Annotated in this window: 57 protein-coding genes (1 of these 57 running past the window's edge); 40 read left to right on the top strand and 17 right to left on the bottom strand. The window is 68.2% G+C overall.

Annotated elements, in window-relative coordinates; translation table 11 throughout:
* Positions 1-212, top strand: the 3' end of a protein-coding gene (locus tag KIH27_RS14680) for an MATE family efflux transporter (protein ID WP_214093696.1). 1,120 nt of this gene lie to the left of the window's left edge; 212 of the gene's 1,332 nt are visible here — the last part of the coding sequence; the start codon falls outside the window, past its left edge; it ends in the stop codon at positions 210-212.
* Here the strand turns inward: KIH27_RS14680 and KIH27_RS14675 are convergent, their stop codons facing one another.
* On the bottom strand, positions 213-1,820 hold the full coding sequence (locus KIH27_RS14675) for a CocE/NonD family hydrolase (protein WP_250150173.1): 1,608 nt from the start codon (positions 1,818-1,820) through the stop codon (positions 213-215).
* A gap of 19 nt (positions 1,821-1,839) precedes the next feature.
* Positions 1,840-2,412: a DUF3558 domain-containing protein gene (locus tag KIH27_RS14670; RefSeq protein ID WP_214093695.1), complete on the bottom strand. Its 573-nt coding sequence runs from the start codon at positions 2,410-2,412 to the stop codon at positions 1,840-1,842.
* Between the two features lie 115 nt (positions 2,413-2,527).
* Here KIH27_RS14670 and pptH point away from each other — a divergent pair, with 115 nt between their 5' ends.
* From pptH to KIH27_RS14595, 15 genes are all read left to right on the top strand, one after another.
* Positions 2,528-3,493, top strand: a complete 966-nt coding sequence (gene pptH, locus KIH27_RS14665) for an ACP phosphodiesterase PptH (protein ID WP_214093694.1) — start codon at positions 2,528-2,530, stop codon at positions 3,491-3,493.
* Positions 3,490-4,149, top strand: a complete 660-nt coding sequence (gene pptT, locus KIH27_RS14660) for a 4'-phosphopantetheinyl transferase PptT (RefSeq protein ID WP_214093693.1) — start codon at positions 3,490-3,492, stop codon at positions 4,147-4,149. Before pptH ends, pptT begins: the two co-directional genes overlap by 4 nt.
* Entirely contained in the window at positions 4,146-5,039 is an 894-nt protein-coding gene (gene truB / locus KIH27_RS14655; RefSeq protein WP_214093692.1) for a tRNA pseudouridine(55) synthase TruB, read from the top strand. Before pptT ends, truB begins: the two co-directional genes overlap by 4 nt.
* A gap of 19 nt (positions 5,040-5,058) precedes the next feature.
* The gene (locus tag KIH27_RS14650) at positions 5,059-5,316 is read left to right on the top strand and encodes a ribbon-helix-helix protein, CopG family (RefSeq protein ID WP_214093691.1); all 258 of its coding nucleotides are present in this window, start codon (positions 5,059-5,061) and stop codon (positions 5,314-5,316) included.
* 111 nt (positions 5,317-5,427) lie between these two features.
* Complete coding sequence (locus tag KIH27_RS14645; protein WP_214093690.1) at positions 5,428-6,063, top strand: TetR/AcrR family transcriptional regulator; 636 nt, start codon at positions 5,428-5,430, stop codon at positions 6,061-6,063.
* 183 nt (positions 6,064-6,246) lie between these two features.
* The gene (locus tag KIH27_RS14640; RefSeq protein ID WP_214093689.1) at positions 6,247-7,464 is read left to right on the top strand and encodes a lipid-transfer protein; all 1,218 of its coding nucleotides are present in this window, start codon (positions 6,247-6,249) and stop codon (positions 7,462-7,464) included.
* Positions 7,465-7,497: 33 nt separating this feature from the next.
* On the top strand, positions 7,498-7,938 hold the full coding sequence (locus KIH27_RS14635) for a type II toxin-antitoxin system Rv0910 family toxin (protein ID WP_214093688.1): 441 nt from the start codon (positions 7,498-7,500) through the stop codon (positions 7,936-7,938).
* 1 nt (position 7,939) lies between these two features.
* Positions 7,940-8,809, top strand: coding sequence for a MaoC/PaaZ C-terminal domain-containing protein (locus tag KIH27_RS14630; RefSeq protein WP_214093687.1), 870 nt, complete (start codon positions 7,940-7,942; stop codon positions 8,807-8,809).
* A complete protein-coding gene (locus KIH27_RS14625; RefSeq protein ID WP_214093686.1) occupies positions 8,810-9,676 on the top strand; it encodes an SDR family oxidoreductase in 867 nt (288 codons plus the stop codon). It abuts the gene before it with no gap.
* Complete coding sequence (locus KIH27_RS14620) at positions 9,673-10,926, top strand: acyl-CoA dehydrogenase family protein (RefSeq protein WP_214093685.1); 1,254 nt, start codon at positions 9,673-9,675, stop codon at positions 10,924-10,926. The genes KIH27_RS14625 and KIH27_RS14620 overlap by 4 nt, the downstream gene beginning before the upstream one ends.
* 6 nt (positions 10,927-10,932) lie before the next feature.
* Entirely contained in the window at positions 10,933-11,793 is an 861-nt protein-coding gene (locus tag KIH27_RS14615) for an SDR family oxidoreductase (protein WP_214093684.1), read from the top strand.
* A 55-nt stretch (positions 11,794-11,848) separates the two neighbouring features.
* Positions 11,849-12,658 (top strand): acyl-CoA thioesterase, encoded by an 810-nt coding sequence (locus tag KIH27_RS14610; protein WP_372451389.1) that lies wholly within the window; start codon positions 11,849-11,851, stop codon positions 12,656-12,658.
* A gap of 78 nt (positions 12,659-12,736) precedes the next feature.
* Positions 12,737-14,053, top strand: a complete 1,317-nt coding sequence (locus KIH27_RS23025) for a cytochrome P450 (protein WP_214093682.1) — start codon at positions 12,737-12,739, stop codon at positions 14,051-14,053.
* Positions 14,050-14,883 (top strand): short-chain dehydrogenase/reductase, encoded by an 834-nt coding sequence (locus KIH27_RS14600; RefSeq protein WP_250150161.1) that lies wholly within the window; start codon positions 14,050-14,052, stop codon positions 14,881-14,883. The genes KIH27_RS23025 and KIH27_RS14600 overlap by 4 nt, the downstream gene beginning before the upstream one ends.
* The gene (locus KIH27_RS14595; protein ID WP_214093681.1) at positions 14,880-16,373 is read left to right on the top strand and encodes a flavin-containing monooxygenase; all 1,494 of its coding nucleotides are present in this window, start codon (positions 14,880-14,882) and stop codon (positions 16,371-16,373) included. Before KIH27_RS14600 ends, KIH27_RS14595 begins: the two co-directional genes overlap by 4 nt.
* A 71-nt stretch (positions 16,374-16,444) precedes the next feature.
* Here KIH27_RS14595 and KIH27_RS14590 read toward each other — a convergent pair whose 3' ends face one another.
* Positions 16,445-16,876: a type II toxin-antitoxin system Rv0910 family toxin gene (locus KIH27_RS14590; RefSeq protein WP_214093680.1), complete on the bottom strand. Its 432-nt coding sequence runs from the start codon at positions 16,874-16,876 to the stop codon at positions 16,445-16,447.
* Between the two features lie 54 nt (positions 16,877-16,930).
* Between KIH27_RS14590 and KIH27_RS14585 the strand changes: the two genes are divergently transcribed.
* On the top strand, positions 16,931-17,956 hold the full coding sequence (locus KIH27_RS14585; protein ID WP_214093679.1) for an AraC family transcriptional regulator: 1,026 nt from the start codon (positions 16,931-16,933) through the stop codon (positions 17,954-17,956).
* 77 nt (positions 17,957-18,033) lie between these two features.
* Positions 18,034-18,924: a metal-dependent hydrolase gene (locus KIH27_RS14580; protein WP_214093678.1), complete on the top strand. Its 891-nt coding sequence runs from the start codon at positions 18,034-18,036 to the stop codon at positions 18,922-18,924.
* Between the two features lie 78 nt (positions 18,925-19,002).
* Here KIH27_RS14580 and mntR read toward each other — a convergent pair whose 3' ends face one another.
* Positions 19,003-19,692 (bottom strand): manganese-binding transcriptional regulator MntR, encoded by a 690-nt coding sequence (gene mntR / locus KIH27_RS14575; RefSeq protein ID WP_307856891.1) that lies wholly within the window; start codon positions 19,690-19,692, stop codon positions 19,003-19,005.
* A gap of 25 nt (positions 19,693-19,717) precedes the next feature.
* On the opposite strand from mntR, the gene KIH27_RS14570 reads away from it, so the two are divergent.
* From KIH27_RS14570 to KIH27_RS14545, 6 genes are all read left to right on the top strand, one after another.
* Positions 19,718-20,692, top strand: a complete 975-nt coding sequence (locus KIH27_RS14570; RefSeq protein WP_214093676.1) for a bifunctional riboflavin kinase/FAD synthetase — start codon at positions 19,718-19,720, stop codon at positions 20,690-20,692.
* Between the two features lie 94 nt (positions 20,693-20,786).
* Entirely contained in the window at positions 20,787-21,056 is a 270-nt protein-coding gene (gene rpsO / locus KIH27_RS14565) for a 30S ribosomal protein S15 (protein WP_214093675.1), read from the top strand.
* A gap of 313 nt (positions 21,057-21,369) precedes the next feature.
* Positions 21,370-23,613, top strand: coding sequence for a polyribonucleotide nucleotidyltransferase (locus tag KIH27_RS14560; RefSeq protein ID WP_214093674.1), 2,244 nt, complete (start codon positions 21,370-21,372; stop codon positions 23,611-23,613).
* Positions 23,591-24,895 (top strand): M16 family metallopeptidase, encoded by a 1,305-nt coding sequence (locus tag KIH27_RS14555; RefSeq protein WP_214093673.1) that lies wholly within the window; start codon positions 23,591-23,593, stop codon positions 24,893-24,895. Before KIH27_RS14560 ends, KIH27_RS14555 begins: the two co-directional genes overlap by 23 nt.
* Positions 24,896-24,910: 15 nt before the next feature.
* A complete protein-coding gene (locus tag KIH27_RS14550; protein WP_214093672.1) occupies positions 24,911-25,939 on the top strand; it encodes a nitronate monooxygenase in 1,029 nt (342 codons plus the stop codon).
* Between the two features lie 42 nt (positions 25,940-25,981).
* A complete protein-coding gene (locus KIH27_RS14545) occupies positions 25,982-26,452 on the top strand; it encodes an SRPBCC family protein (RefSeq protein ID WP_214093671.1) in 471 nt (156 codons plus the stop codon).
* A 9-nt stretch (positions 26,453-26,461) separates the two neighbouring features.
* On the opposite strand, the gene KIH27_RS14540 is transcribed toward KIH27_RS14545, so the two are convergent.
* A complete protein-coding gene (locus KIH27_RS14540; RefSeq protein WP_214093670.1) occupies positions 26,462-27,082 on the bottom strand; it encodes a TetR/AcrR family transcriptional regulator in 621 nt (206 codons plus the stop codon).
* A 72-nt stretch (positions 27,083-27,154) separates the two neighbouring features.
* Here KIH27_RS14540 and KIH27_RS14535 point away from each other — a divergent pair, with 72 nt between their 5' ends.
* Positions 27,155-28,300 (top strand): acyl-CoA dehydrogenase family protein, encoded by a 1,146-nt coding sequence (locus KIH27_RS14535; RefSeq protein ID WP_214093669.1) that lies wholly within the window; start codon positions 27,155-27,157, stop codon positions 28,298-28,300.
* Between the two features lie 50 nt (positions 28,301-28,350).
* Positions 28,351-29,883, top strand: a complete 1,533-nt coding sequence (locus KIH27_RS14530; RefSeq protein ID WP_214093668.1) for an acyl-CoA synthetase — start codon at positions 28,351-28,353, stop codon at positions 29,881-29,883.
* Between the two features lie 68 nt (positions 29,884-29,951).
* Here the strand turns inward: KIH27_RS14530 and KIH27_RS14525 are convergent, their stop codons facing one another.
* Positions 29,952-30,929, bottom strand: a complete 978-nt coding sequence (locus tag KIH27_RS14525) for an NAD(P)H-dependent flavin oxidoreductase (RefSeq protein ID WP_214093667.1) — start codon at positions 30,927-30,929, stop codon at positions 29,952-29,954.
* 136 nt (positions 30,930-31,065) lie between these two features.
* On the opposite strand from KIH27_RS14525, the gene KIH27_RS14520 reads away from it, so the two are divergent.
* Positions 31,066-32,025, top strand: coding sequence for an alpha/beta fold hydrolase (locus KIH27_RS14520; RefSeq protein WP_214093666.1), 960 nt, complete (start codon positions 31,066-31,068; stop codon positions 32,023-32,025).
* A 35-nt stretch (positions 32,026-32,060) separates the two neighbouring features.
* On the opposite strand, the gene KIH27_RS14515 is transcribed toward KIH27_RS14520, so the two are convergent.
* From KIH27_RS14515 to KIH27_RS14495, 5 genes are read right to left on the bottom strand one after another with little or no spacing between them, the layout of a single operon-like run.
* Entirely contained in the window at positions 32,061-33,218 is a 1,158-nt protein-coding gene (locus KIH27_RS14515) for an oxidoreductase (RefSeq protein WP_214093704.1), read from the bottom strand.
* 2 nt (positions 33,219-33,220) lie between these two features.
* Positions 33,221-34,123 carry an SCO6745 family protein gene (locus tag KIH27_RS14510; RefSeq protein WP_307856889.1) on the bottom strand — a complete coding sequence of 301 codons (903 nt, stop codon included), beginning with the start codon at positions 34,121-34,123 and terminating at the stop codon, positions 33,221-33,223.
* 13 nt (positions 34,124-34,136) lie between these two features.
* Entirely contained in the window at positions 34,137-35,654 is a 1,518-nt protein-coding gene (locus KIH27_RS14505) for a flavin-containing monooxygenase (protein WP_214093665.1), read from the bottom strand.
* 30 nt (positions 35,655-35,684) lie between these two features.
* Entirely contained in the window at positions 35,685-36,740 is a 1,056-nt protein-coding gene (locus KIH27_RS14500) for a PDR/VanB family oxidoreductase (RefSeq protein WP_214093664.1), read from the bottom strand.
* Positions 36,737-37,630: a metal-dependent hydrolase gene (locus KIH27_RS14495; protein WP_214093663.1), complete on the bottom strand. Its 894-nt coding sequence runs from the start codon at positions 37,628-37,630 to the stop codon at positions 36,737-36,739. The genes KIH27_RS14500 and KIH27_RS14495 overlap by 4 nt, the downstream gene beginning before the upstream one ends.
* Positions 37,631-37,728: 98 nt before the next feature.
* Between KIH27_RS14495 and KIH27_RS14490 the strand changes: the two genes are divergently transcribed.
* On the top strand, positions 37,729-38,334 hold the full coding sequence (locus KIH27_RS14490) for a TetR/AcrR family transcriptional regulator (RefSeq protein WP_307856888.1): 606 nt from the start codon (positions 37,729-37,731) through the stop codon (positions 38,332-38,334).
* On the opposite strand, the gene KIH27_RS14485 is transcribed toward KIH27_RS14490, so the two are convergent.
* Positions 38,335-38,952 carry a TetR/AcrR family transcriptional regulator gene (locus KIH27_RS14485; protein ID WP_214093662.1) on the bottom strand — a complete coding sequence of 206 codons (618 nt, stop codon included), beginning with the start codon at positions 38,950-38,952 and terminating at the stop codon, positions 38,335-38,337.
* Positions 38,953-39,045: 93 nt separating this feature from the next.
* On the opposite strand from KIH27_RS14485, the gene KIH27_RS14480 reads away from it, so the two are divergent.
* Positions 39,046-39,915: a short-chain dehydrogenase/reductase gene (locus KIH27_RS14480; protein ID WP_214093661.1), complete on the top strand. Its 870-nt coding sequence runs from the start codon at positions 39,046-39,048 to the stop codon at positions 39,913-39,915.
* 15 nt (positions 39,916-39,930) lie between these two features.
* Here KIH27_RS14480 and KIH27_RS14475 read toward each other — a convergent pair whose 3' ends face one another.
* The 3 genes from KIH27_RS14475 to KIH27_RS14465 are packed head-to-tail and all read right to left on the bottom strand — an operon-like array spanning position 39,931 to position 42,510.
* Positions 39,931-41,202 carry a DUF445 domain-containing protein gene (locus KIH27_RS14475; RefSeq protein ID WP_214093660.1) on the bottom strand — a complete coding sequence of 424 codons (1,272 nt, stop codon included), beginning with the start codon at positions 41,200-41,202 and terminating at the stop codon, positions 39,931-39,933.
* A complete protein-coding gene (locus KIH27_RS14470) occupies positions 41,202-41,873 on the bottom strand; it encodes an Abi-alpha family protein (protein WP_214093659.1) in 672 nt (223 codons plus the stop codon). The genes KIH27_RS14475 and KIH27_RS14470 overlap by 1 nt, the downstream gene beginning before the upstream one ends.
* 10 nt (positions 41,874-41,883) lie before the next feature.
* The gene (locus tag KIH27_RS14465; RefSeq protein WP_307856887.1) at positions 41,884-42,510 is read right to left on the bottom strand and encodes a TetR/AcrR family transcriptional regulator; all 627 of its coding nucleotides are present in this window, start codon (positions 42,508-42,510) and stop codon (positions 41,884-41,886) included.
* 91 nt (positions 42,511-42,601) lie between these two features.
* Here KIH27_RS14465 and KIH27_RS14460 point away from each other — a divergent pair, with 91 nt between their 5' ends.
* From KIH27_RS14460 to KIH27_RS14450, 3 genes are read left to right on the top strand one after another with little or no spacing between them, the layout of a single operon-like run.
* Positions 42,602-43,498, top strand: coding sequence for a metal-dependent hydrolase (locus KIH27_RS14460; RefSeq protein WP_214093658.1), 897 nt, complete (start codon positions 42,602-42,604; stop codon positions 43,496-43,498).
* Complete coding sequence (locus KIH27_RS14455; protein WP_214093657.1) at positions 43,495-44,577, top strand: PDR/VanB family oxidoreductase; 1,083 nt, start codon at positions 43,495-43,497, stop codon at positions 44,575-44,577. Before KIH27_RS14460 ends, KIH27_RS14455 begins: the two co-directional genes overlap by 4 nt.
* Before the next feature lie 30 nt (positions 44,578-44,607).
* Positions 44,608-46,125 (top strand): flavin-containing monooxygenase, encoded by a 1,518-nt coding sequence (locus tag KIH27_RS14450; protein WP_214093656.1) that lies wholly within the window; start codon positions 44,608-44,610, stop codon positions 46,123-46,125.
* 4 nt (positions 46,126-46,129) lie between these two features.
* Here KIH27_RS14450 and KIH27_RS14445 read toward each other — a convergent pair whose 3' ends face one another.
* Complete coding sequence (locus KIH27_RS14445) at positions 46,130-48,013, bottom strand: acyl-CoA dehydrogenase family protein (RefSeq protein WP_214093655.1); 1,884 nt, start codon at positions 48,011-48,013, stop codon at positions 46,130-46,132.
* A 68-nt stretch (positions 48,014-48,081) separates the two neighbouring features.
* Here KIH27_RS14445 and KIH27_RS14440 point away from each other — a divergent pair, with 68 nt between their 5' ends.
* From KIH27_RS14440 to KIH27_RS14410, 7 genes are all read left to right on the top strand, one after another.
* Positions 48,082-48,702: a TetR/AcrR family transcriptional regulator gene (locus tag KIH27_RS14440; RefSeq protein ID WP_214093654.1), complete on the top strand. Its 621-nt coding sequence runs from the start codon at positions 48,082-48,084 to the stop codon at positions 48,700-48,702.
* A 114-nt stretch (positions 48,703-48,816) separates the two neighbouring features.
* A complete protein-coding gene (locus KIH27_RS14435; protein WP_214093653.1) occupies positions 48,817-49,725 on the top strand; it encodes a metal-dependent hydrolase in 909 nt (302 codons plus the stop codon).
* Between the two features lies 1 nt (position 49,726).
* Positions 49,727-51,493 carry an SDR family oxidoreductase gene (locus tag KIH27_RS14430; protein WP_214093652.1) on the top strand — a complete coding sequence of 589 codons (1,767 nt, stop codon included), beginning with the start codon at positions 49,727-49,729 and terminating at the stop codon, positions 51,491-51,493.
* Positions 51,494-51,506: 13 nt separating this feature from the next.
* Positions 51,507-52,583 carry a PDR/VanB family oxidoreductase gene (locus tag KIH27_RS14425; protein ID WP_307856886.1) on the top strand — a complete coding sequence of 359 codons (1,077 nt, stop codon included), beginning with the start codon at positions 51,507-51,509 and terminating at the stop codon, positions 52,581-52,583.
* A gap of 19 nt (positions 52,584-52,602) precedes the next feature.
* Positions 52,603-53,607: an alpha/beta hydrolase gene (locus KIH27_RS14420; RefSeq protein WP_214093651.1), complete on the top strand. Its 1,005-nt coding sequence runs from the start codon at positions 52,603-52,605 to the stop codon at positions 53,605-53,607.
* Between the two features lie 27 nt (positions 53,608-53,634).
* Positions 53,635-54,372 (top strand): 4-hydroxy-tetrahydrodipicolinate reductase, encoded by a 738-nt coding sequence (gene dapB / locus KIH27_RS14415; RefSeq protein ID WP_214093650.1) that lies wholly within the window; start codon positions 53,635-53,637, stop codon positions 54,370-54,372.
* Positions 54,373-54,405: 33 nt separating this feature from the next.
* The gene (locus KIH27_RS14410) at positions 54,406-54,843 is read left to right on the top strand and encodes a tetratricopeptide repeat protein (protein WP_214093699.1); all 438 of its coding nucleotides are present in this window, start codon (positions 54,406-54,408) and stop codon (positions 54,841-54,843) included.
* On the opposite strand, the gene KIH27_RS14405 is transcribed toward KIH27_RS14410, so the two are convergent.
* Positions 54,833-55,558: a chymotrypsin family serine protease gene (locus KIH27_RS14405; RefSeq protein WP_214093649.1), complete on the bottom strand. Its 726-nt coding sequence runs from the start codon at positions 55,556-55,558 to the stop codon at positions 54,833-54,835. The two genes, KIH27_RS14410 and KIH27_RS14405, sit on opposite strands and share 11 nt — an antisense overlap.
* A gap of 87 nt (positions 55,559-55,645) precedes the next feature.
* On the opposite strand from KIH27_RS14405, the gene KIH27_RS14400 reads away from it, so the two are divergent.
* Entirely contained in the window at positions 55,646-56,098 is a 453-nt protein-coding gene (locus tag KIH27_RS14400; RefSeq protein ID WP_214093648.1) for a flavodoxin family protein, read from the top strand.
* Positions 56,099-56,444: the final 346 nt, after the last annotated feature.

The raw sequence follows: 56,444 nt of genomic DNA, 5'->3' as shown, positions 1-56,444 counted from the left end.
TGCTGATCGGCGCCGGGGACGCGGCATTCATGCGGACCGCCACCGTTGCCAGTGCGCTGTTCGGATTCCTGCCACTGGTCTGGCTGGCGCTGGCTTTCGACTGGGGCCTGGCCGGGATCTGGTCGGGGTTGACGACGTTCATCGTGCTCCGCCTGGTGTTCGTCGGGGCGCGGACGGTTTCGGGGCGCTGGGCGGTGAACGGCGCCGGGTGATCACCCTGGCCGGTCATCACCGATCGGCAGCGTCAACCGCGATTCACCGAACGTGATGGTGTGAGTGGCGGGCCGCAACCCGACGGCGCTGACCGGGGGCTCACCGGTGCCGGTGTTGCGCGCGAACCGTGGGAGGCAGCCGCCGGCGATCAGCAGGCGGATCCGGGCGCCGGCGGTGAACCGGTGGGCGATCGGATCGAGTTCGATGCGCACCGGTCCGGACGCACCAGCCAAGCGGCGGTAGCCGTCGCTGACATTGTGGGACCGCCCGCGTGTGTCGACCTCACTGACCCGGACGAACACGTCGACGTGCGGATTGTCGCTGGAGTGCTCCAACTCCACTGTCGGGCAACCGAACACGAGGAGCCCCTCGGTCAGTGGAGCACCGGTGAACACCAAGACGTCGGCGCGGGCGGCCAGTGCGTCGTCACGGCGGTACCCGCCGCCCGGGGCCAGCAGCCGTCCGCCGACCGTCGGGGTGGGGTCGGCGGGGTCGTAGACGAACTCCGCCGACCCGACCGCCGAATCGGTGACGTCCAGCCGCTCACCGGGGTGCAGCCACCACGATCGGGGTGTGGTCGCCGGCGGCCAGTGCTCCAGATTCCGCCAGCCGTCACCCCCTGTGACGAACACCCGCACCGGACTGCGACGCGCCGGCCCGCCCACGCCGGCCAGGTGGGTGTCGAACCAGTCCAGCGATTCACGGGTCAGCACACCGAGCCCGCGGACCGGCACCTCGGTGTGCGTCCACGGCCCGACCGTCAGCCCCACCTCGACACCGCGGTCGGCCAGCCGGCGGTACTGGGCCATGGTCTGATCCACGAACAGGTCCTGCCAGCCGCTGACCAGCAGCACCGGCACCTGCACCGTATCCAGGGCGGCGCCGAACCGGTACGGCCGCCAGAACGGGTCACCGGTGTCGGGATGTTCCAGCCACGACTCGTACCAGGGCGCACCGGATCCCAGCAGCGCCCGGCCGGCCGCACCCAGCGGCAGGCCCGCGGTGGCCCGGGCGAGGCGACGCCGCGCCGTCAGTTGGCGCAGCCCGGATTGGACCGGCCCGTCGCCGTCGTCTTCCTGACGGGCCATCGCGTCACTCCAGCCCAGGAAATCGTTGACGGTGAACGACCCGGTGCTCCACGACGACGCGCTGAAGTCGTGCGGTCCGACGGTGACGACGGCCGCGGTCAACTCCGGTGGCGGGTCGACCAGCAGCGCCCACTGGGTGAACCCCAGATAGGACACCCCGAGCGTGCCGAACGTGCCGGTGAACCACCGCTGGTCGCGCAGCCACGCGACGGTGTCGGCGCCGTCGGCGACCTCGTTGACCATCGGCTCGAACACGCCACCCGAACCGGACGTCCCGCGCACGCTCTGCAGGACCACGTGATAGCCGTGGGCGGCGTAGACCCGGGCGAAGATCAGCGACGACGGGAAGCGCCCGCCGTAGGGAGTGCGGACCAGCAGGGTGCCGCGCACCGTCGACGACGGTGCGTAGTGGTCGGCGAGCAGCACGACGCCGTCGCGCATCGGGATCGCGACCCGTTCGACGGTGTAGCCGTCACCCGGCGGCAGTCGCAACGCCCGGCGGAACGCGGTGTCGAGCAGTCGCCGGTGCGTCACCCGGTCAGTACTTGTAGAGCGGGGACAGTTGCTGGGCCCGCTTCAGGTTCTCCGAGGGGCAGTCCACGTCGGGGTTGGAGTACACCGGCGAGTAGTACAGCGACTGCTGGATCAGCCCGTAGCTGGTCTTGAACGCCACCATGCAGGAGAACCACCAGCGGTTGTTCCACTCGGTGGGCTTCATCACCCAGTACTGCGCGGCGCGGTGCCCGTTGATGGTGGTCTCGAGGGCGTCGCGGGGCAGCGATTCGTCGTAGCTGCGCCAGATGTAGGTCTCGATCGCCATCTGGTAGTTGCCGGCGTCGAGTTCGCAGCGAACTCCCTCCACCGGCTTCGGCGGGGTGTAGGTCAGGCCGAGCTGTGCGAGGGCGTCATAGGGGATGTCCTCGCAGGCGTCGAACGGCCGCGGGTTGGTCAGCACCACCGTGGAACTCGGCGCCGGGGCCAGCGGCAGCGCGGTCGACCGCAACTGCACGCCGACGCTGCCCACGGTGAGCGACGGTGTTTGCTGAAAGACCATGACGGCTGCCATCACCACTGCGCTCAGCACGGTGAACAGACGCAGCTTGGTGAGCATGACACCCCTTCGAATTCGCCCGATCCCTGCCGGGAGTGTACAAGTTATGTCACCGCGGTCACAGCCGGAGTCAGAACACGTTCTAGTTCGGTGCCAGCCACTAGGGTGGAACCTCGTGATCACCGAGGAGTCGACGCGCGGACACCGTCCGACCCTGTGGGCGATCTCGGATCTGCACACCGGACATCTGGGCAACAAGCCGGTCACCGAATCACTGCACCCGGCGCACCCGGAGGACTGGCTGATCGTCGCCGGCGACGTCGCCGAACGCACCGACGAGATCCGCTGGTCACTGGACCTGCTGCGGAAACGCTTCGCCAAGGTCATCTGGGTTCCGGGCAACCACGAGTTGTGGACCACCACCAAGGACCCGATGCAGGTGTTCGGCCGGTCCCGCTACGACTACCTGGTCGAGATGTGCGACCAGATGGGCGTCATCACCCCGGAGCACCCGTATCCGGTCTGGACCGAGGAGGGCGGCCCGGCGACGATCGTGCCGATGTTCCTGCTCTACGACTACACGTTCCTGCCGGCCGGGGCGACGACGAAGGCCGAGGGTCTGGCGATCGCGCGGGAGAACAACGTCGTGGCCACCGACGAGTTCCTGCTGTCCTGCGAGCCCTACGGCACCCGGGATGCCTGGTGCCGCGACCGGGTGGCCGTCACCCGCAAACGGCTGGAAGACCTGGACTGGATGACGCCGACGGTGCTGGTCAACCATTTCCCGATGGTGCGCCAACCGTGCGACGCACTGTTCTATCCGGAGTTCTCGCTGTGGTGCGGCACGACCGAGACCGCCGACTGGCACACCCGGTACAACGCTGCCTGCTCGGTCTACGGGCACCTGCACATCCCGCGCACCACCTTCTACGACGACGTGCGGTTCGAGGAGGTGTCGGTCGGCTACCCGCGGGAATGGCGCCGACGTCAGCCGCACCGCTGGCTGCGCCAGATCCTGCCCGAACCGCACTACCCGCCCGGCTACCTCAACGAGTTCGGGGGCCATTTCGCGATCACCGACGAGATGCGCGCCGAATCGGCGAAGTTCCGGGAACGCCTGCGCGAGCGGCAGCGACGATGAGCGGCCTGCTGGACACGGTGCTCGGCGGGGCATCGGGGGAGTCCCTGGCCTGGGCGGAACGCACCGACGACCCGCCGGGGCTTTCCCCGCTGCCCGATGAGGAACCGCTGATCGCCAAGTCGGTTGCCAAGCGGCGCAACGAGTTCATCACCGTCCGCTACTGTGCGCGGCTGGCCCTGGAACAGATCGGTCAGTCGCCGGTGCCGATCCTCAAGGGGGAGAAGGGCGAACCGCACTGGCCCGACGGCGTGGTCGGTTCGCTGACGCACTGTGCGGGGTTCCGCGGCGCGGTGGTGGGCCGCACCCCGGGCGTGCGGTCGGTGGGCATCGATGCCGAACCGCACGACGTGCTGCCCGACGGGGTGCTGAACGCGGTCAGCCTGCCTGCGGAACGGGTGGAACTGGGGACGTTGCCGGGCGGCACGCACTGGGATCGAATCCTGTTCTGCGCCAAGGAAGCCACCTACAAAGCGTGGTTCCCGCTGACCAAACGCTGGCTGGGATTCGAAGACGCCCACATCACGTTCACGCCCGACGGTGGGTTTGTTTCCCGCATCCTGATCGACCCCGCCGCGCTGGCCGGGCCGCCGCTGTCCGAGCTGCACGGTCGCTGGTCGGTGGTGGATGGCCTGGTGCTGACGGCGATCGTGCTGTGAAAGCGGTTACGGTTCCGGCCGGGCTGGTGATCGTCGACAAGCCGGCCGGGATGACCAGCCACGACGTGGTCGGGCGCTGCCGACGGATCTTCGGCACCCGCAAGGTCGGCCACGCCGGCACCCTGGACCCGATGGCCACCGGGGTGCTGGTGATCGGCATTGACCGGGCCACCAAGATCCTCGGGCTGCTGACCACCTCCACGAAGACCTACGCCGCCACGATCCGGCTGGGCCAGACCACTACCACCGAGGACGCCGAAGGCGAAATGCTGCAGACGGTTTCGGCAGCCCACCTGAGTGACGAGCAGATCGAGTCCGCGATCGCACCGCTGCGCGGCGACATCGAGCAGGTGCCGTCGGCGGTCAGCGCGATCAAGGTCGCCGGCAAACGCGCCTATCAGATGGTGCGCGACGGCGAGACCGTCGAGCTGAAAGCCCGCCCGGTGCGCATCGAGCGGTTCGACGTGCTGGCGGTGCGCCGAACCGGTGACCTGATCGACGTCGACGTCGAGGTGGACTGCTCGGCGGGCACCTACATCCGAGCGCTGGCCCGTGACCTCGGCGACGCACTGGGGGTCGGCGGTCACCTGACCGCGTTGCGCCGCACCGCAGCCGGGCGGTTCGGGCTGGACCAGGCCCGCACCCTCGACGATCTAGCCGAGGCCGCGGCGTTGAGCTACACCCTCGATGAGGCCTGCTTGCAGACGTTTCCCCGTCGGGACTTGAGAGCGGAAGAGGCGGTCGACGTCGGGCACGGCCGGCCACTGGGGTCGGCCGGCATCAGCGGGATCTACGCGGCCACTGACTCTGACGACCGGGTCATCGCGCTGCTGGAAGACTCCGGGCGGCGTACCAAGTCGGTCGTGGTGATCCGGCCAGCGACGCTGTGAGCGTCTTTAAGATGTAGCTATGCGCATCACGATCCGCATGGACGACGACCTCTATAAAGAGGTGAAGGCCTCAGTGGCCCGATCCGGGCGAGCCGTGGCCGCCGTCCTGGAAGACGCAGTGCGCCGGGGACTGCAACCGGACATCGCGCAACCAGCTCGCCGCTATGCGGTACGTCCGATCGGTAGGGGATGGCTCCGGCCCGACGTGGATCTGATGTCCAACGCCGCCGTTGCCGAAGCGATGACCGAGCACGGATCGATCGATGCGCTGCGTTGACGCCATGTGTCGAGATGACATCCCAGATACATGCAAGATTGTAGGTATTGCTGATCAAACTGTGATCGCTCGGTATCGTTGGACGCCGAAGCGTGGCGGAGGGGGACGGCGATGGTGAGCGGCGTCGACGAGCAACGCGCGCGACGCACCCAGGCCGAGCGCAGCGCCGCGATGCGGGAGCGGTTGCTTGATGCCACTGTCGAGTGCCTGGTCTCTTACGGCTATGCCGGAACGACCACGCCGCGGATCGCCGAACTCGCCGGGGTCACCCGGGGTGCGCAGATTCACCATTTCAAGTCGAAGGAAGATCTGGTCGTCGCAGCCATCGAGCATCTGGCTCAGCAACGCGCCCAGGCCGCGATCCGCGAGCTCGGCCGGCTGACGGACAGCCCGGATCCGATCTCAACGGTGCTGGACTTCATGTGGGAGGTCCACCAGGGGCCGTTATTCGTTGCGACCATTGAACTCTGGATCGCCGCCCGTACCGATCCGGTCCTGGCTCAGCAGATCCAGCGGGTGGAGCCGGTTGTCAACAGTGCACTGATCGCGGCGATCGCGCAGTTGCTTCCCGGGCATCCGGCGCAGAAGGAACTGCGCAACATGGCGTATACGGCGATGGATGCGCTGCGCGGAATCCTGGTCGCGAGCTTCGTCGACCACGATGCCGAACGGGCGCGTCGCCGCTGGGAGCGCGCCTGCACGGATCTGCGTGCCGTCCTCGCTGCCGCGTTGCCCGCCCTGGGCTGAGTGCCGCTCCCGGCAACCCCGCGCCGAACGTGAAGTCGGGTTCACGCTCGCGCTCGACGGTGAACCCGACCTCACGCTCGGCATCTCCCGCACACTGTTGCGTCCGTCGTCAACCCTCTTGTTCACATACAATCACGTGTGTATGTTTTGACTCACGGTGAACAACCCGATGAAGGGAACGCGATGTCAAACAAGGCCGCCAACAAGGTCTACGTCGTCGGCGTCGGCATGACGAAGTTCGAGAAGCCCGGCCGACGGGTCAACGACGACGGCACGGCGTGGGACTACCCGGACATGGCCCGCGAATCCGGCACCAAGGCGGTGGCCGACGCGGGTATCGACTTCACCGAGGTGGAGCAGGGCTACGTCGGCTACGTGTACGGCGAATCCACCTCCGGGCAGCGCGCTTTGTACGAGCTGGGCATGACCGGCATCCCGATCGTCAACGTCAACAACAACTGCTCGACCGGGTCCACCGCGCTGTACCTCGCCGCGCAGGCGATCCGCGGCGGGCTGGCCGACTGCACCATCGCGCTGGGCTTCGAGAAAATGAAGCCCGGTTCGCTGGAGTCCACCTACGACGACCGCGCCCAGCCGATGGAGAAGCACGTGCTGGCCTTGGCGGAGATCTCCGAGGTGCTGTTCCCGGTGGCACCGTGGATGTTCGGCGCCGCCGGCCGCGAGCATATGAAGCAATACGGCTCCACCGCAGAGCATTTCGCCAAGATCGGCTACAAGAACCACAAGCACTCGGTGAACAACCCGTATGCGCAGTTCCAGGACGAGTACTCCCTGGAGGACATCCTGGGCTCGCGGATGATCTACGACCCGCTGACCAAGCTGCAGTGCTCGCCGACTTCGGACGGCTCGGGCGCGGCGATCCTGGCCAGTGAGGACTTCGTCGACAAGCACGGCCTGGCAGGGCAGGCAGTGGAGATCGTCGGGCAGGCGATGACCACCGACTTCGCCTCCACCTTCGACGGCACCTGCAAAAGCATCATCGGCTACGACATGAACGTCCAGGCCGCCCAACGGGTCTACGACCAGGCCGGGCTCGGGCCCGAAGATTTCCAGGTGATCGAACTGCACGACTGCTTCTCCGCCAACGAGTTGCTGCTCTATGAGGCGCTGGGCCTGTGCGGTGAGGGCGAGGCGCACAAGCTGATCGACGACGGCGACACCACCTACGGCGGACGCTGGGTGGTCAACCCGTCCGGTGGGCTGATCTCCAAGGGTCACCCGCTGGGCGCCACCGGGTTGGCGCAGTGCTCGGAGCTGACGTGGCAGTTGCGCGGTGCCGCCGACAAGCGTCAGGTGGACAACGTCACCGCCGCCCTGCAGCACAACATCGGACTCGGCGGCGCCGCCGTCGTCACCGCCTACCAGCGCGCCGAGCGCTGAGAACCAACCAACGAAAATCAAGGAGGCACGACCATGGGACACATCGAAGCCACCAAGCAACTGTCGGTCAGCCCGGACGCACTGTGGGCGACCGTCGCCGACCCGTCGACCTGGGGGGATTGGTTCACCATCCACGAACGCTGGATGGAGGAGCCGCCGGCCACTCTGGAGCCCGGCGCGACGCTGGTCGCCAAGATCATGATGCTCGGCATGGCCAACAAGATCGAGTGGAAGGTCGAACAGGTGCAGGCGCCGCACAGCCTCACACTGTCGGGCACCGGAATGGCCGGCGTCAAATGCGAATTCAACTTCACCGTGACCCCGTCCGGTGACGGATCGGAGTTCAGCGTGGCCGGCGATTTCGAGGGGGCGCTGGTCAAGGGCGCCCTGGCCAAGGCCGTGGAGAAGGACGGCGCCAAGCAACTCGACAAGACCCTGGCGCAGCTTGAGGCGCTGGCTGCGGCGGCGGCCTGACATGTCGGATGAGACACCGGAATTCGATGACTCCGGTTTGAACAAGTGGTCCGACGAAGACCACTTCGACGTCACCCGGGAACGGATCGTCGAGTACGCGAAAGCCACCAATGACCCGATCCCGGCGCATCTGGCCGGCGACGTGGCACCGCCGGTGTTCGGCATCGTGCCGGTGTTCGAATCGATGCTGATCCCGGCGGTGGAGGTGATGCCGATCGAACTGGTTCCGCGGATCGTGCACGGCGAGCAGGACTTCCACTTCCACCGTCCGATCCGGCCGGGTGACAAGTTGGTGTCGCGGGCCAAGATGATCGGCTACGAGGGACTGGAGAAGGGCACTCGGGCGGCGATGCTGGTGGAGTGCCGCGCGCAAGACGGCGAACTGGTCAACGAGCAGTACGTCACCTGCTTCGTGCGTGGCTTCAACGCCGGCAAGGCAGTCGGTGAGCTCAGCCCCGAGCACAAGTTCGACCCCGCCCTGCACGACACAGCCCCGGTGGCCAAGGTGACCCAGCACGTGGACGCCGACCAGACGTTCCGCTACGCACCGGCATCCGGTGACCCGATGCCGATCCACCTCGACGAGGAGGTCGCCAGATCAGCCGGCCTGCCGGGGATCATCGTGCACGGCCTGTGCACGATGGCGTTCACCTCGTGGGCGGTGCTCACCGAGGTCGCCGGGTCAGATGTGTCCCGGCTCAAGCGATTTGCGGTGCGCTTCTCCAAGATGGTGCTCCCCGGCGACGACCTGGAGACCCGCATCTGGAAGGCGGGGACAGCCGACGGCGTCACCCGATACGCCTTCGAAACCGCCCGGGGTGATGAATTCGCCATCACCGATGGCCTGGCCGAGATCAGTGAGGAGTCCTAGATGGGTGCGTTGGAGGGACGGGTCGCCGTCATCACCGGTGCCGGCCGTGGCATCGGCCGCGAACACGCACTGCTGTTCGCCCGCGAGGGTGCCGCCGTCGTCGTCAACGACCTGGGCGGCAGCAACTCCGGCGAGGGCTCCGACACCGGACCCGCACAGCAGGTCGTCGACGAGATCATCGCCGCCGGCGGTAAAGCGGTCGCCAACACCGACAGCATCGCCGACTGGGCGGGCGCCAAAAGCTTGGTGCAGCAAGCCATCGACGAATTCGGCCGGCTCGACGTGCTGGTCAACAACGCCGGCATTCTGCGTGACGCCTTCATCCCCGGGATGGCGGAATCCCAGTGGGACGCGGTGATCAACGTGCACCTCAAGGGGCACTTCGCGACGCTGCACCACGCCGCGGCGTACTGGAAGACGCAGTCCAAGGCCGGTGATCAGCCCAACTCGGCGGTGATCAACACCGCGTCGGCGTCGGGCACGACGGTGCCCAATGCCGGTCAGGCCAACTACGGTGCGGCCAAGGCGGGTATCGCCGCGCTCACCCTGGTCGCCGCGGACGAACTGGAACGCTACGGCGTGCGGGTCAACGCGATCGCGCCGATCGCCCGCACCCGGCTCACCTTGGCGACTCCGGGGATGGGTGCGCTGATGGCCGAACCGGATGACGGTGGGTTGGATCTGTTCGCGCCCGCCAATATCTCCCCGCTGGTGGCCTACCTGGCGACCGAGAAATGCCCGGTCACCGGCACGGTCTACGCGGTGCAGGGCGGGGCCATCTCGAAGCTGGCGGGCTGGCATGACGTCGAGACCATCGAGACCGACGGCCTGTGGGAGATCGACGACATCGCGGCGAGGCTGCCATGATCGAGTGGTCCGACACCGATGAGCTGATCCGTGACAGCGTCCGGGAGTTCATCGACCGGGAGATCCGGCCCAACATCGACGCGTTGGAGAGTGGTGAGCTGCCGCCGTATCCGATCCTGCGGAAACTCTTCGCCGACTTTGGCATCGATGTCCTGGCCGCCGAAGCCATCAAGACCCGGCTGGACAAGCAGCGTGCCCGGCAGTCCGGGGAGGCAACCGAATCATCCGGGGACAGCGGCGGATTCGGCGATCTCGGTGCGCAGGCGTCGATGGGGTTGATCCTGGTCAGCGAACTGGCCGGCGTCAGCCTGGGTATGGTGGCCGCGCTCGGCGTCAGTCTGGGGCTTGGCGCCGCCACCATCATGAGCCGCGGCACCCTCGCCCAGCAGGAACGATGGCTGCCGGATCTGGTCACGCTGAACAAGGTCGCCGCGTGGGCGATCACCGAGCCGGATTCCGGGTCGGACGCCTTCGGCGGGATGAAAACCTATGTCCGGCGTGCCGCAGACGGGACGGGCGGCTACATCCTCAACGGCCAGAAGACGTTCATCACCAACGGCCCGTACGCGGACACCATCGTCGTCTACGCGAAGCTCGACGAGCAAAACGGCACCGATCCGCGTGCCCGCAAGGTCCTCACGTTCGTCCTCGACGCCGGCATGCCGGGACTGACCCAGGGCAAACCGTTCAAGAAGATGGGCATGCACTCGTCGCCGACCGGGGAACTGTTCTTCGACGATGTGCGGCTGGAACCGGATCGACTGCTCGGCGAGACCGAGGAGCATCGGGGCGGTGACGGCCGGGACAGCGCCCGGGCCAACTTCGTCGCCGAACGGGTCGGGGTGGCCGCGTTGGCGCTGGGCATCATCAACGAATGCCACCGGCTCTGCATCGACTACGCCAAGACCCGCACCCTGTGGGGGCAGAACATCGGCCAGTTCCAGCTGATCCAGCTCAAACTGGCCAAGATGGAGGTGGCCCGGATCAACGTGCAGAACATGGTGTTCCAGACGCTGGAGAAGGCCAAGCGGGGCAAGACTCCGACACTGGCCGAGGCGTCGGCGATCAAGCTCTACTCTTCGGAGGTTGCCACCGAGGTGGCGATGGAGGCGGTGCAACTGTTCGGTGGCAACGGCTACATGACCGAGTACCGGGTGGAACAGCTGGCCCGGGACGCGAAATCGCTGATGATCTACGCCGGCAGCAACGAGGTTCAGGTCACCCACATCGCCAAGGGACTGCTGGGGTAGAGGGCGATGAGCAAGCAGCGCAGGGATGTTCGAGGTAGGACGGTGGCGATCACCGGTGGTGCGCGCGGCATCGGCCGGGCGACGGGGGAGGCGTTTCTGCGGGCCGGAGCTCGCGTCGCGCTCGGTGACGTCGACGCCGACCTGGTGGAGAAGACCGCCGCCGAACTCGCCGAGACGACCGGCGGCGAGGTGACCGGACTGCGACTCGACGTCACCGACCGGGCAAGTTTCGCGGCGTTTCTCGACGAGACGGAGACCCGGCTGGGTCCATTGGACGTGCTGGTGAACAACGCCGGGATCATGCCGACCGGCGCCTTCACCGAGGAGACCGACGCGGCCACCGACCGGATGGTGGCGATCAACCTGGTCGGTGTGCTGACCGGCTCCAAACTGGCCGCCCGCAGGTTTGCCGGCCGCGGCGGCCAGATCGTCAACGTCGCATCACTGGCCGGGGTCAGCCCGCACCCGGGGCTGGCGACCTACTGCGCCACCAAACACGCGGTGGTCGGGTTCTCCGAGACCCTGCACCTGGAACTCGCCGCGGCAGGCATCGGTGTCACCGCGGTGCTGCCGGGCATCGTGCGCACCGAACTGTCGGCCGGGCACAGCACACCGGACTGGCTGCGCCCGATCGGCGAGGTGGACCCGGAGAAGGTGGCCGCCGCCATCGTGGCCGCGGCCGCCGGTGACCGGGTGAAGGTCACGGTGCCGAGGGCGTTGGGCGGAATGATCAAGACGATGACGCTGATTCCGGCGCGCGCTCGGTACGCGATCTCGCATGCGGCCGGATTCGACACCGTCTTCGTCAACGTCGACGCGGCCGCCCGCGACACCTACCACCGTCGGATCGACGCGCAGAGCCGATGACGCTGCCCGGCACCCACGTGGTCAAAGGCACCACCGGCCGGGTGATGATTGCGGGGTGAGCAACCCAGCGCATCCGTTCGACGCCGCCATCGACCTGCAACCCGTCGAGCCCGGCAGATTGCGCGGACGGACCCGCCCGGAGTGGGCGAACATGGTCGGACCGTTCGGCGGCATCACCGCGGCCGTGCTGCTGCACGCCGTCGAGGTGCAGCCGGACCGGCTCGGTGATCCGCTGGCGTTCACGGTGAACTTCGCCGCCCCGATCGTCGACGGCGACTTCGAGGTCGCGGTGAAACCCGCCCGAACCAACCGCACCAACCAGCACTGGACCATGGAGCTCAGCCAGGCTGGGGACGTGAAGACCACCGCCACCGCCGTATTCGCCGTCCGACGGGAGAGTTGGGCGGACACCGAACCGGCGATGCCGCCCGTGGCCGATCCGCAGACCATCACCCCGATGGGACTGGCCGAGGGGATCGTGTGGCCCGAGCGCTACGACATGCGGTTCGTCGAGGGGCCGGTGCCGTCGGACGGCCAGGCCAGTTCCTCGTCGACGACGACGATGTGGATCCGCGACGCCGCCGGCCGGCAGATCGACTACCCGGCGCTGTCGGCGCTGTGCGACATGTTCTACCCGCGGGTGTTCCTGCGCCGCGGCGGATTCCTGCCCGCCGGGACCATCTCGCTGACCAGTTACTTCCACGTCGACCGGGGCCAACTCGACGGCGTCGGCGCCGACTACGTGCTCGGGACCGCGCACGCCAACCGGTTCTCCGCGGGTTACTTCGACCAGAGTGCCCAGGTGTGGAGCCGCACCGGGCACCTGCTGGCCACCAGCCACCAGGTCGTGTACTTCAAAGGCTGACACCGACTGTCCGAAGGCATCAAATAGCTGTCCGGTTCGTGCATTCCGCGCAGCGGCCGTCGAGCCTAGCGTTGACGTATGCCCACCGATCTGCTGCACCCGCCGCCGCGAGCCATCGCCGGCGCCCTCCGTGCTGCGGTCTCCGAACTGGGGCGGCCCGTTGTCGTCGGCACCTACCGGGATCTGCGCCGCCCCCGCGCCCGGCGGGCTCCGGACGCTGTGTCGCGCAGCACGTTCGACCCGACGCTGCCGCGGAGCATCGCGAACCCCTACCCGGACTTCGAGCGCATCCGCCGACATCCGGTGGTCGTCAACGAACGCCTGGACGTGTGGATGCTGGGCCGTTACGACGACGTGCACACCGCCGCACGCGACTACCAGACGTTCTCGTCGGCCTCGGGAATCATGCTGCGCGCCACGCCGGGCCCGGCGATGATCGTCACCGACCCACCCGACCACGACCGGTTGCGCAAGGTCACCCAGTCGATGTTCAGCAAGAAGACGGTCGGTTCGCTGACCTCCGAGATCCGGGCGCTGGCCGCGGACGGGGTGAGCCGGTTGCACGGCGGTGCGGTGGTCGACATGGTTCCGGCACTGACGATCCCGCTGCCGATCAACGTCATCGCTCACCTGCTCGGCGTACCGCGCGACCAGTGGGACCAATTCCGGGCCGTCTCCGATCAATTCGCCGAGATCTTCAGCCCCCGATCCGTCCGCGAGGTGCTGACGCTGCTGCGCTCGGCGCTGCCCGCCTACCTGGGCTATCGCAGTTACGTGACGACCGAACTCCGCAGGCGCGCAGGCGGTTCCGGAACCGAACTGCTGGACCGGCTGTGCGCGGCGGTCGGTGACGGTGAGATCTCCGATGCGGAGGCGTTCTTCTACGCCGTGCTGATCCTGGTGGCCGGCAACGAGACCACCACCAACCTGCTGGGGATGCTGCTGATGCGGCTGGCGCAGGACCCGGACCTGTTCGCCGAACTGCGGGCCGACCGCAGCCTGCTGCCGGCGGCGGTGGAGGAGACCGCGCGCTGGGGCTCCCCGGTGCAGTGGGTCGCGCGGACCACCACCGTCGACCACCCGGTGGGCGACACGGTGATTCCGCGTGGTGCCCGGGTGGTGCTGTTCTACGCTTCGGCCAACCGTGATCCGGCCAGGTTCGCCCGCCCCGACGACTTCGACATCCACCGGCCCACCGTCGGGCACCTGGCATTCGGGCACGGCATCCACTTCTGCCTCGGGGCGCACCTGGCCCGGCTGGAGGTCATCACCGCCGTCGACCACCTGCTCGACCACGTCGACGGCCTGGAACTGGCCGGCCCGGTGCGGTGGGGGACCACGCCGTCGCTGCAGGGGCCGGTCTCGGTGCCGGTGCGGGCCAGGCCGGCGACATGAGAGGCGCGAACCGCCTGGCGGGCAAGACGATTCTGATCACCGGCGGCGCACAGGGCATCGGTGCACAGGTGGCCCGCCAGTTGGTCAGCTGCGGGGCCCGGGTGGCGATCGTCGACCGGGATCTCGATGCCGCACAGCGGCTGGCCGCCGAACTCGGGGACAGCGCAATGGCTGTCGCCGCCGATGTGACCTCCGCGGAGGAGATGACGGCCGCCTGTGCCACCGTCGCGGAACGCTTCGACGGCCTGGACGTGGTGGTGGCCAACGCCGGCATCGCCGGCCCCGCAGCGACCGTCGCGGCAGTCGACCCCGACGACTGGCGCCGAGTGATCGACGTCAACCTGGTGGGCGTGTTCCACACCGCGCACGCGGCACTGCCGTACCTGCGGCGGCGTCGCGGTTACCTGCTGGCGGTGGCTTCGATCGGCGCGGTGATCCCGGGTCCGACGGTCAGCGGGTACATGGCCGCCAAGGCGGGGGTGGAGTCGCTGGTGCGGTCGCTGCGCGTCGAGTTGGGCGGTACCGGAATCGGTGTGGGGATCGGCTATTTCGGGCTGGTCGACACCGGACTGGCGCGGGACATGCTGGAGCGCTCCGGAATCGGGGCGGTGCTGGCGGGCCTGCCCGGACTGGGCCGGCCGATCCCGGTCGAGCGGGCCGCCGCCGCGATCACCGCCGGCATCCGCCGCCGAGCCCGAAGGGTGTACGCGCCAGGCTGGGTTCCACTGCTGGTGGACCTGCGAACCCCGCTGCTGCTCGGCGATCGGTTACTGGCCGGCTGGCCGAGTATGCGACGCGCCGTCGCGCAAGCCGACCGGGGCCACGCATGAAACGCCTGCCCTCGGTCGGGATCGTCGGCGCCGGCATGTCGGGACTGTGCCAGGCGATCATGTTGCGGCAGGCCGGAATCGACGATGTGACGATCTACGAGAAGGCGCAGGAGGTCGGCGGGACCTGGCGGGACAACACCTATCCGGGACTGTCCTGCGATGTGCCATCCCGCTTCTACCAGTTCACGTTCGCGGTCAACCCGGACTGGACCAAGTTGTTCTCACCGGGGGGAGAGATCTTCGACTACTTCCGGTGGGCGACTGACGCGCACGGTGTGCGGGAGGTGATCCGCTTCGGTGTCGAGGTCACTGACGTGGTCTTCGACGGGAGGCAGTGGCGATTGACCACCGGTGCGGGCGAGACGGTGGCGCATGACTTCTTGATCTGTGCCGCCGGGGTGCTGCGGGAACCGCGAACACCGGACATCGCCGGGCTGGCCGATTTCGCCGGCCCGGTGATGCATTCGGCCCGCTTCGACCATCGTGTCGACCTGACCGGCAAACGGGTCGCGGTGATCGGCACCGGATCGACCGGGGTGCAGCTGGTCTGCGGGCTGGTCGACAGCGTCAGCCGGCTGGAGCTGTTCCAGCGCAGCGCGCAATGGGTGCTGCCGCTGCCCAATCCGGACTACCGGCGCTGGACCGCGGGACTGCACCGCCGGATGCCGGTGCTGGACACCGCCGCCTACCGCGGCTATCACCGGGCGTTCGAGTTCTTCGCGCGGGCGCTGGTCGAGCCGGGCTGGCGTCGCCGACTGCTCGGCGGTGCGTGTCGGCTGAATCTGCGCACCGTCCGCGATCCGGTGCTGCGCCGCCGGCTCACCCCCGACTACCAGCCGATGTGCCGGCGGCTGGTGATCTCACCCGACTTCTACCGGGCCGTGCAGCGACCCAACGTGCACCTGGTCGACGCCGCGATCGACCGCGTCGAGTCGCAGGGCATCGTCACCGCCGACGGCGTCCTGCACGAAGTGGATGTCATCGTGCTCGCAACGGGTTTCGACGCCTACGCATTCATGCGGCCGATGACGATCACCGCTGACGACGGGCGCACCGTGGAGCAACTGTGGAAGCGCGGACCGAAAGCGCATCTGGGGGTGGCGCTACCGGGATTCCCGAACTTCTTCATGCTGATCGGCCCGCACAGCCCGGTCGGCAACTACTCGCTGACCGCCATCGCCGAAGCGCAGGCCGGACACATTCGGCGCTGGATCCAACGGTGGTGCGACGCCGAATTCGACACCGTCGCACCCACTGAAGCGGCCACCGAGCAGTTCAATGCGGACATGCGTGCCGCGATGCCGGGCACCGTGTGGGCGACCGGGTGCACCAGCTGGTATCTGGGCGCGGAGGGACTGCCCGAACTGTGGCCGTGGACGCCGAACGCGTACCTGCAGCGGCTGGCCGCGACACCGGCCGCGGGTGACTACGAGATTCACACGTTGGAAGAAAGCCGGGCTGGTGTCGGGAGTTGTGACCAGGAGCAATGACTACCGATACGGTTCCCGTCTAGGCGTACTCGCTGGTATGCCAGCACGCCGATCAAGGCGCTGCATCGGGCTCAGGCATACAGCGCCTCGAACCGCTTGACCGAATCCTCGATGTCGCCTTTGACGGCGCGGGCGGCGGTGGCCCCGATGGGACCGAACAGCGGTGCGCCCCCCATGTCCAGTCGCAGTGTGAAGCGAGAGCCCGCCGCGGCGGGGGCGATCGCCAGCGAGAGCCCGTACTTGGTGCCACCGACCCCTTTGCCGGTGAGCTCCAGCAGCCTTGGCGGGTCGAACTCACGGATCGTCCAGGTGACCCGGTTGCGCATGCCCTTGGCGCCGGCCACCCCGACCAGCGTCGTGCCGACGGCGAGTTCGTCGGGCAGTTCGCAGCGCCATCCCTGATGCAGGGACAGCCAGTCGCCGAGGGCTGCGAGGTCCGAGGCGTGTTCCCACGCCCGGTCCTGGGGTAGCGACAGGTCGCGGGAGAGTTCGAGTTTGGCCATCGGTGCATCCTAAATCGCGTTGCGGGGACCGTCTGGATTGATATGTTCGGACACGTGGTGACCGGGGCCGACTGGGATGTGCCGCGACCGGTGGCCACCAGCCGGCACCTGGTCGAGGCGGCCCGCTGCTACGGCGTGTCGGTCGAGGACTGTCTGGCCGGCACCGACCTGTCGCCGGCGGACATCGCGAACAGTGCCACCGAGGTGCAGGCCGGGCAGGAACTGACGATCCTGCGCAACATCCTTGGCCGCGTGGACGATTCACACGGTTTCGCCCGCGCGGTGGGTGTTCAGTACAACTTCGCCAACATGGGCATCCTCGGCTACGCCCTGCTCGCCAGCCCGACCTGGGGCGACGCCGTCAACATCGCGTGCCGCTACGCGACACTGTCGTCGACGTTTCTTCGCGTCACCCGCTGCGACACCGCCGCCGGTGCCGTCATCGAGTTCGATGACACCCAGGTGCCCGCCGATGTGCGGGCGTTCATGCTGGAACGAGACCTGTTCGCGCTGCTCAACATGGTGCCGTTGCTGATCGGGCAACTGGAATCGGCAACGCCGATCACGGTGGAACTGCCCGGCATCGACGTTCCCCTGGAACGACTCAATTTCCCGGGGCTGCTGATCGAGATCGACACCTCATCGACCCGCAGTGCCATCACCGTCCCCAATGAGGTGCTGGCGCAAGCGATGCCGGCCGCCGACGCCGCGACCGCGCAGGTGTGCGTACAGCAGTGTGAGGAACTGCTCCAGGCGCGCCGGCAGCGCCGCGGGATGGCCGCCCAGGTCCGCGCTCGGCTGGTCCGCGATCCCGGCCGGCTTCCGTCGATGGCCGATATCGCCACCGAATTCTGCGTCACCGAACGCACTCTGCATCGGCGGTTGACGGCCGAGCACACCAGCTACCGGGCACTGGTCGACGAGGTGCGGATGACGCTGGCGGTGGCGCTGCTGGAGTCCGGGCTCACGGTCGAGCAGACCGCCCGTCAGCTCGGTTATTCGGAGACCGCCGCCTTCACTCGGGCGTTCAGTCGGTGCACCGGCACACCGCCGAGTCGGCACCGGCGCAGCAGAACCTGACGGGGGTGTCCGATCCGGTCAAATAGCTGTCCGGTTCGTGCATTCCGTCCGTCCCGGACCTCGATCAGAGTGGAACCATGACGGCTTCCCGTGATGTGTCGTATCCGGCGGTGCGGCGACTCAGCTTCGGGTTCGACACGCAGGCCCCGACGGACAAATACTTCGCCGACGGCAACATGGTGTTCAGCCACCTGGTGGCGATCCTGTCGGCGATCTTCCCGCCCGGAGAAGACATCTTCGTCCGGTCGGTACGCCGCTACCAGGACCGGATCGCCGACCCGGACCTGCGCAAGCGGGTGGCCGGATTCATCGGGCAGGAGAAAACGCACGGGCTGCAGCATCGTGAGCTCAACGAACAGCTCACGGCGATGGGTTATCCCACCGCGTGGTTCGAGTATCTGCTGCAGTCCACCGAGCGGATGGAGAAGTTCCTCGACAAGCAGTACCCCGACCCGGATCGGTTGCCCCGGCTGCGGCACTTCTTCCTGGGGTTCACCGTGGCCGCTGAACACTTCACCGCGGTGTGGGCGGAGAACATCCTGAAACGGCCCGGTGTGCAGGCGATGATGTACGACCCGGAGATTCGCAACCTGCTGAACTGGCACGCATTGGAGGAGTTGGAGCACAAGTCGGTGGCGTTCGACGTCTACCGCGCCGTCGGCGTACCCGAGTCGACGCGCATCCGCTGGATGCGGTTCGCGCAGAACTGTGGCATCCCGATCCTGGTGTTCTTCGCCTGGGTGTCGATCGCCACCACCGACAAAGAGGGGCGTCGCAAGCCGGTTCGCATCCTGCGGGAGACGGTGCAGATGCTGCGCAACCCGATGTGGCAGGGGTTCTACGGCGACATGCGGCCGTTCAAGCGGCGGGACTTCCACCCCGACCAGATCGACACCGCCGGCCTGGTCACGAAATGGCAGGCCGAACTGTTCGGGGCGGACGGGCAACTCGCCGACCATCTGCGTTGAGATTGCGACCAGGGCGGCGACACGCCGACAGTCGCCGCCCTGAGTGCACAGTCAACGCGGTGTCACCGGAAGTGGCGCTCAGACCACCCAGATCGACTGTGCGGCAGGGCTGCCCAGGTCGACGGTGCTGTCGGTGCCGTCGGCCGCGGTGATCGCCACCGAGATCATCCCGGCGAACTCGCGGCGGGCCAGCACGCGCAGCCGGGAGTCCAGACTGATCCCGACCTGGTCGAAGTAGCGCAGCATCTCCGGGTCGGCGTCGGAGATGCGGGCCACCGTCCCGGTCTCCGCGTCGGCGCAGTCCCACAGCTGACGGGCCGGGGGAGCGGGCACCTGCCCGTCCGGCGCCGGGATCGGATCGCCGTGCGGGTCGCGCTGCGGGAAGCCCAGTTTCGCGTCGATGCGGGCCATCAGCTGATCGGAGACGGCGTGCTCGAGCACCTCGGCCTCGTCGTGCACCTCATCCCAGCTGTAGCCGAGTTCGCGCACCAGAAACGTCTCCAGCAGCCGGTGCCGGCGCACCATCGTCAACGCGGCCCGTCGACCCTCGTCGGTCAGCGTCACCGCGCCGTATTTCTCGTGGTCGACCAGCCCCTGATCGGCCAATTTGCGGATCGACTCCGATGCGGTGCTGGCCGACACGCCGATCTTCTCGGCGAGCATCTTCGTGCTCACCCTGTCCGGCGACCATTCCTGGGCGGTCCAGATCACCTTCAGATAGTCCTGAGCGACCGTGCTCAGCCCAGCAGACTGCTCACGAGGGCTCACAACCCGACAGTTTAGGCTTACACGCGTGCAACGGTGGCGGGGGCAGGATGACATCCCCACGGACTGGGGCCGATGTGTGCTCACGATCGGGGTATTCGACGGGGTGCACCGCGGCCATGCTGAGTTGATCGCGCAGGCGGTGAAGGCCGGCCGGGAGCACGGCGTACCGGCGGTGCTGATGACGTTCGACCCGCATCCGATGGCGGTGGTGTACCCGGGCAGTCATCCCGCCAAGCTGACCACCCTGACCCGACGCGCCGAACTGGTCGAGGCGGCCGGCATCGACGTGTTCCTGGTGATCCCGTTCACGCACGACTTCATGAAGCTCACCCCGGACCGCTACATCCACGAACTGCTGGTCGAACGCCTGCACGTCGTCGAGGTGGTCGTCGGCGAGAACTTCACCTTCGGCCGCAAGGCCGCCGGCACGGTCGAGACACTGCGCCGCGCCGGTGAGCAGTTCGGCTTCGGGGTGCAATCGGTGTCGCTGGTCGCCGAACAGCACGATTCGCGCGCGGTGACGTTCTCGTCCACCTACATCCGGTCCTGCGTCGACGCCGGCGACATGGTGGCGGCCGCCGAGGCGCTGGGCCGGCCGCACCGGGTCGAGGGGGTGGTGGTGCGCGGCGACGCGCGCGGGCGCGATCTGGGGTTCCCGACCGCCAACGTGGAACCGGCGATGTACGCGGCGGTCCCAGCGGACGGCGTCTACGCCGCCTGGTTCACCGTGCTCGGGCCCGCTCCGATCAAGGGCGACGTCACGCCCGGTCAGCGCTACCCGGCGGCGGTGTCGGTGGGGACCAACCCGACGTTCTCCGGGCGCACCCGCACCGTCGAGGTGTTCGTCCTGGACCGCACCGCCGACTTCTACGGCCGACACGTCGCGGTGGACTTCGTCGAACGGATCCGCAGCCAGGAGAAGTTCGACTCGGTGGCCGACCTGATCGCGGTGATGAACACCGACGTCGAGCGGACCCGCGGCCTGCTCGCGGCCGACTGAGACCCTGCTACACTTCCTCCCCGGCGCGTGCTGCGGTTCGCGGTGGCCGCCCGACATGCTGATGAACGCGGACTGAAAAGATGGAGATGTATTCGTGGCACTGACCACCGAGCAGAAAAAAGAGATCCTGGGCAGCTACGGTCTGCACGAGACCGACACCGGATCGCCCGAGGCGCAGGTCGCGATGCTGACCAAGCGGATCGCCGACCTCACCGAGCACCTCAAGCAGCACAAGCACGACCACCACTCGCGGCGCGGACTGCTGCTGCTGGTCGGTCGCCGTCGCCGGCTGCTGAAGTACTTGGCCAACGTCGACGTGGCACGCTACCGCTCGCTGATCGAGCGCCTGGGTCTGCGTCGCTGACGCGACGCAGTCCCCGTACGCCCTGATCGGGGCGTCCTCCATGTAGAGTGAGACCGTTCCGGGTCGCACTGACCCGGACATCGGTGTGGTTTACGCAACTCCGCGTACATCATTCCGGCACGTCACAGCGGGACACGTTCGCAACGAACACCCCGGGCTTGAATCGGGCGGTCTTCGGTAGTGGCAGCCGGGTCTGACAGTCCGTTCGGATCCGGCCGCTTCGATCGACGGCCGCAATCGCATCCAGGTTCTCTCGGGTCACGCGTGACGTGACGAAACAGCTGAATCAACCAGAGAGGCCGTACGAGCTTCCATGCCTGCAACCGAGATTGAAGAAGGCGTCTTCGAGTCGACCGCCGTCATCGACAACGGCGCCTTCGGCACCCGCACCATCCGCTTCGAGACCGGCCGACTGGCCCGCCAGGCCGCCGGCTCCGTCGTCGCCTACCTCGACGACGAGACCATGCTGCTGTCGGCGACCACCGCCAGCAAGGCTCCCAAGGAGCACTTCGACTTCTTCCCGCTCACCGTCGACGTCGAGGAGCGGATGTACGCCGCCGGGCGCATCCCCGGCTCGTTCTTCCGCCGCGAGGGCCGCCCCTCCACCGACGCCATCCTGACCTGCCGGCTCACCGACCGGCCGCTGCGCCCGTCGTTCGTCGACGGCCTGCGTAACGAGGTTCAGGTCGTGGTCACCGTGATGAGCCTGAACCCCAACGACCTCTACGACGTAGTGGCGATCAACGCCGCGTCGGCGTCCACCCAGCTGGCCGGTCTGCCGTTCTCCGGCCCGGTCGGTGCGGCGCGGGTCGCGCTGATCGACGGCACCTGGGTGGCGTTCCCCACCGTCGAGCAGCTTGAGGGCGCGGTGTTCGACATGGTGCTCGCCGGTCGGGTGCTCGAGGATGGCGACGTCGCGATCATGATGGTCGAGGCCGAGGCCACCGACAACGTCCTCTCGCTGATCGAGGGCGGTGCCCAGGCGCCGACCGAGACTGTGGTCGCCGAGGGCCTGGAGGCGGCCAAGCCGTTCATCGCCGCGCTGTGCAAGGCCCAGCAGGAGCTGTCCGACGTCGCGGCGCGCCCGACCAGCGACTACCCGCTGTTCCCCGCCTACGGGGACGACGTCTACTACTCGGTGGCCTCGGTGGCCACCGACGAGCTGGCCAAGGCGCTGACCATCGCCGGCAAGGCCGAGCGCGACGACCGCACCGACGAGATCAAGGGTGAGGTCCTCGAGCGGCTCGCCGAGACCTACGAGGGTCGGGAGAAGGAGATCAGCGCCGCGTACCGCTCGCTGACCAAGAAGCTGGTCCGCCAGCGCATCCTGACCGACCACTTCCGCATCGATGGCCGCGGCATCACCGACATCCGGGCGCTGGGCGCCGAGGTCGCCGTGGTGCCCCGGGCGCACGGCAGCGCGCTGTTCGAGCGCGGCGAGACCCAGATCCTGGGTGTCACCACGCTGGACATGGTCAAGATGGCCCAGCAGATCGACTCCCTGGGGCCGGAGAAGTCCAAGCGCTACATGCACCACTACAACTTCCCGCCGTTCTCCACCGGTGAGACCGGCCGGGTCGGCTCGCCCAAGCGTCGCGAGATCGGCCACGGCGCGCTCGCCGAGCGGGCGCTGATGCCGGTGCTGCCCAGCGTCGAGGAGTTCCCCTACGCGATCCGTCAGGTGTCGGAGGCGCTGAGCTCCAACGGCTCCACCTCGATGGGCTCGGTCTGTGCCTCCACCCTGGCGCTGCTCAACGCCGGTGTGCCGCTGAAGGCTCCGGTCGCCGGTATCGCGATGGGCCTGGTCTCCGACGACGTCGAGGTCGACGGTAAGACCGAGCGTCGCTTCGTCGCGCTCACCGACATCCTCGGCGCGGAGGACGCGTTCGGCGACATGGACTTCAAGGTCGCCGGCACCAAGGACTTCGTCACCGCGCTGCAGCTGGACACCAAGCTCGATGGCATCCCGTCGCAGGTCCTGGCGGGTGCGCTGTCCCAAGCCAAGGACGCCCGGCTCACCATCCTCGAGGTGATGGCCGAGGCCATCGACGCCCCCGACGAGATGAGCCCGTACGCACCGCGAGTCACCACGATCAAGGTGCCGGTCGACAAGATCGGCGAGGTGATCGGGCCCAAGGGCAAGATGATCAACTCGATCACCGAGGAGACCGGCGCGCAGATCTCGATCGAGGACGACGGCACCGTGTTCGTCGGTGCCGCCGACGGCCCGTCCGCGCAGGCCGCGATCGACAAGATCAACGCGATCGCCAACCCGCAGCTGCCGAAGGTCGGCGAGCGGTTCCTGGGCACCGTGGTCAAGACCACCGACTTCGGCGCCTTCGTCTCGCTGCTGCCCGGCCGCGACGGCCTGGTGCACATCTCCAAGCTCGGCAAGGGCAAGCGGGTCGCCAAGGTCGAAGACGTGGTCAAGGTGGGCGACAAGCTGCGGGTGGAGATCGCCGACATCGACAACCGGGGCAAGATCTCGCTGATCCCGGTCGCCGACGACGCTGCGGAAGCCGCTGCGCCAGCCGATGCCGCCCCCGCCGACAGCTGATCGCGCGGCGCTACGGCGCACCACCCTGCCCGGCGGGCTGCGGGTGGTCACCGAGTACCTGCCGTCGGTGCGGTCGGCGTCGGTCGGCGTCTGGGTCGGTGTCGGATCGCGTGATGAGGGCGCGACCGTCGCCGGCGCGGCGCATTTCCTGGAACACCTGCTGTTCAAGGCGACGCCGACCCGCACCGCGACGGGGATAGCGCAGGCGATGGACGCCGTCGGCGGTGAGCTCAACGCCTTCACCGGCAAAGAGCACACCTGCTACTACGCCCATGTCCTCGACACCGACCTGGAGTTGGCCGTCGACCTGGTCAGCGACGTGGTGCTCAACGGCTCCTGTGCGGCCGACGACGTCGAACTCGAACGTGACGTCGTGCTCGAGGAGATCGCGATGCGCGACGACGACCCCGAGGACGCGCTGGGGGATGTGTTCCTGACGACGCTGTTCGGCGACCACCCGATCGGGCGGCCGGTGATCGGCAGCGTGGAATCTGTGTCGGCGATGACCCGGGCGCAACTGCGCTCGTTTCACCTGCGGCGTTACACCCCGGAGCGGATGGTGGTGGCCGTCGCGGGCAACGTCGACCACGACACCGTCGTCCGACTGGTCCGGGAACGCTTCGGCCCCAGGCTGATTCGCGGGCAGAAGCCGGTCGAACCGCGCCGGGGCACCGCCCGGGTGCCGGGCGTGCCGAGCCTGACCGTGATCAACCGGGACGCCGAGCAGACCCACATGTCCCTGGGCGTGCGCGCACCGGGCCGGTACTGGCCGCACCGCCAGGCCCTCGCGGTGCTGAACACCGCACTCGGTGGCGGCCTGAGTTCGCGGCTGTTCCAACAGGTTCGGGAGACCCGCGGTCTGGCGTACTCGATCTATTCGTCGGTGGATACGTTCGCCGACGCCGGCGCGCTGTCGGTGTACACCGCGTGCCTGCCGGAGCGGTTCGCCGAAGTCGTGAAGGTGACGGCCGAGGTGCTCGAAACGGTGGCCCGCGACGGGATCACCGCCGACGAGTGCCGGATCGCCAAGGGGTCGCTGCGCGGCGGGCTGGTGTTGGGGCTGGAGGACTCCGGCTCCCGGATGAACCGGCTGGGCCGCACCGAGTTGAACTACGGCCGGCACCGCACGATCACCCGCACCCTGCGGGAACTCAGTGCGGTCACCGTGGAGGAGGTCAACGCGGTGGCCCGTCAACTGCTGCGGCGGCCGTACGGCGTTGCGGTGCTCGGGCCGACGTCGAAGGGATCGCTACCGCACCGACTGCGGACACTGGCTGGTTGATGGCAGGCTAGAGCGATGGCATTCAGCTTCTCCGAACTCGCAGTCCCCGTGGTGGGGGCCCCGATGGCCGGCGGGCCCAGCACCCCGGCGCTGGCGGCGGCGGTGTCCGATGCCGGTGGCCTCGGTTTCCTCGCCGGCGGTTACCGGACCCCGGACCAGTTGGCCGATGACATCACCAGTGCTCGGGCGCAGACCGCCGGGCCGATCGGCGTCAACCTGTTCGTCCCGCAGCCCAGCGACGCCGACCTGGTGCTGCTCGACGAGTACGCAGAACTGCTGGCGCCGCTGGCGGATCACTACGGGGTGGACCTGGGTCAGCCGCGGTTCGGTGACGACGACTGCTGGCCGGAGAAGCTGGACGTGGTGGCCGACCTGCGGCCGACGGTGGTGTCGTTCACGTTCGGCACGCCGCAGCCGGAAGACCTGGAGCGACTGCGCGACCTGCGCATCCTCACCGTGGTCACGGTGACGTCCACCTATGAGGCGGGGATCGCCCTGGCGCACGGCGCCGACGCCCTGGTGGTGCAGGGCCCGGACGCCGGCGGGCACCGGGGCACGTTCGCCCCGGACGTGCTGCCCGGCAGCACGCCGCTGCACCAGCTGCTCGCGGAGATCGGCCACGTCCACGGCGAGGTTCCGCTGGTGGCGGCCGGCGGGCTGAGCACCGCGGCGGCCGTGCGCGGCGTGTTGGACCGGGGTGCGGTTGCCGCGCAGGTCGGGACGGCGCTGCTGCTGGCCGACGAGGCCGGCACCAACCCGGTGCACCGGGCCGCGCTGACCAACCCCGAATTCGGCGCCACCATCGTCACGTGCGCGTTCTCCGGTCGTTACGCGCGCAGCCTGGAGAACGAATTCACCCGTACCCTGGCGGATCTGGCGCCGGTGGGGTACCCGGAGATCAACCATTTGACCGGGCCGATCCGGGCGGCCGCGGTGGCCGACGGCGACCCGCACGGCACCAGCCTGTGGGCCGGCACGGGTTTCCGGGACATCCGCCCTGGGCCGGTCGCTGAGATCATCGCTGCGCTGATCGGCGATAGCTGAGCGCACTCGGCCGGTCGGGCCGCGGCGACTATCATCGGCGCCATGGCCGACACCACTCCCACCGCCACCGGAACCGTGCAGATCAACGCCGCCCCCGAGGCGGTGTACACCTTGATTACCGACCTGGCCGCGCTCGCGGACTGCGCCGAGGAGAACGTCGGAATGGATTGGCGCAAAGGCGATTCCGCTCTCCCCGGCGCGGTGTTCGTCGGTCACAACCGCAACGGCGGCCGGCGGTGGAGCACCACCTGCACCATCACCGACGCGGACCCGGGGAAGGCCTTCGCGTTCGACGTGCGCTCCGCGGTGATTCCGGTGGCCCGCTGGGAGTACCGGATCACGCCGACCGGCGGCGGCTGCCAGGTCACCGAGAGCATGTGGGACCGCCGTCCCGGCTGGTTCGTCGGGATCGCCGGGCTGGTCACCGGCGTCAAGGACCGGCCGACGGTCAACGCCGAGCACATCCGGCTCACGCTGGAGCGGGTGAAGCAGCGGGCCGAGACCACCGGCTAGCTGCGACCATCACCGGGCGGTCGAGACCGTCGGGTAGACACTGCGCACGATCGTCGAGAGGGTATCGGTCAGCAGTCGGTGCACCTCGCCCCGGGTGAGCGTTTTCTTCAGCAGCCACTCGCGGCCCGCGGCGCGGGCCAACTGGCCGTAGGGGCGGATCAGTGCTCGTAGCTTCGCCGGGTCGGTGTCGCCGGCAAGTCCGACGGCTTCGATGACCCGGTCCACGGAGGCGTCCTCTGCCGCGGACAGAATCCGCTCCAATTCGGTGTCACGGCCCAGTCCGAGTGACCCGCTCGCCGCCAGCCAACTGCCGCCGCTGTCTGCCAGTGCGGTCAGGAACCAGTCCACTGCGGCGCCGATCCGCGTATCCAGGTCGCCGGTGGGAAGTGCGTCGACGGCGGTTGGGGGGACGGTGGCCGCTTCCTCTACGACTGCTAGATACAGCTGGCGTTTGGTGCCGAAGTAGTGGTTGACCAGGCCCCGGACGACGCCTGCCGCCTGGGCGATCTCGGCGGTGGACACCTCCTCATAGGGCAGCGCCGAGAACAGCCGGGTGGCCGCAGCCAGGATCGATTCCCGACGTTGCGCAGGGTCCAACCGCTGGAACCGTGGTGCTTCCGCTTTCGGCATCGCAGCCTCCCGTCGTCGCCGGCCGAAAATCTCCTGTTGACGATACGCCAACGACGATGCACTATTGGCGTTATGCCAACAACGATTGAGGTGGACTCCGAACTGTCGGCGGTCGCCGAGCTGGCCCGCAACTACTTCACCAGCGAGGTTCTGCCGAACGAACCCCGGCACGCCGAGCAGGGCCACCCCGACCCGGCGCTCTACCGCCGTGCCGGCGAACTCGGCCTGTCGGGGATGTCGATCCCCGAGGAGTTCGGCGGCGGCGGTGGCGACTTCGGGCACCTGGCGGTGCTGGTGCACGAGCAGGTGTCCGCGGGTGCCGGCAGCCTGGGATTCGCGATCAGCGAGGGCATCGTCGCCCACTACCTGCTGGCCTACGCCTCCGACGAGCAGAAGCACCGCTGGCTGCCGAAACTGTGCAGCGGGGAGTGGGTCGGCGCGATCGCGATGACCGAACCGGGCACCGGATCCGACCTTCAGGCGATCAGCACCCGCGCGGTGCGAGACGGCGATGACTACGTGGTCTCCGGCGCCAAGACGTTCATCACCAACGGCTGGCTGTGCAAGCTGCTGATCATCGCCGCCCGCACCGGCGAAGGCGAAGGCGCGCAGGGTCTCTCGCTGCTGGTGGCCGAGGTCGACGACGACACCCCGGGCTTCCAGCGCGGCCGGATCCTGCACAAGGTGGGGCAGAAGGGCCAGGACACCGCTGAGCTGTTCTTCGACCAGCTGCGGATCCCCGCCGCGAACCTGCTGGGCGGTGTGCCCGGCAAGGGCTTCTATCAGCTGATGGCGCAGCTGCCCCAGGAGCGGCTGATCACCGCGATCATCGCCCAGGCGATGAGCGAGACCGCCCTGACTGCGGCCGTCGAATACACCAAATCCCGCACCGCATTCGGCAAGCCGCTGTTCGCCCTGCAGAACACCCGGTTCGAACTCGCCGAATGCGCCACGATCAACCGGATCAACCGCTGCTTCCTGGATCAGTGCATCGCCGATCACCGCGCCGGGGGACTGGACGCCACCACTGCGTCGATGGCCAAATACTGGATCACCGACCGGACCTCGGAGGTCGTCGACCGCTGCCAACAACTGTTCGGCGGATACGGCTACTGCACCGAGTACCCGATTGCGAACCTGTACGCCGACAACCGAGTGCTGCGGGTGCTGGCCGGCGCCAACGAGGTGATGAAGGAACTCATCGCCCGTTCTCTCTAGCCCGGTCGCTCTGAACCATCCCTGCCCACTTCCAGCGAAAGGCCGGAGCCATGTACTTGACCCAGGGTCTGCACCGCGCAATTCAGGCGACACCTGACAAGACCGCCACCGTCTTCCACGACCGCAAGCGAACGTTCGCCGAACACGCCGACCGGATCGCCCGGCTCGCCGGCGGACTGCGAGACCTCGGCATCGAGGTCGGTGACCGGGTCGGCATCCTGTCGCTCAACAGCGACCGGTACGGTGAGTACCTGCTGGCGGTGCCGTGGGCGGGTGCAGCGGTCAACCCGATCAACATCCGCTGGAGTCCCGTCGAGATCGCCTACGCCCTCAACGATTCCGCAACCCGCTGCCTGCTCGTCGACGATGCGTTCAGCCCGCTGGCCCACACGCTGCAGCAGAACTGCGCCGACCTGCAGTGGCTGGTGTACTGCGGCGAGGGACCCACCCCGGACGGGATGATCGGCTACGAGGACCTGATCGCCGGCCACCGCCCGATGCCCGACGCGCGGCGCTGCGGTGATGATCTCGCCGGGCTGTTTTATACCGGTGGGACAACGGGATTCCCCAAGGGCGTGATGCTGTCCCAGCGCAACATGGTGACCTCGGCGCTGGGCACCGTGGCCACCGGTCAGCTGCTGGGCGAAGGTTCAGTGTTCCTGCACGCCGCGCCGATGTTCCACCTCGCCGATCTGGCGGCCTGGGCCGGCCAGGTGATGCTCGGCGGCACCCACGTCATGGTGCCCGCGTTCACGCCGGACGCGGTGCTGTCGGCGGTGCAGGCGCACGGGGTGACCGATATTCTGCTGGTGCCGACCATGATTCAGATGCTGGTGGATCACCCGAACTTCGGCGGCTACGACCTGAGTTCGCTGCGCCGGATCCTGTACGGCGGTTCGTCGATCTCCCGCGGCCTGCTCGACCGGGTGATCCGGCTGCTGCCGGAGGTTCACCTGACTCAGGCCTACGGCATGACCGAGGCAGCCCCGGTGCTGACCTTGCTGTGGCCGCAGGACCACACGGGTGAGCACCTCGGTTCGGCCGGCCGGGCGGCGCCGCACGCCGAGGTGCAGATCATCGACGAGGCCGGAAAAGTGTTGCCGGCCGGGCAGACCGGGGAGATCTGCGGCCGCGGCGACAACATCATGCTCGGTTACTGGAACAAGCCCGACGAGAGCGCCGCGGCGCTCGTCGACGGGTGGTACCGCACCGGGGACGCCGGCTACTTCGACGCCGACGGCTTCCTGTTCGTCGTCGACCGACTCAAGGACATGATCATCACCGGCGGGGAGAACGTGTACTCCGCCGAGGTGGAGAGCGCGTTGAGCACGCACGAGGCGGTCGCGGCCGCCGCCGTGATCGGACTGCCCCATGAGCGATGGGGGGAGACCGTGCACGCCGTCGTCATCACTGCGCCCGGCGTGCAGGTCAGTGCCGACGAGCTGATCGCCCACGCTCGCACCCGGTTGGCCAACTACAAGGTGCCGCGCAGCATTGAGTTCGTCGATGAACTCCCATTGTCCGGTGCCGGCAAGGTTCTGAAACGCGAGATGCGCGAACGCAGTCTGGAGAAGCTCGGCTGAGACGGTAGGTGCAGCAGGTCTTGATGGCGGCGGTGGAGCACGGACGGCTGGTGCCAGTCAGGGTGTCGTCAGCGCAACAGTGCCGACGGGCGGGAACGCAGGATCTGCTCTGCGGCACCGCAGATCCGATCCAGCACTTCGGCGGCAGGCCGGATCGCGTCGATCGCCCCGGCCCCCTGGCCGTAGGCGAACTCACCGGTCTGCGGGTCGTGATCCGTCGGGCCCGGTGCGTGCGCTGCTGCGGTGCGGCTGTCCTGATCCAGCAGTTCGGTGTCGTGGTTCGCCCACCTGTCGGTGGTCCGATTGCGATGCACCCGTTCGCCGATCGTTGTGGGCCACGGCAGGCCGCTGAGGATGTCGAAGGTCCGGGTGTGGACGGTGTCGGTACCGTCGGATTCGACGATCAGTCGCTTGTGTGTCTCGTGCACCTGGCGGGCCTCGGGTGTCGCCAGGAATGCGGTGCCGAGTACCGCGCCGTCCGCGCCGGCGGTCAGTGTCGCCGCGAGCGTGCGTCCATCGGTGATGCCGCCGGCTGCCAGCAGTGGCACGCCCGGGTGGCGAGTTGCGACTGCCGTGAGGAACGGCAGCAGGCCGAGATGGCCGGTGTGCCCGCCGGCCTCGGTGCCCTGTACGACGAGGAGGTCGGTGCCGGCCTCGACGGCGAGGTCGGCGTCAGCGGGAGTCTGCACTTGACAGATGATGCGTGCCCCGGTGGCCCGTGCCCGCTCGATCCAGGGTCGAGGATCGGCGAAGGAGAACATCACCGCGGGAACCGCAGCGCTGATCGTCGCGTCGAACAGGGGTGCGCCCAACTCCAGGAACGGCGTGATGAAGCCGACGGCGAACGGCCGATCGGTCCGCGTGCGGATCGCTGCGACCTCGTGTTCGATCCACTGCGGACCGGCGGGATTCATCCCGCCGAACGAACCCAGCCCGCCCGCGGCGGAGACGGCCGCGGCGAGCGAGGCGCCGCTGTGCATGGCCATCGGTGCGGACATGACCGGGTAGCGGAGTTCGAACATCTCGGTGAACCTACTGTTCAACATACGGCTACGCTACGCCCTTCAAGACCGTGGATGAATAACTCCATGACATTTGCTGGATAATTTCGGTATCGACCGAAGCTGGATTGTCGGATAGATTCGTGGGCAAAGAAGAATTCGATCGGGCAGGGGTGCGAACGTGGCCGTGGTTACCGAACGCGACATCACAAGCAATGGGGTGGTTCTGCACACGTACGAGGCCGGTGACCGCGGTGCGCCGGCGGTGGTGCTGGCGCACGGTTTTCCGGAACTGGGCTACTCGTGGCGGCACCAACTGCCGGCACTGGCGGAGGCCGGCTATCACGTCTACGCCCCCGACCAGCGTGGCAACGGACGGTCGAGTGCGCCGGCGCATCCCGGCGACGACTACACCATGCCCACGCTGGCGGCGGACCTGATCGGCCTGCTCGACGACGCCGGTGCGGAGCGCGGCGTGCTGATCGGGCACGGCTTCGGCGCGGCGCCGGTGTGGACCGCCGGGCAGCTGCACCCCGATCGGCTGTCCGGCGTCGTAGGGATGAGTGTTCCGCCGGAGCCGCGAGGCCCCGTTGCGCCGACGGAGGCGTTCCGGAACATCTTCGGGGACAACTTCTTCTACATGCTCTACTTCCAGCATGTCGGGGTTGCCGATGCAGATCTGGGCGCCGATCCGGCGACGACGATGCGGCGGATGTTCGGCCTGCAGATGACCGACGACCCGGCCACGGTGCAGCGGATGATCGCTGCGGGCCCGGAGGGATTCGTCGGCCGCCTGCCGGAACCCGGCGGGTTGCCCGAGTGGATCACCGCCGAGGAATTCGACCACTACGTCCGCGAGTTCACTCGGACCGGGTTCACCGGTGCGCTCAACTGGTACCGCAGCCTCGACCGGACCTGGGAGGTCACCGCCGGTGCGCCGCAGCAGATCGCGGTGCCGGGAATGTTCGTCGCCGGCACCGCGGACCCGGTGCTGGGATACCTGCCGCACGATAACCTTCAGAAGATGTTCACCGGCGACTACCGCGAGGTGCGGATCGAGGGGGCCGGGCACTGGCTGCAGCAGGAACGGCCGGCGGAGGTCAACGAACTTCTGGTGGATTTCCTGCGCAGCATCGAATGACCACTAGAAATTAATTCCACTGGTCGAATATATTATTAATCAAGTTTGCTGGCAATCGGCGGTGGCCAGCCGACATTCGGCTGTATGACGCGCGAAGCGCGCAGCCACCACCCCCAATCGTCGGGGAGCAGGTCGAATTCTCCTTCGACGCCGAGTTCCCGGGCGGCCCAGACCGGCCAATGCGGGTTGGACAGCGCCGGGCGGCCGAGCAGCACCACATCGATCTGGTCGTCGCGGATCGCCCGGTCGGCGTCTTCGGGCACACCGAGGTTCCAGCTCACCGCCACCGGAAGACCTATTTCACGCCGGACGCGGGCGCCTCGCTCCACCCAGGCAGACGGACGCAGGAAGAACGGATCCCGGATGTCATCGGTGTTGCCGCCCATCGACAGGTCGGCCAGGTCGAGGCCGTGTTCTTTGAGCCAGCCCAGCACCTCCAGCGACTCGTCGAACGTCACCCCGTCGGGGTGGAAGTCGTCGCAGCCCAGTCGCGCGGTCAGCGGCAGCCGCTCCGGCCACACGTCGCGAACCGCGTCAAGCGCCTCGAGCAGGAACCGCGCCCGATTACGCAGACTCCCGCCGTACTGATCGGTGCGGTGGTTGGCCAACGGCGAGAAGAACTGCGCAGCCAGATACCCGTGGGCGAAATGCATCTCCAACCACTGATACCCCGCCTCATGCGCCCGCCGCGCCGCCTCGGCATATCGCCGATGCACCTGCCGGATCTCGTCGACGCTCAGGGCATGTACCGGATGGGTGCGCTTACCGAACCCGTACGGCACATCCGACGGCCCCACCACCTGCCAACCCTCCGGATGATCGGGCGGCAATTGCCGGCCCAACCCGCCGCCAGTCCACGGCTTGACCTCGCTGCCGTTGCGTCCGGTATGGCCGAGTTGAACGGCCGGTATCGCCCCCATCTCCTTGATCATCGCGGTCACCCGGGCATGCCCGGGGATCTGTGCGTCGTCGTACAGGCCGGCGCAGTGCACCGAGGTGCGGCCCTCCGGGGCGATCGCGATCTGCTCGGCGAAGACCAGCGCGAATCCACCGGCGGCGCGAGCGCCCAGGTACATGACATGGAAGTCACCCATTTCTCCGTCAACCGATCGGTACATCGTCATCGGTGACATGCCGATCCGGTTGCGCAGTGTCACGTCCTTCAGCGTGAACGGGCTGAACAGGCCGGCCATGCTCACCCGAGCCCGGTGCGAACGAGCGCGGCCAGGTCCTGCGGGCCGGCCAGATACCCGCCGCCCGACTGGATTCGGCGTGACCAGTCTCCGACCAGGCTCAGCAGTTCGCCGAGGTCATCGCCGAGTGCGGCGATGATCGGTGCACACCCGGCATCGGTGGTGACTTCGACCGCCTCCCGAGCCGCCCGGCCGGCGTCGGTGAAGGCACCGTCGCGAAGCAGGCCCCGGGCGGCCAGCCGGTCCTCCGCGGCATCGAGGTCGCAGTCACTCCACGCCCGGGTGCGCACATAGCTGCGCAACGGAATCCCCCAGTACAACTCGGTGATCAGCCCGATCTCCACCGGATCGAAACCGGCTGTGGTCCAGGCGTTGATATGAACGTCGCCGCGGTATTCGCGCAGCCGATCGGCGAGGCGCCAGGCGTCGGCGAGCGGCTCACCGGGCAGCCCTTGAGCCGTCAGGCCGGCGAACAGCGATTTACCGGCCAGGGACAGATCGCCGGTGGCCCGCCGCAGCAACTCCACCGCACGCTCGACACCATCCGGCGCCGGGCCCAGGATCCGCTGCAGCTGCTGCACCGCGCCGTCGGTGCGGGCTGCGCAGATCGTCGCGGCATCGGTCAACGTCCACCCGTAGGCGACGGCGGGTATCACCACCGCTGGGTTGAACACCCCGAAGGCCGAGGCGATCACCTCTCCGGGCACCTGCCCCAGCACCGATCCGCGACTGCAGAAATAGGCCGGGCCGTCCGGCATCTCCACTGCACCGGCGTTGCCGGGGCTGGGACTGAATCCAAGGGCTGCATAGCCGCGATGGCATTCCGGGGCGAAGTAGACCTGGCCGGCGAAGGGCTCGATGGCCAGCGCCAGTGCCCTGGCTGCGGGCAGGCCGTTGTCGGTCACGGGATATCTCCTGTCAGACGGCGGCGGGTTCGCCGACGGAGTCGGTTTCGGGCGCGGTCTGCGGGTCCGGCCAGCGCACCCGGTAGTCGGCCAGGTCGGCGTGCCGGGTGCGGCGGTAGTAGCCGGCCGCGGAACCCGGCCACCATGCGACGATCCGTCCGGTGTTGCCGATGTAGTAGCTGTCGCAGCCGCCGGTCGCCCACACCGATGCGGCCAGCCGACGGTCCAGCGCGTCGTTGAACGCGTCCTGAACCTCCGAGCGGACCTCGACACTGCCGAGCCCGGACTCGATCACCTGCACCATCAGGTCGACGATATAGCGGATCTGGGCCTCGATGGTGATGACCAGGGAGTTGTACGGCGCGGAGTTCGGGCCGAGCGTCAGGAACAGATTCGGCAGGCCGTGTACCGAGATGCCGAGGTAGGCCTGCATGTCGCTGTCGCCCCACCGGTCGGCCAGGCTCCGGCCGTCGCGGCCGATGATGCGGGCGGTGAACGGGTTGTCGGCCACCTTGAAACCGGTGCCCATGATGATCGTGTCGACCTCGTGCCGTGTGCCGCCGGCAGTGATGACCCCGTCGGCGGTCACGCGCTCGATGGGCTCGGTCACCACGTCGACGTTGGGTGCGGACAGGGCCGGGTAGTAGGTGTTGGAGAACGTCGGCCGTTTGCAACCGAAGGTGTAGGCCGGCGTGAGCTTGGCCCGCAGCTGCGGGTCGGGGACCGCCCGCTTCAGGTGCCGCAGCCCGGCGCGGCGGAACCCGAAGAGCAGCCGCGGCGCGCGGGCGAACCCGGGCACCAGCGCCTCGAACATTGCTTTCATGGCCTGCCGCGATGCCTGCAGCGCCCCCGGCACCTGTTCCCAGGCGCCGCGCAGCAGCGGGCCGACCGACCGGTCCGGATGCGGCAGCACCCACGACGGCGTCCGCTGGAACACCGTCAGCGATCCGGCCTGTCGTTGTACGTGCGGTATCACCTGCACGGCTGATGCGCCGGTGCCGATGACGGCGACCCGGCGGCCGGTCAGGTCACGGGTGTGATCCCACCGCGAGGTGTGGAAGACCGCACCGGTGAAATCGCCGAGACCGGGGAAATCCGGGACCGACGGCGCGCTCAGCGGCCCGTAGGCGCCGATCACGAACTGGGCCGTGATGACACCGGAGTCGGTGCGCACCGACCAGCGCTGCGCCTGCTCGTCCCAGCGGCAGTCGAGAACCTCGCGACCGAACCGGATGAACCGCCTTACCCCGAACCGGTCCACGCAGTCGCGCAGGTAGTCCTGCAACTCCTGCTGCAACGGGAACAACCGGGTCCAGGCCGGGTTCGGCGCGAACGAGAACGAATAGACGATCGACGGCACGTCGCACTGTGCGCCCGGGTAGTTGTTTATCTGCCAGGTGCCGCCGACGTCGGGTTCCCGTTCGATCACGACGAAATCCTCGATGCCGCGAGCTTTGAGCTGAATGGCGGCGCACAGCCCGCTGAAGCCCGCGCCGATCACCACCACCTTCACCTGCTGGTCTGCCGTCATGATGTGCGCACTCCTTTATCCGTCGTGAACTCAGAGATCGATCACCAGATGGTCGCCGGCCGCCCGGGAGACGCAGGTGCACATCTGATTGCGGCGTTCGGCCTCGGTCAGTGCCCGGTCGCGGTGTTGCACCGCGCCGTCGAGCACATCCACTCGGCATGATCGGCAGAACCCCTGGCGGCAGGAGTAGGAGACGCCGGGCGCCTCGCGCCGGATGGCATCGAGCGCGGTCTCATCCGATGCCACCCGGATCGTGATGCCGGTGCGGGCCAGTGTCAGGTCGAACTCCCGGCCGTCGATCACCGGTGGTGGGGTGAAGCGCTCGGTGTGCAGCGAACCGGTTGGGTTGAGGCGGTCCATCGCGAGGTGCGCGGCGGCCAGCATCGGCGCCGGCCCGCAGACGTAGACCGCCGCCCCCGGCTCGGCTCGGGCGATCAGCGCGGCGATCTCCGGCGGGCCGGATTCGTCGTCGGCGTGGATCGCGGCGCCGGCGGGCAGCTCGTCGAGCAGCGGCATCGAGGCCCGGCTGCGGCCGGTGTACACCAGCTGTCCGCGGTCGCCGACCGTCTTCGCCATGGGCAGGATCGGCGTGATCCCGATGCCACCGGCGACGAACAGGTAGGACGTGGCGTCGACGAGATCGAATGCGTTGCGCGGACCGCGGATCCGGATCGCCGAGCCCTCGGCGAGCTCGTCGTGCACCTCCATCGATCCACCGCCGCCGGTGGCAATGCGGCGTACCGCGATCCGGTAGGCGGTCCGGTCGGCGGGGTCGCCGCACAGGGAGTACTGGCGTTGCCGGCCCGACGGAAGGAACACGTCCAGGTGTGCCCCGGGTGACCAGCTCGGCAGCGGACCGCCGTCGGGGGCGCGCAGGGTGAGCGTGACCACGTCGGTGGTGATGCGCTGCTTGCGATCCACCACCGCGGCGAACTCGAACCCGTGATAGCGCACCGGGTTCGACCGGGCCAGCAGCGGTGCCGCCTGGCCGGTGACGAAGAACCGCCGCCACGCGTCCATGGCCACTCCGCAGGCGCGCAGGCTCAACGGCACATGGACCCCGGCGGGGGCCGTCGGGGCGCTCATGCGCACTGCGCCGCACGTGCGGCCGGTGACTGGGCCAGATAGCGGACGGCTTGATCGGTTGAGCCCATCTGCGACGGGTGGAATCCCCGGCTGAGATAGCGGGGCAGTTCAGTGCCGAACAGGGTGACGTTCGGCAGCAGCCCGCTGCGGGTTGCGCGGATCAGTTGCCACAGCCAGCAGCGACCCTTGTCCGGTGCGGGATCGACACGGTACAGGTGGGTCGCCGAGATGATCAGCACCAGCAGCAGGATCGCGCTGGCCAGCAGACCGGTGCGGACCCGTCGGGCGTAGCTTCCGTCGACATACATGAATGCGTCGAACACCACGTCGCGGTGCTCGACCTCCTCGGCGCCGTGCCACCGCACCAGATCCAGCATCGCCGGATGCATACCGCGATCGACCAGGCTGTCGGCGTTGAGCAGCCAGTCGCCGATCACCGCGGTGAAGTGTTCCAGGCCGGCATACAGCCCCAGCCTCTCCTTGAGCCAGGCCGTCTTGGCGCGGCCGGTCAGCCCGTGGTCACCGAGCATCCGGTCAACCAGCCAGCCGATCTTGCCGACGAAGCCGTCGACGTCGAGCCCCAGTGACTGCAGGTGCTCCCGGGCGTGCTCGTGACTGCTGGCGTGCATCGCCTCCTGGCCGACGAATCCTCGGACCTCCTCGGCGAGGCGCTCGTCGTCGATGTGCGGGAGTGCCTCCGCCAGGGCGGTCGACATCGCCCGTTCGGCCTCCGGCAGCACCAGGTGCATGACGTTGACCGCGTGGGTGACGAGCACCTCGCCCGGGACGTAGTGCATGGGGACGCCGGAGAAGTCGAATTGGACGTCACGGGCGTTGATCGCATGTGCTTCGGTTCGGTAGGGGCGCTGCGTCGGTGTGCTCCGGGTCATAACGAGCAGTGTACAAAGCAACAAAATATTTAACAATGTTGCAGCAGATTATTGTCGGTGGATTCCGTGACGACCTGCGGTTTTGTTACCGTTGACTGGTGACGATCGTGGCGGCCCCGGCTGCTCTGGAGCCCGGGAGCCTGGAGGTGAGGATTCTCGACGCTGCGCTGGTCCGGTTCGAGAAGGTCGGCGTCAAGAAGACGACCATCGAGGACATCGCCCGCCAGGCCGGTGTCGACCGGGTGACGGTGTATCGCAGGATCGGTTCCCGTGATGACGTCGTTGGCGCGGTGACCAGGCGCGAGGTGGCGGCGGTGCTCGCCGACCTGGCGGCCGGCGCCGCCCAGCAGGACACCGTCGAGGACCTGGTCGTGACGGTCTTCAGCGTGATCATGACCCGGTGGCGCTCACACGCGCTGGTCAATCGGATGCTGGCCCTGGAACCGGAGCGTCTGATGGCCAAGCTGACCACCGACGGTGAGGAGACGTCGAACATGGGCGTCGCAGCGATGGTCGCGGTTTTCCGGGACGCGGTCCAGCGTGGGCTGCTGCCGGCGTCTGACGATCTGGTGACCCGCGTGGAACTGCTCTGCCGGATGATCCACTCGTTCTTCGTCGCACCGTTCGGAACGATCCGGCTCACCACCGATGCAGAACTGGCGGAGTTCGCCCGCGTCTATCTGGTGCCCCTGGTTACCGGCTGATCAGGTGCTCAGCACGGTCGTCATGAGCGCCGTGCAGTAGTCGACCAGTTCGTGCTTCGTCGCGGACAGGGTTCCGGCCTGGCGATCCAAGAACAGGGAAACCAGCGCACCTGACAACGCACTGATCTGCATCGGATGCGCCTCGGCGGTCTGCGCCGGCTCGCCGGTGAGCCCTGCCACGACCCCCGCCACGAATTCCGACAAGCTGACTGCGCCGTGTTCCCGCAGGGCGTCGCTGGCCAGCGTCTCCCGGAACAGGATTCGGCTGCGCCGAGGATCGGCGTCGAGGAACTCCACGGTGGCCCGGAAGGCTGAGCGCGTCCGCTGTTCCCGGGTGGCGGCCGGATCGCCGGAGGTGAGGGCTTCGAACACCGCGGTGGCCAGATCGTCGGCGACCCGGTCGTACACCGCGACGAGCAGCGCCGGCACGTCGGGGAAGCTCTCGTAGAAGTACCGCAGGCTCACCCCGGCACCGCGGCAGACCCCGCGCAGGGACGTTGCGCCGCACCCGGCTGTGCCCATGCACTCCAGGGCCGCGGCGAGTAGGCGTTCGCGCCGGTCGGCCGCCCGCTCGGCCGCCGGGCGGCCTCGCCACGGGTCGCCGGTCGGGGAGGTCACGGGCTCGATTCTCTCAGCTGAGGTTGACTTGCGCCGACATAATAGGAATCATCTGTTTCCTGTGTATCGGATCGATTCGTCAAGGGGTGAGCCGTGGTCGTCTTCCGCAACCGCAATCAGGGCCTGGACATCGGGGGCCGCGTCGCCCTGATCACCGGGGCCGCCCAGGGCATCGGGCTGGCATTGGCCCGTCGGCTGCACGCCGACGGCGCGTCGGTGGTGCTCGTCGACGTCGATCAGGCTGCGGCGGAGCGAGGCGCTGCGGCGGTAGGTGAGCGCGGGCTGGGGATCGCCGCCGACGTGCGGGACCGCGGTGCGATGGCCGCTGCGGTGGATGCCGCGGTCGACCGGTTCGGGAAACTCGACATCGTGGTGGCCAACGCCGGGGTCACCCCGACGCCGGCCACCCTGCGGATGCGTCCCGACAGCGACTTCGACCGGGTGCTCGGGATCAACCTGGTCGGCGTCTACAACACCGTCACGCCCGCCCTGGAGCAGATCATCGCCAACCGGGGGCACGCGGTCGTGGTGTCCTCAGCGGCCGCGTTCACCCCCTCGCCGGGCGGCTCGCCGTACATGATCAGCAAGGCCGGTGTCGAACAACTCGGCCGCAGCCTACGGCTGGAACTGGCCGGTCACGGCGCCAGCGTGCAGATCGCCTACTTCGGGATCGTCGACACCGCTATGACGCACGCGGTGCTGGACGACGACCCGCTCGGCCGTCAGTTGGATGCGATGCTGTGCTGGCCGCTGAGCCGGCGGATCACCGCCGAGCAGGCGGCGAACTCCATAGCCGGTGGAATCCGGCGGCGGGCCGCCAGCACGATGGCGCCGGCGGGCTGGCGGCAGTACAGCTGGCTGCGCGGGATGGTCAATCCGATCCTGGACGGCGCACTGGCGAAGAGCCCGGTGATCCGGGGATTGGTCGATCAACTGGAAAGCGGCTCGCCGCAAGCACGGTGAGACGCGCGCGGCCGGTCAGCGCGCCAAGTGCTCGATGAGGACCACCTGCAGCTCGCCGACCGCGAAACCGAGCGCAGCGCCGACACCGACCATGAGCATCTCGTCGTCCTTGAACACCGGTCGCAGGATGTCCTCGTACTGCTCCGGGGAGAGCTGGTCCATCTTCTCGACGATGAGGTCCTCGATGCCGAGGGTTTTCTTCGCGTAACCCCTGACGTCGTCGGTCTCTGCCGCCGTCTCCGACAAGTGCTTGAGGACCGTCTGTACGGCGGAGTCCTTCAAACGGCGATACCGTGCCGTTCCGATCGCCAGGCTGAGTGCGGATCCTGCCATCCCGACCTGCCGGTCCAGTGCTGCCGACACCTCGCGCTCGACGACGGCGAACAGCCGGTCGGCCGCCGGGCCGTGCAGGATCGCCTCGATGAGCACGTCAGTGGAGAACAGGTCGTCGGCCATGATGCGGGCGTAGTCGCGGGTCACCTGTGCCCGTCGGGCGTGCAGCACGCCGTGCAGGGTCACACAGCCCAGCAGTCTCCGCGGCTCACGCGGAACGAAGATCAGGTTCAGCGCCAGCCAGTCACTGGCGAAACCGGTGACGAATCCGAAACCCGGCATGATCCACGGATTGTGGAACAGCCCCCAGGCGACCATCTGCACGATCCCGATGCCGAAACCCAGGTAGATCCCACTGCGGCGGATGAACTTCATCGCCGCATCGCCCATCCCCATGACCAGCTTGTTGAGCTGAGCCTTGTTCTTCACCAGCGTCGTGACCGCCAGGTACTGCAGGTCGATGAACCGCGGCAGATCCTGACGCATTTCGGTGAGCAGGTTGTCGATGATGCCCGGAACGGCGGCCTGCAGACGGGACAGGACCGCCTGCCGTCCCACATTCGGCAGGGCGTCCCACACGCCCGGCCGGATCTGCTCACTCAGTTCGCGGGCCATGGTGTCGAGCGTCCGCGACAGTGGTTCCTGCAGATCCCGCACGGCCTGTGCGGCATCGACTTTGGCGAGGATGTCCTCGGGTCGCAGCAGTTTGTCGGTGAGTGTCTGGATTGTCATTGCGGCGGTCTTGCCGGCGCGGCGCGGCACCACGCCCTGCCAGCCGATCGGTCCCACTCCGATGAATCCGAGCGGCCGGTACAGCATCTGCAGTACGACGAGCTTGGTGATGTAGCCGACGAAGGCGGCGATCAGCGGCATCGACAGGTAGATGAACCAGTTCAGGCCGAAGTCCGCGACGATGTCGCTCCAGACCCGGGACCAGTCTGTCGCCGGCGGCATCACTCCGGGTCTCGCGCTCGGTTCGCCGCGGCCCACAGTTCCATTCCGAGCGCGGACAACCGCAGGGTGCCGTACTCGATGCGAGCCGGGAGCGGGCCGCGGCCGGCGGTCTTGACGGCCTGCAGCACCGCCGTGTCGGCAGCGAGGATCTCGTATTCGTCCTTGAGTGCGGCGTCCTCCGGGCCGGTTTCGACCAGGCTCAGGGCGAGAAGATGACTGACGTACATCGGCGTCAGGCGGGGGAGCGTGAGGTTGGCACTCTTGCCGATCAGCGCGATGTTCTCCAGTATCGCCTCGCCCGCCTGGCCGGTGCGGGTGCGGGCGTAGACACTGAGCAGGGCTGACGACGACCCGTCCGACAGGGCACTGATGACCCGGGCTTCGTCGGGAACCAGTTGATCGAGAATCCGGTGGAATAGTTCATCGCAGCTTGCCGCGGTGCTCTGCTCGACGGCTCGGTCGAGCAGACCGTGCATCTTTGCGCCGAGGCTCGACGGGTTCTCGCCTTCGACGGTCGTCGGGGCCGGGCGGTCGTGCGTGGCACCGCCGACCAGCCGGGACCGGACCATGTCGAAGATGCGCCGTTCAGTCCACAGCGCGGCCCGCAGGTAGCCGCGTACCGCCTGCTCGGTCAGATCGATAACCGCGGATGCGTCGAAGTCAGAAGCCATCGGGTGTCCTTCAATTGCCGGGCCGCGCGGCGCTGTCGGCGACGGCGATCGGCACCAGATGCGCTCGGGCGAACGCGGTGAGTTCGGGATAGTCGGCCAGCGGAACCACCGCGTGCGGGGTCAGGAGCACCGAGTGGGTGACGCGCACGAGCAACTCTGCGCGGGCCAACTGTTCGGCCGACGGGAGGGCATCGCCCAAGTCCGGGTAGAGGATCTGCAGGGTGACGCCGACCGCGGCGACCAGTACCGACTGTCCGTTGACTGTCAGTTGCTGCAGGGCCGAGTCGGTCTCCAGGGTCAGCAGCCGCTGCCACACGGCGTTGTTGCGCACTGCGGTCACGGTGGCGGCGAAGCTGACGGCGATGCGCTCGCACATGTCGTCGGCGGCGTCCGTGGCGGCCATCACCGCCGTGAACAGCCGCTGGGCTTCGCGGCCGAGTGCCGCGTCGATCAGGTCCTGCTTGCTGCCCACCCGACGGTAGACGGTGACCCGCCCGACGCCGGCCCGCTTGGCGACGTCATCGATGGTGGCCCGGCGAAGTCCCAGTTCGCCGAAGACCGCGAGTGCGGCGTCGATGATCACGTCGGTATCGGCCGATCCTTCGACCGTCGGTCCGGGTGCGGTTAGTGCGGCCACGCACGCCATGTTACAACGAATCATTGATACATTCCGAATAACTTTGTATCATCACGATCGCGGGGTTCGTGACGAGGCCGAAGGAGATCCGATGAACGCTTTGCGCCAGGTTGAGGTGCACGAGTACGCCGAGGAGTCGCTGGCGATCAACGCCCGGCACGTCCAGTTCTCCTGGGGCGGCGTCCCGTTGGAGTACATCCCGGGTGACTCGTATGCCACCCAGTTCTGGAACGTGATGCATCTGGTGCTGCCGGAGGGTGAGCGGGCGATGGCCGACGTCTTCGCCCAGACGCTCCCGTTGATCGACGACGAACGACTGCATGAGGAGGTCGTCGGCTTCGTCGGACAGGAGGCGACGCACGCCGCCACGCACGAGGGATTTCGGCGCTACCTCGACGCCAACGGGGTCGACGTCACCCCGATGGTGCGGCGCATCGAGTACATCGTGCACAAGATCTTCGGCGATCACGGTCTCACCGGCCGGGCGGCGGACAAGTGGCTGGCCGAGCGTCTGGGCATCTACGCCGCCGCCGAGCACTACACCGCGGTCATCGGCGAATGGCTGTTGGACAACGGCGAATTCGACCGTCGCGGTACCGACCCGACGATGCTGGACCTGCTGCGCTGGCACGGCAGCGAAGAATTGGAGCATCGCAACGTGGCGTTCGACGCGTTCAACCACGTCGACGGAAACTACTGGCGGCGGGCGCGCACCGCCGTGCTGGCGTCGCTCGGACTCGCGATGCTGTGGTTCGTCACATCGGCTGAGCTGTACCGGAAGGCCAAGGGGCCACGGCGATTCCAGCTGTGGTGGCCGCTGGCGTACTTCCGCTCCGCGCATCGCAAGCTGGTGCCCAACCTGTGGTTCCTGGTGCGCCAGACCTGGCTGTACCTGCAACCGGGATTCCATCCCTCGCAGATGGGTGACATCGACAAGGCGATCCGCTACCTCGCGCAGTCGCCGGCCGTGCAGGCGACGAAGCAATGAGTTACCTCGGCGCTCCGACAACCGACATCAGCGACGCCGGCTCCCTGGTGCGGGCGATGGGTTCGCTGGCCCAGCGCTACCGCCGGATCGTGGCCGATCCCGGGTCCGCCTCGCGATTCACCGATGCTCAGCCGGTGCGCCGCACCGGTTTCACCGCGGAGTTGCAGGTAGCCGGTGTCGACGTCGCCGCAACCGACGTCGCGGTGATCACCCTGGTCCGTCCCGACGGCGCCGCGCTGCCGGCGTGGACTCCCGGTGCCCACATCGACGTGTTCACCTCGATCGGACGGCAGCGGCACTACTCGCTCACCGGAGATCCCGCCGACAGCGGTTCCTATCGCATCGCGGTGCGCCGTATCCCCGACGGCGCCGGATCGGCGGAGATGCATGACCTGCGCGAAGGCGACACGGTGCGGATCCGCGGTCCGCGCAACGCGTTTCGCGTCACCGACGAGCCGGCCTATCACTTCATCGCCGGCGGTATCGGTATCACCCCGATCCTGCCGATGATCCGGGTCGCGGCTGCCAGGGGTTCCCGCTGGACGCTGGACTACCTGGGGCGCAGCCGGTCCACCCTGCCGTTCCTGAGTGAACTGGAGTCGCTGGCGCGCACCGGAACCCTGCGCATCCGCTGCGACGACGAGCACGGGGAGCCGGAGATCGCCGACCTGTTCGCCGGTGACGACTACCGCACCCCGGTGTTCCTGTGCGGCCCAACCGGTCTGATGGATGCCGTCACGACGTATCTCGACGGGCAGCCTGTCCGCCCCCGGGTGCACAGTGAACGGTTCACCGCGCCGGCCGTGCGCGGGGAGACGCCGTTCACCGCGGTGCTGGCGCGTTCGGGCCTGACCGTGGAAGTCGGTCCGGATGAGTCGGCGCTGACCGCGATCCGCCGGCAGTTGCCGATCGTCAACTACTCCTGCCAGCAGGGCTTCTGCGGCGCCTGCAAGACCACGGTGCTCGACGGCCAGGTCGACCACCGGGACCGTGTGCTGGTCGGCGACGAACTGGCGGACTCGATGATGATCTGCGTGTCACGCGGCGCCGGCGGCTGCCAAGTCGTCCTGGACCTGTAAGCAACCCCGATTCCGACAGCGAGGCAACCCATGACCACGTCCCACCATCAGGTCGGCATCATCGGCGCCGGATTCGGCGGATTGTGCACCGCGATCAGGCTGAAGCAAAGCGGCTCAGACGATTTCGTGCTCTTCGAGCGGGACTCGGGCATCGGCGGCACCTGGCACGCCAACACCTACCCCGGCGCGCAGTGCGACATTCCGTCGGCGCTGTACTCGTTCTCGTTCGCGCCCAACCCGGACTGGACCCGGCTGTACCCGCTGCAGGCCGAGATCAAGGGGTATCTGCAGGATTGCGCGCGCCGGTTCGACGTCGAACGGCACATCCGGTTCAACGACGACGTGACCGACGCGCAGTGGAGCGACGACGCCCAACTCTGGCGGATCACCACCGCGTCCGGACACCGGTGCACGGTGTCGACCCTGGTCGCCGCGACCGGTCCGTTCAGTCAGCCGTCGGTGCCCGTGATCGATGGGATGGCCGATTTCGACGGCCCCGTGCTGCATTCGGCCAAGTGGGATCACTCGGTCGATCTGACCGGCAAGCGGGTCGCGGTGATCGGGACCGGCGCCTCGGCGGTGCAGATCATCCCGCAGCTGCAACCGGCCGTCGAACAACTGGTGGTGTTCCAGCGCACCGCGACGTGGATCATGCCGCACCCCGACCGGCCGGTCAGCCCGAGGACGCGCCGCACGTTCCGCCGCCTCCCGGTGCTGCAGCGCGCGCTGCGCGAATCGGTGAACCTGGTGCAGGAGGCGATGGTTCCGGGCCTGATCTATCAGCCGGCGCTGTTGAAGTCCGCTGAGGCCATCGGCCGCTGGCACCTGCGCCGTCAAATCGCCGACCCCGATCTGCGCGCCAAGCTCACCCCGCACTACACCTTCGGCTGCAAGCGGCCTACGTTCTCCAACAAGTACTTTCCGGCGATGGCCGCGGCCAATACCGTCGTCGAGACGGCACCGGTCGAGCGGATCACGCCGACCGGAATCCAGGCCCGCGACGGGCAGCACTACGAACTGGACGCGATCATCCTGGCGACCGGCTTCGACATCACCGGCAACGACGGCTTCAACCGGATCCGCGGTCGCCACGGCCGGACGCTGGCGCAGACCTGGGCGGACGACGCGATGTCGACGCACCTGGGCACCACCATCGCCGGCTTCCCGAACCTCTACATGATCCTGGGGCCGAACTCGGCGATCTACACCTCCCAGGTCGTCACGATCGAGGCCCAGGTCGACTACATCATGTCGGCGCTCGATCTGATGAGGCGTCGCGGCCTGCGCAGCCTGGAGGTGCGCCCAGAGGTGCAGCGTGAATTCGTCGCCAAGACCGATCGGGTGCTCGCCGGGTCGGCGTGGAACAGCGGCGGCTGCAGCAGCTACTACCTCGGTGCGGGCGGCCGCAACGTCACCTTCTGGCCGGGCTTCGCCCGCAGCTTCCAGAACCGCATGCGACGGCTGCGGGCCGGCGATTTCGTGGCCCGGGTGGCCGGGAGGTCCGCCGATGTCGTGCCGGCGCCGGTCCCGGCCGAAGCGGTGCGCTGATCGGTTACGGGTTCATCGCGTACGCGCCGGCCAGTCCGCGCACGGCCGTCACCACCCGGTCTAACCGCTCCGGGTCGGCCACCGGCTGACGGATCAGATCCAGGGCGCGGGCGCGCTGCGCGACGGTCGCCGCGGCGTGGCAGTGCAAACGTGTTGCGTGCGTGGAGAAGTCGGTGACCAGCACTTCGAACAGCTGATCCAGCAGGTCCGGGTCGGTGCCCTCGATCGCGGCCTGCTCGCAGATCAACTGGGCGTAGGGCAGCAGCGTGAACAGCTCGCCGATGGCGAACAGGAAGTCCACGTCGCGCTGCTGCTCGGCGTTGGGGGTTGCGACGGCCAGCAGCGTCTGAAACGCCTCGGCCTGGGCGGTGAACACAGCCACGTTCGGGATGTGCGCGAACTGCGCCAGCACCGGTCGCCAGTCGGCGAAGGCGATCTTGCTCAGCCCGCTGCTGGGGCCCTGGTCGAACAGGAAGTCGTCGTTGCCGGCGTCCCGTCGGCGCGGCACCGCCGGCTGCGGGAACGGCGACGTGACCAGGGGGATGACCGCGGCGCCGGCGCGGTGCAACCCGCGGGACAGCGCCCGCACCACCGGTCCGGGCGCCCGCTGCACCCCCAGTGCGCGCAGCGCGGCCAGTCCGCCGTCGGTGGTGCGGAACATGTAGTTGGACATGAACTTCAGCGACAGCGCCATGTTGACGTGCACGGTGCCCTCCAGTCGGGGCAGCCCGGTCACCCCGATCAGCGCCATCGGGAAGTACATGTCGGACTCGAACGCCCGCGCGGCGATGACGTCGGCCAGCAGCGTGATGATCTTCTCGCCCTCGCGGGTGACGGTCATCTTCTCGATCGCGTTGAACAGCAGGTACCGCCGGTCGCCGGCCGATGCGCTGCGCAGGTAGTCGACGGCGCGCTCGGAGTACAGCTTCATCCCGGCCAGCCGGGCGTAGGCCTGTGCGGTCATGGCGCGGATCTGTGGGAACTCGGTAACCCGGTGGCCGAACAGCACCCGGTTCTCGGCGTGGGTCAGCGCCTCGTACATGGCGTGCTCGCAGGCGCCGATCGCGCCGAACCCGAGGTTGAACTTGCCGATGTTGACGGTGTTGATCGCGGCGTGGAAGGCGGCCTTGCCTTCGTGCAGCACATCCTCGGCCGCCACCGGGTAGTCCTCAAGATCGAATGCGGCGACGTACATCTGGCCGTCGACCACGTTGCGGCGCAACTTGTACGCCGGGTGCTGTGAGTCGGCGGCGAAGAACAGGTAGCCGGCGTAATCCGATTCCGGGCGGTGCCGGTCGATGTCGGTGCTGTCGATGATCGGCTGATCGGCGCGGCGGCCGAACACCGACACCATCGCGGCGGCGTTGCCGTTGCCGATGTAGTACTTGCCGCCGGTGGCGGTGAACGCGCCGTCGCCGGTCGGGGTCAAGACCATGTCGGTGGCGTACACGTCGGCGCCGTGATCGCGTTCGGACAACCCGAACGCGAAGATCTCCCCGGCCTCCAGGGCGTCGGCGGCCCGCTTGCGCGCGGCTGCGTTACCGGACTGCCAGATCGGACCCAGCCCGAGGATCGTGACCTGCCAGACGTACCAGTACTGCATGCCGTAGAAGCCGAGGATCTGGCTGTACATCGCATTGCGAGCGGTGTCCCAGCGCTTGTCCGGGTCGCCACCGGCGTCGGCTGCGGGGGTCAGGAACGTCGCGAAGATCCGCTCCCGGCGCACCATGTCCAGGAAATCCGCGTACCAGACGCGATCGCAGTCCTGCTGCTTGAGCCAAGCCTTGCCGCGCCCCTCGAAGAAGTCGATGGTGGCGGCGAACAACTCCCGGGTGCGGGTGTCGAACTCGGTGAAGTCGGGGGAGTGCGGGTTGAACAGCTCAGGCATGGGGTAAAGCTACAGCATTGAAGGAAAAATATTCATTCGTGTAGGAATCGGTTAGAGTGGCGAACACCATGAGCGCACCCGCGAAATCCCGAGCCAGTCATCTGGGGCCGGAACGGCGCCGGCCGATGGTGCTGGACGCGGCGCTGGACATCGCGGTGCGCGACGGCGTGAACGCGGTCACGATCGGCGCGGTCGCCGACCGTCTCGGCGTGACCCGCCCGGTGGTGTACGCCTGCTTCGCCGACCGGGTCGAGTTGATCGAGGCGCTGCTGGAGCGCGAACACATTCAGCTGGTCGCCGACGTGCTGGCCGCGCTGCACTCCACCGGCGGCGACGATCCGCAGGCGGCCTTCACCGACGGCTACCGCGCGCTGCTCAGTGCGGTCGGGGAGCGCCCCGCCTCATGGCAGTTGATCTTCGCCGCGGCACCGGATGCGGCGGTCGCCGACCGGTTCCAGCGTTCGCGCAGTGGGCTGGCCGCTGAATCCGCCCGATGGATCCGGCCGGCGCTGGCGCGCTGGTGGGACACCGCCGACTTGGACCGCAAGCTGCCGGTGCTGATCGAACTGTTCGTGTCGTCGTGCGAGGCCGCGGTGCGGTCGCTGCTGGACCCGCAGGTGGATTGGACCGCCGATCAGTTGGCCGAGCTCTACGGGCGAGTGATCGCCGAGGCGTTGCGGGTTGCGTGACCTCCGCCACAATGGTCTGAGGGAACGCCAATCGGATCGTTATACTTTTGCAAGCAGTCTGTCGAAAATGAAGACAATCTATATAGAAATGTAAATCCTGACAGGGGGTTTGACATGCTGAAAGTCGATGACACCGCAGCTGGTCCGCACGACGCCTCGATCGACCACGAGCGGATCGTGCTGCAGGCCCGTGACGTCTGGTTCGACTGGTCGAAGCTGCCGGTGCACTACGTGCCGGGCGAGCCGTTCGCGACGCACTTCTGCAACGTCCTGCACCTGCTGCTGCCGGCCGGCGAGGAGTTCTTCGTCGAGGTCTTCAAACAGGCGCTGCCGCTGATCAAAGACGATCAGCTGCGCCTCGACGTGCAGGGCTTCATCGGCCAGGAGGCCACCCACTCCCAGGCGCACGCCGGGGTCGTCGACCACCTGGCCGCCAAGGGCATCGACATGTCGCCCTACACCGACCAGGTCAAATGGCTGTTCGAGAAGCTGCTCGGCGACAAGCCCAAGTGGAGCAAGCGGCGTCAGCAGCGCTGGCTGCTGGAGCGGATCGCGCTGGTGGCGGCCATCGAGCACTACACCGCGATCCTCGGTGAGTGGGTGCTCGACTCGCCGGCTCTCGACCAGGTCGGCTGCGACCCGGTGATGCTGGACATGCTGCGCTGGCACGGCGCCGAGGAGGTCGAGCACAAGGCCGTCGCGTTCGACGTGATGAAGCACCTGCAGGCCGGCTACTGGCGCCAGGTCCGCACCCAGCTGGTCGTCACCCCGCTGATGCTGTGGTTGTGGGTGCGCGGTCTGCGGTTCATGTACCGGATCGACCCGGAGCTGCCGCCGGGCACCAAGGCCCGCTGGCGGGACTGGTTCACCGTGTCCAAGCGTGGGATCGTCCCGGCGCCTTTCGAATTCGTCCCGGCGATCACCGCCTACTACAAGCGCGACTTCCACCCGGCACAGCTGGGCGGGGTGGAGAAGGCGGTCGACTACCTGGCGATCTCCCCGGCAGCGAGGGCTACCCACTGACATGACTATTGACACCACTGTCGCCGCAACCGACGGCGTCATGCTGGCCGTGCACGCCTACACCGACATCGACCCGAACCGGCCGACGATCCTTGCCATCCACGGCTACCCCGACAACCACCACATCTGGGACGGGGTGGCCGAGGAACTCGCCGCGCAATACCCCGGCCGTTACAACATGGTGGCCTACGACGTGCGCGGCGCCGGCGACTCGTCGGCACCGGACGACCGGGCGGGGTATCTGTTCCCGCAGTTGATCGCCGACGCCGGTGCGGTCATCGACTCGCTCGGGGTGGACAAGGTGCACCTGCTCGGCCACGACTGGGGTTCGATCCAGGGCTGGGCGACCGTCACCGACCCCGCCCAGATGCCGAAAGTCGCGTCCTACACCTCAATTTCGGGTCCGCACCTGGATTACGCAGGCAAGTTCCTGCGCTCGCCGCGCCGGCCGCGCGCGGTCGCCGACGTCGGCCGGCAATTGTTGGAGTCCGGCTACATCTGGCTGTTTCTGACGCCGCGGCTGCCGGAGGCGCTGTTCCGATCCGGGCTCGGGGGACGGGTCATCGACACGCTGGAACGGATCGGGCGGTCCAGCACCCGGACCCGGCGTCAGGCGGACTACCGGGCGGTGAACGACTACACCAACGGGCTCAACCTGTATCGGGCGAACATGCCCGCCCCGATGCTGTTCCCCGCCGACCCGCTCCCGTCGACAACCGTTCCGGTACAGACGATCACACCGCGCAAGGACCTGTTCGTCAGCCCCGCGCTGCAGCGGTTCACCGGGGCGATCTCACCGGGTAGCCGCGTGGTGCCGATCGAGGGCGGGCACTGGGTCGTCACCAGCCGGCCTGACGTCGTCGCGCGTCTGACCGCCGACTGGGTGGACCGGGCCGAGGCCGGCGACGCCACCGCCGGCGCGGCAGCCGTGCGGACCGGCCCGCGTGACGTGCGCGGCAAACTGGCACTGATCACCGGTGCCGGAGCCGGCATCGGCCGGGCCACCGCGATCGAACTGGCCCGGCAGGGCGCGGCCACCGTCATCGTCGTCGACCGCGACTTGGCCGCCGCCGAGAAAGCCGCCGCGGCCGTCGTCGAAGCCGGTGCGGCAGCCGCCGCCTACCAGGTCGACGTCACCGATGCGGACGCCGTCAATGCGCTTGCCGCGCAGGTGAAATCGGAGCACGGAGTCGTCGACATCCTGGTCAACAATGCCGGGATCGGGATGGCCGGCCGGTTCTTGGAGACCACGCCGGAGAACTGGGACGCGATCCTGGCCGTCAACCTGCGCGGGGTGATCTCTGGAAGCCGGGCGTTCGCCGCGCAGATGGTGGAGCGCGGGCAGGGCGGCACGATCATCAACGTGGCGTCGGCGTCGGCGTACCTGCCGTCGAAGTCGATGATCGCCTACAGCACCACCAAGGCCGCGGTGCTGGCGTTCAGCGAGTCGCTGCGCGCCGACCTGGCCGACGAGGGCATCACCGTCACCGCGGTCTGCCCGGGCTTCGTCAACACCAACATCGCCAAGAGCACCGTCTACGCCGGGATGTCACCCGAGGAGCAGGACCGTGCGCGGGTCAAGGCCGACAAGGCCTACCGGCGCCGCAACTACACCCCGGAGGCCACCGCCAAGGCGATCGTCAAGGCCGTGCACAGCGGGCCGCCGGTGCTGCCGATCGCGATCGAGTCGAAGATCGGCTACGCCATGCGCCGGATCAGCCCGACCGCGCTGCGGCTGCTGGCCCGCTACGACATCCGCCAGAATTGAGTTGAGAGCGCCTGTGTCTGAACACATTTGGAAGAGCCGGCCTGCTGATCTGTACGGCCGGCGTAAGCACGACCGGTTCTACGCCATGCTGTACGGCGCGGTGACGATCTTCAAAGCCTTCCCGTTCGCCTCCCGGTGGACCGAGGATCGGGTGCAACCGGTGTCGCGCACGATCACCGCGGTGATCACCAAGCGCGAGATGGTCACCCCCGACGTGGTGGCGTTGACGTTCGCCGACCCCGACGGCGGCCTGCTGCCCAGCTGGACGCCGGGCGGGCACATCGACGTGCAGCTGCCGTCAGGCCGACGCCGGCAGTACTCGCTGTCCGGAGTGCCCGGCAAACGCACCGAATACCGCATCGCGGTGCGCCGCCTCGACGACGGCGGCGGCGGGTCGATCGAGATGCACGAGGCGTACGCCGAGGGCGACACCCTGGTCTTCGAAGGCCCGCGCAACGCGTTCTACCTCGGCTCGGGCGAGACCGACGTGCTGTTCGTGATCGGTGGCATCGGGGTTACGCCGATCCTGCCGATGCTGCGCGAGGCGCAGGCCCGCGGAATCGACTGGCGGGCCGTCTACGCCGGGCGCAGCCGGGAGTACATGCCGCTGCTCGATGAGGTGATCGCGGTCAACCCGGACCGCGTCGCCGTCTGGGCCGACGACGAACACGACGGTTTCGCCACCACCGAGCAGCTGCTGGCCGACGCCGGCCCGACCACCGCCGTGTACGTGTGCGGGCCGACGCCGATGCTGGAGGCGGTACGCATCGCCCGCGACGAGCACGCCGAGGCGCCGCTGCACTACGAGCGGTTCAGCCCGCCGCCGGTGGTCGACGGGGTGCCGTTCGAACTGGAACTGGTCCGCGCCAAGCGCCTCCTGCTGATCCCGGCCGACCGGTCGGCGCTGGACGTCATGCTCGACGCCGACCCCACTACGGCGTGCTCCTGCAAGCAGGGGTTCTGCGGGACCTGCAAGGTCACGGTGGTCTCCGGGGACGTGGACCGTCGCGGCCGCACCGCCGAGGGGGAGGGCGAGATGCTGGTCTGCGTGTCGCGGGCCAAGGGCGGGCGCATCGTCATCGACGCCTGATCCGCCCTAGACTGCGCAGATGCCCAGCGTCGCCACGCCGCAGAAGGCCAGCCTGCTCGCCAGGATCATCTACGCGGTCTTCGCGGCGATCATGCCGCGGCTGGTGCGGTGGGTGAACCGGCGCGGCGGCCCGCAGGCCACCGCCGGACAACTGGTCGCACTGGGACGGCGCACCAACACCCTGGCGAGACTGCAGCGGGTGCGGCCGTTCTTCGGGGTGCGGTTCGAGCGTGCGGTCGACTCGCCGGTTCCGATGGAGGTGGTCCGCCGCACCGACTGCCATGCGCCGTTCAGTGATGGCGTAATCCTCTACTTCCACGGTGGCGGGTTCTTCACCGGCGGCCTGGACACCCACCTGCACTTCGTGGCGACCCTGGCCCGGCGCACCCGGTTGCCGGTGGTGCACGTCGACTACCGGCAGTTCCCGCGGGTGACCGTCGACGGGTCGGTGCACGACTGCGTCGAGGCCTACCGCTGGCTGCTGGCCCGGGGCGCCGACCCGGCCAAGACCGTGATCGGCGGCGACTCGGCCGGCGGCTACCTGACCTTCGCCACCGCACTCGCCGCCCAGCAGCAGGGGATGCCGGCACCGGCCGGGGTCATCGGCATCTCGGCACTGCTGGAACTGGACGGTGTCGGCCGGGTCGGGCACGAGAACCTGGGGCGCGACGCGTTCGGGGTGGACGTGGCACTGCCGGACCTGATGGACCAGGTGTGCCCGTCGCCGCAGATGCGCCGCGAACTCGACCCGATCAACGGCGCGCTGGACACCATGCCACCGGCGTTGCTGACCGCCGCCGAGTCGGAGATCCTGCGCTGCGACGCCGAGCGGCTCTGCGCGGCGCTGCACCGTCACAACCGGCCGTGCGAACTGCTGGTCTGGCCGAGCCAGATCCACGCCTTCCCCGCCGTGCTGCCGTTCCTGCCGGAGAGCAGGGCCGCGGTGACCGCCATCACCGCCTTCATCGCTGAGCGGCTGGCCGAGGCTGCCGAACCCGGGCAGACCCGCCGGGACGCATCCTGACGTTTGCCGGCCAGTAGGGTGACAGCCATGCGAGTTGCAGTGCTGGGCGCCAAGGGCAAGGTCGGAGCCACCATGGTCGAGGCGGTGCGTGACGCCCCGGATCTGACCCTGTCGGCCGAGGTCGACGCCGGTGATTCACTGAGCCTGCTCACCGACGGCGAGACTCAGGTCGTCATCGACTTCACCCACCCCGACGTGGTGATGGACAACCTGAAGTTCCTGATCGACAACGGTATTCACGCCGTCGTCGGCACCACCGGGTTCACCGCGGAGCGCCTGGAGCAGGTGCGCACCTGGCTGGCCGCGAAACCCGGTGTGGCGGTGCTGATCGCGCCGAACTTCGCGGTCGGGGCGGTGCTGTGCATGCACTTCGCCACCCAGGCCGCCCGGCACTTCGAATCGGTGGAGGTCGTCGAACTGCACCACCCGCAGAAGGCCGACGCCCCGTCGGGCACCGCCACCCGCACCGCCCAGCTGATCGCTGAGGCCCGAAAGGGATTGCCGCCCAACCCCGATGCCACCAGCACCGGGCTGCCCGGCGCCCGCGGCGCCGACGTCGACGGGGTTCCGGTGCACTCGGTGCGGCTGCGCGGACTCGTCGCCCACCAGGAGGTGCTGTTCGGCACGATGGGGGAGACGCTGACGATCCGGCACGACAGCATCGACCGCACCTCGTTCGTGCCCGGTGTGCTGCTGGGGGTCCGCAAGGTTGCCGAGCACCCCGGTCTGACGATCGGCATCGAACCGCTGCTCGACCTGAAATAGCCGGGAGAACCACAGGTGTCACGCATCCCGAAGATGCAGTTGCTGCTCGGCTTCATGTGCCTGGCGCTGGTGGTCTACCTGGCGCTGCTCGGCCGCATCGCGATCCTGCTGATCGCCTCCGGCTCACCGGCATCGATCGGGCTGGGTCTGGCGGTGCTGATCATGCCGGTGATCGGCGGGTGGGCGCTGTACGCCACCCTGCGTGACGGCTTCACCCATCAGCGGCTGTCCCGGCTGATCGCCGCCGAGGGAATGGAACTCGACGTCAGCGAACTGCCGCGGCGACCGTCCGGCCGCATCGAACGCGAGGCCGCCGACGCACTGTTCGGCGCCGTGCAGGCCGAGCTCGACGCCGACCCGCACAACTGGCGGCGCTGGTACCGGCTGGGCCGCGCCTACGAGTACGCCGGGGACCGGGGCCGGGCCCGCAAAGCACTGCGCACCGCCGCGGAGTTGCAGGCTAACGGTTAGGTGCGGGAACCGGTGGCGTGAGGGTGAACCCGGCGCCCGGACCCCCCTTGGCGTTGAGGTCGGCCAGGACGGCGTTGATCGAGGTGACCTCCGGCTTGTCGCGCTGCGGGACCTCCCAGTCACCCATGATCTGGTCCCCGATCATGGTGGTGTCCCACACCGGGCAGCGGGTGTCGTCCGGGAAGTAGCCGCGCGTCATCCCGACCAGAAGGTTGTCGACGGTCACCGGGGCGCCGCTGTCGGCGGGGTTGCCGCAGGCGTGGATCACCACGGTGTCCGGGTCTACCCCCGCGGTCGAAACCCGCATGCATTTGATCCCGTTGCGCTGGCTGTCCCGGCAGGCCCACTGGAAGTAGGTGGCATCCGGGCCTACCCCGTTGATCGCGAACCCGGCGAAGTCGGACGTCGGCGCCACCTTGGCGGCGTCGAACTTGATCACCGCGTAGTCCAGGCTCGGTTCCACGGCGACGACGGTGCCCAGCGTGCCGGGTTGCCATCCGGCGGCCACCGGTGAACCGGGTCCGCCGCAGGCGGTGGAGGTCAGTCCGACCACGTCGCCCGCGCGGTCGGTGCCGATGGCGCCCAGGGTGCAGGTGGTGTTGTTGACGAGGATCGCCGCACCACCGCCGATCACCACTCCACCGTCGGCGGTTGCCGTGGGCACCGCACCCGAGCCGGCCAGCGCCAGCGTCGCCGCCGCGGCAACCGTGAACATCGATCGCCCTCCGAGCGCCACGCATCCACCTCCATTACCGTGAGTCACACCTGCCGTAATCCTTCGTCAGACTACGAGGATCCGCCGATGCCACGCCTGCTGATCGTCCACCACACGCCGTCGCCGTTCTGCCAGGCCATGTTCGAGGCGGTGGTCTCCGGGGCGACCGATCCCGAGATCGAAGGGGTCGAGGTGGTGCGCCGGCCGGCGCTTTCCGTGTCACCGACCGACATGCTCGACGCCGACGGGTATCTGCTGGGTAGCCCGGCGAACCTGGGCTACATCTCCGGTGCGCTCAAGCACGCCTTCGACGTCTGTTACTACCCGATCCTGGACGCCACCCGGGGCCGACCGTTCGGGCTGTACCTGCACGGCAACGAGGGCACCGAGGGCGCCGAACGCGCCGTCGGGTCGATCACCACCGGGCTGGGCTGGGTGAAGGCCGCCGACTACGTGGTGGTGTCGGGCAAGCCGACCAAGGAGCAGTTGGCGGCGTGCTGGGAGTTGGGGGCGACGGTGGCCGTGATGCTGATGGGGTGAGCGGGCATCGTCAGGGGCGGGGATCTGCCCCCACCGCTGACGGACCCTGACCCTCCGAGCGTGTAACCAGTTCGGAAAATTGCCCCCCGCAAATCGCGCCACGAGTACACGTACGGCGCGGGGCGCTTCGGGCGGCACAGGCATCACATCGTGGTGGCAAGTCGGGAACCTACCTGCTGCATGCGTCCCGTCAATACCGCCAAAGGTGCGGGTTTTGCGCAGAACTGCATTGCGTCATTACTGCAATGTCGGGATACTGTCGTCATGGCGTTTCATGGGTATGTCGGGGTGCAATCACGGGGTGTTGTCGCGCTGCCGGCGGAGGTCCGGCGTCGGCTGCACCTGG

Origin of the sequence: Mycolicibacter acidiphilus (genome assembly GCF_018455725.1) — a bacterium.
Lineage (GTDB): Bacteria > Actinomycetota > Actinomycetes > Mycobacteriales > Mycobacteriaceae > Mycobacterium > Mycobacterium acidiphilum.
The sequence above is the reverse complement of the archived record's forward strand: the minus strand, read 5'-3'. Positions and strand labels throughout refer to the sequence as shown.

Bases quoted from the DNA above. Each gene is read 5' to 3' on its own strand.
- KIH27_RS14530 (WP_214093668.1), top strand. From the start codon at position 28,351: ATGTACTTGACCCAGGGTCTGCACCGCGCAATTCAGGCGACACCTGAC.
- KIH27_RS14495 (WP_214093663.1), bottom strand. From the start codon at position 37,630: ATGACCCGGAGCACACCGACGCAGCGCCCCTACCGAACCGAAGCACAT.
- KIH27_RS14590 (WP_214093680.1), bottom strand. From the start codon at position 16,876: ATGGCCAAACTCGAACTCTCCCGCGACCTGTCGCTACCCCAGGACCGG.
- KIH27_RS14445 (WP_214093655.1), bottom strand. From the start codon at position 48,013: ATGCCTGAGCTGTTCAACCCGCACTCCCCCGACTTCACCGAGTTCGAC.
- KIH27_RS14420 (WP_214093651.1), top strand. From the start codon at position 52,603: ATGCCCAGCGTCGCCACGCCGCAGAAGGCCAGCCTGCTCGCCAGGATC.
- dapB (WP_214093650.1), top strand. From the start codon at position 53,635: ATGCGAGTTGCAGTGCTGGGCGCCAAGGGCAAGGTCGGAGCCACCATG.
- KIH27_RS14515 (WP_214093704.1), bottom strand. From the start codon at position 33,218: ATGGCCGGCCTGTTCAGCCCGTTCACGCTGAAGGACGTGACACTGCGC.
- KIH27_RS14650 (WP_214093691.1), top strand. From the start codon at position 5,059: ATGCGCATCACGATCCGCATGGACGACGACCTCTATAAAGAGGTGAAG.
- KIH27_RS14600 (WP_250150161.1), top strand. From the start codon at position 14,050: ATGAGAGGCGCGAACCGCCTGGCGGGCAAGACGATTCTGATCACCGGC.
- KIH27_RS14560 (WP_214093674.1), top strand. From the start codon at position 21,370: ATGCCTGCAACCGAGATTGAAGAAGGCGTCTTCGAGTCGACCGCCGTC.
- KIH27_RS14500 (WP_214093664.1), bottom strand. From the start codon at position 36,740: ATGAGCGCCCCGACGGCCCCCGCCGGGGTCCATGTGCCGTTGAGCCTG.
- KIH27_RS14505 (WP_214093665.1), bottom strand. From the start codon at position 35,654: ATGACGGCAGACCAGCAGGTGAAGGTGGTGGTGATCGGCGCGGGCTTC.
- KIH27_RS14475 (WP_214093660.1), bottom strand. From the start codon at position 41,202: ATGCCGCCGGCGACAGACTGGTCCCGGGTCTGGAGCGACATCGTCGCG.
- KIH27_RS14400 (WP_214093648.1), top strand. From the start codon at position 55,646: ATGCCACGCCTGCTGATCGTCCACCACACGCCGTCGCCGTTCTGCCAG.
- KIH27_RS14615 (WP_214093684.1), top strand. From the start codon at position 10,933: ATGAGCAAGCAGCGCAGGGATGTTCGAGGTAGGACGGTGGCGATCACC.
- KIH27_RS14555 (WP_214093673.1), top strand. From the start codon at position 23,591: ATGCCGCCCCCGCCGACAGCTGATCGCGCGGCGCTACGGCGCACCACC.
- KIH27_RS14620 (WP_214093685.1), top strand. From the start codon at position 9,673: ATGATCGAGTGGTCCGACACCGATGAGCTGATCCGTGACAGCGTCCGG.
- KIH27_RS14640 (WP_214093689.1), top strand. From the start codon at position 6,247: ATGTCAAACAAGGCCGCCAACAAGGTCTACGTCGTCGGCGTCGGCATG.
- KIH27_RS14410 (WP_214093699.1), top strand. From the start codon at position 54,406: ATGCAGTTGCTGCTCGGCTTCATGTGCCTGGCGCTGGTGGTCTACCTG.
- KIH27_RS14545 (WP_214093671.1), top strand. From the start codon at position 25,982: ATGGCCGACACCACTCCCACCGCCACCGGAACCGTGCAGATCAACGCC.
- KIH27_RS14450 (WP_214093656.1), top strand. From the start codon at position 44,608: ATGACCACGTCCCACCATCAGGTCGGCATCATCGGCGCCGGATTCGGC.
- KIH27_RS14455 (WP_214093657.1), top strand. From the start codon at position 43,495: ATGAGTTACCTCGGCGCTCCGACAACCGACATCAGCGACGCCGGCTCC.
- KIH27_RS14595 (WP_214093681.1), top strand. From the start codon at position 14,880: ATGAAACGCCTGCCCTCGGTCGGGATCGTCGGCGCCGGCATGTCGGGA.
- KIH27_RS14540 (WP_214093670.1), bottom strand. From the start codon at position 27,082: ATGCCGAAAGCGGAAGCACCACGGTTCCAGCGGTTGGACCCTGCGCAA.
- KIH27_RS14630 (WP_214093687.1), top strand. From the start codon at position 7,940: ATGTCGGATGAGACACCGGAATTCGATGACTCCGGTTTGAACAAGTGG.
- KIH27_RS14550 (WP_214093672.1), top strand. From the start codon at position 24,911: ATGGCATTCAGCTTCTCCGAACTCGCAGTCCCCGTGGTGGGGGCCCCG.
- KIH27_RS14435 (WP_214093653.1), top strand. From the start codon at position 48,817: ATGCTGAAAGTCGATGACACCGCAGCTGGTCCGCACGACGCCTCGATC.
- KIH27_RS23025 (WP_214093682.1), top strand. From the start codon at position 12,737: ATGCCCACCGATCTGCTGCACCCGCCGCCGCGAGCCATCGCCGGCGCC.
- KIH27_RS14645 (WP_214093690.1), top strand. From the start codon at position 5,428: ATGGTGAGCGGCGTCGACGAGCAACGCGCGCGACGCACCCAGGCCGAG.
- KIH27_RS14635 (WP_214093688.1), top strand. From the start codon at position 7,498: ATGGGACACATCGAAGCCACCAAGCAACTGTCGGTCAGCCCGGACGCA.
- KIH27_RS14470 (WP_214093659.1), bottom strand. From the start codon at position 41,873: ATGGCTTCTGACTTCGACGCATCCGCGGTTATCGATCTGACCGAGCAG.
- KIH27_RS14460 (WP_214093658.1), top strand. From the start codon at position 42,602: ATGAACGCTTTGCGCCAGGTTGAGGTGCACGAGTACGCCGAGGAGTCG.
- KIH27_RS14580 (WP_214093678.1), top strand. From the start codon at position 18,034: ATGACGGCTTCCCGTGATGTGTCGTATCCGGCGGTGCGGCGACTCAGC.
- KIH27_RS14670 (WP_214093695.1), bottom strand. From the start codon at position 2,412: ATGCTCACCAAGCTGCGTCTGTTCACCGTGCTGAGCGCAGTGGTGATG.
- pptT (WP_214093693.1), top strand. From the start codon at position 3,490: ATGAGCGGCCTGCTGGACACGGTGCTCGGCGGGGCATCGGGGGAGTCC.
- KIH27_RS14535 (WP_214093669.1), top strand. From the start codon at position 27,155: ATGCCAACAACGATTGAGGTGGACTCCGAACTGTCGGCGGTCGCCGAG.
- KIH27_RS14430 (WP_214093652.1), top strand. From the start codon at position 49,727: ATGACTATTGACACCACTGTCGCCGCAACCGACGGCGTCATGCTGGCC.
- KIH27_RS14625 (WP_214093686.1), top strand. From the start codon at position 8,810: ATGGGTGCGTTGGAGGGACGGGTCGCCGTCATCACCGGTGCCGGCCGT.
- KIH27_RS14440 (WP_214093654.1), top strand. From the start codon at position 48,082: ATGAGCGCACCCGCGAAATCCCGAGCCAGTCATCTGGGGCCGGAACGG.
- KIH27_RS14405 (WP_214093649.1), bottom strand. From the start codon at position 55,558: ATGTTCACGGTTGCCGCGGCGGCGACGCTGGCGCTGGCCGGCTCGGGT.
- KIH27_RS14525 (WP_214093667.1), bottom strand. From the start codon at position 30,929: ATGTTGAACAGTAGGTTCACCGAGATGTTCGAACTCCGCTACCCGGTC.